Annotated in this window: 53 protein-coding genes (2 of these 53 cut by a window edge); 26 read left to right on the top strand and 27 right to left on the bottom strand. The window is 70.9% G+C overall.

What is annotated here, in order from left to right; genetic code table 11:
• The 3 genes from GA0115234_RS07815 to GA0115234_RS07805 form a co-directional block, all read right to left on the bottom strand.
• Positions 1 to 435: the 5' portion of a helix-turn-helix domain-containing protein gene (locus GA0115234_RS07815; RefSeq protein ID WP_093540171.1), read on the bottom strand. The gene continues 351 nt to the left of window position 1, outside the view; only the first 435 of its 786 coding nucleotides appear in the window; the start codon lies at positions 433 to 435; the stop codon falls past the left edge of the window.
• Between the two features lie 399 nt (positions 436 to 834).
• Complete coding sequence (locus tag GA0115234_RS07810; protein WP_093540105.1) at positions 835 to 1,473, bottom strand: LysE family translocator; 639 nt, start codon at positions 1,471 to 1,473, stop codon at positions 835 to 837.
• Positions 1,474 to 1,602: 129 nt separating this feature from the next.
• A complete protein-coding gene (locus tag GA0115234_RS07805; protein WP_093540104.1) occupies positions 1,603 to 2,334 on the bottom strand; it encodes a DUF4232 domain-containing protein in 732 nt (243 codons plus the stop codon).
• 313 nt (positions 2,335 to 2,647) lie between these two features.
• Between GA0115234_RS07805 and GA0115234_RS07800 the strand changes: the two genes are divergently transcribed.
• Entirely contained in the window at positions 2,648 to 4,039 is a 1,392-nt protein-coding gene (locus GA0115234_RS07800) for a helix-turn-helix domain-containing protein (protein WP_093540103.1), read from the top strand.
• Between the two features lie 83 nt (positions 4,040 to 4,122).
• Here GA0115234_RS07800 and argS read toward each other — a convergent pair whose 3' ends face one another.
• Positions 4,123 to 5,895, bottom strand: a complete 1,773-nt coding sequence (gene argS, locus GA0115234_RS07795; RefSeq protein WP_093540102.1) for an arginine--tRNA ligase — start codon at positions 5,893 to 5,895, stop codon at positions 4,123 to 4,125.
• A gap of 181 nt (positions 5,896 to 6,076) precedes the next feature.
• Here argS and lysS point away from each other — a divergent pair, with 181 nt between their 5' ends.
• Positions 6,077 to 7,843 carry a lysine--tRNA ligase gene (gene lysS, locus GA0115234_RS07790; RefSeq protein WP_093540101.1) on the top strand — a complete coding sequence of 589 codons (1,767 nt, stop codon included), beginning with the start codon at positions 6,077 to 6,079 and terminating at the stop codon, positions 7,841 to 7,843.
• Positions 7,844 to 7,938: 95 nt separating this feature from the next.
• Here the strand turns inward: lysS and GA0115234_RS07785 are convergent, their stop codons facing one another.
• The 3 genes from GA0115234_RS07785 to GA0115234_RS07775 all read right to left on the bottom strand — a co-directional run bounded on the left by GA0115234_RS07785 (position 7,939) and on the right by GA0115234_RS07775 (position 11,680).
• Complete coding sequence (locus GA0115234_RS07785) at positions 7,939 to 9,393, bottom strand: DUF2637 domain-containing protein (protein WP_093540170.1); 1,455 nt, start codon at positions 9,391 to 9,393, stop codon at positions 7,939 to 7,941.
• A 275-nt stretch (positions 9,394 to 9,668) separates the two neighbouring features.
• Complete coding sequence (locus tag GA0115234_RS07780; RefSeq protein WP_093540100.1) at positions 9,669 to 10,565, bottom strand: DUF3558 family protein; 897 nt, start codon at positions 10,563 to 10,565, stop codon at positions 9,669 to 9,671.
• Positions 10,566 to 10,765: 200 nt separating this feature from the next.
• A complete protein-coding gene (locus GA0115234_RS07775; protein ID WP_093540099.1) occupies positions 10,766 to 11,680 on the bottom strand; it encodes a hypothetical protein in 915 nt (304 codons plus the stop codon).
• 170 nt (positions 11,681 to 11,850) lie between these two features.
• On the opposite strand from GA0115234_RS07775, the gene GA0115234_RS07770 reads away from it, so the two are divergent.
• Positions 11,851 to 13,044: an RtcB family protein gene (locus tag GA0115234_RS07770; RefSeq protein WP_093540098.1), complete on the top strand. Its 1,194-nt coding sequence runs from the start codon at positions 11,851 to 11,853 to the stop codon at positions 13,042 to 13,044.
• A gap of 130 nt (positions 13,045 to 13,174) precedes the next feature.
• On the opposite strand, the gene GA0115234_RS07765 is transcribed toward GA0115234_RS07770, so the two are convergent.
• Together GA0115234_RS07765 and GA0115234_RS07760 are read right to left on the bottom strand one after the other, a co-directional pair.
• Positions 13,175 to 13,933 (bottom strand): SDR family NAD(P)-dependent oxidoreductase, encoded by a 759-nt coding sequence (locus GA0115234_RS07765; RefSeq protein WP_093540097.1) that lies wholly within the window; start codon positions 13,931 to 13,933, stop codon positions 13,175 to 13,177.
• A 54-nt stretch (positions 13,934 to 13,987) separates the two neighbouring features.
• Positions 13,988 to 14,323 (bottom strand): YnfA family protein, encoded by a 336-nt coding sequence (locus GA0115234_RS07760; protein ID WP_093540096.1) that lies wholly within the window; start codon positions 14,321 to 14,323, stop codon positions 13,988 to 13,990.
• Positions 14,324 to 14,426: 103 nt separating this feature from the next.
• Here GA0115234_RS07760 and GA0115234_RS07755 point away from each other — a divergent pair, with 103 nt between their 5' ends.
• A complete protein-coding gene (locus tag GA0115234_RS07755) occupies positions 14,427 to 15,059 on the top strand; it encodes a hypothetical protein (RefSeq protein ID WP_237541125.1) in 633 nt (210 codons plus the stop codon).
• Positions 15,060 to 15,085: 26 nt separating this feature from the next.
• On the opposite strand, the gene GA0115234_RS07750 is transcribed toward GA0115234_RS07755, so the two are convergent.
• Positions 15,086 to 16,543, bottom strand: coding sequence for an FAD-dependent monooxygenase (locus GA0115234_RS07750; protein ID WP_093540095.1), 1,458 nt, complete (start codon positions 16,541 to 16,543; stop codon positions 15,086 to 15,088).
• Positions 16,544 to 16,773: 230 nt separating this feature from the next.
• Here GA0115234_RS07750 and GA0115234_RS07745 point away from each other — a divergent pair, with 230 nt between their 5' ends.
• Positions 16,774 to 17,346 carry a TetR/AcrR family transcriptional regulator gene (locus GA0115234_RS07745; RefSeq protein ID WP_093540094.1) on the top strand — a complete coding sequence of 191 codons (573 nt, stop codon included), beginning with the start codon at positions 16,774 to 16,776 and terminating at the stop codon, positions 17,344 to 17,346.
• A gap of 72 nt (positions 17,347 to 17,418) precedes the next feature.
• On the top strand, positions 17,419 to 17,925 hold the full coding sequence (locus GA0115234_RS07740; protein WP_093540093.1) for a MarR family winged helix-turn-helix transcriptional regulator: 507 nt from the start codon (positions 17,419 to 17,421) through the stop codon (positions 17,923 to 17,925).
• A gap of 15 nt (positions 17,926 to 17,940) precedes the next feature.
• Here GA0115234_RS07740 and GA0115234_RS07735 read toward each other — a convergent pair whose 3' ends face one another.
• The 8 genes from GA0115234_RS07735 to GA0115234_RS07700 form a co-directional block, all read right to left on the bottom strand.
• Complete coding sequence (locus GA0115234_RS07735; protein WP_093540092.1) at positions 17,941 to 18,756, bottom strand: Mut7-C RNAse domain-containing protein; 816 nt, start codon at positions 18,754 to 18,756, stop codon at positions 17,941 to 17,943.
• A 120-nt stretch (positions 18,757 to 18,876) separates the two neighbouring features.
• A complete protein-coding gene (locus GA0115234_RS07730; protein WP_093540091.1) occupies positions 18,877 to 19,725 on the bottom strand; it encodes an NAD(P)H-binding protein in 849 nt (282 codons plus the stop codon).
• 189 nt (positions 19,726 to 19,914) lie between these two features.
• Positions 19,915 to 20,481 (bottom strand): GNAT family N-acetyltransferase, encoded by a 567-nt coding sequence (locus tag GA0115234_RS07725; RefSeq protein ID WP_093540090.1) that lies wholly within the window; start codon positions 20,479 to 20,481, stop codon positions 19,915 to 19,917.
• 80 nt (positions 20,482 to 20,561) lie between these two features.
• Complete coding sequence (locus GA0115234_RS07720; RefSeq protein WP_176729098.1) at positions 20,562 to 21,422, bottom strand: helix-turn-helix domain-containing protein; 861 nt, start codon at positions 21,420 to 21,422, stop codon at positions 20,562 to 20,564.
• Between the two features lie 68 nt (positions 21,423 to 21,490).
• The gene (locus GA0115234_RS07715) at positions 21,491 to 22,648 is read right to left on the bottom strand and encodes a hypothetical protein (protein WP_093540089.1); all 1,158 of its coding nucleotides are present in this window, start codon (positions 22,646 to 22,648) and stop codon (positions 21,491 to 21,493) included.
• Positions 22,649 to 22,812: 164 nt separating this feature from the next.
• Positions 22,813 to 23,697, bottom strand: a complete 885-nt coding sequence (locus GA0115234_RS07710) for a universal stress protein (RefSeq protein WP_093540088.1) — start codon at positions 23,695 to 23,697, stop codon at positions 22,813 to 22,815.
• A 72-nt stretch (positions 23,698 to 23,769) separates the two neighbouring features.
• Complete coding sequence (locus tag GA0115234_RS07705; RefSeq protein ID WP_093540087.1) at positions 23,770 to 24,795, bottom strand: Acg family FMN-binding oxidoreductase; 1,026 nt, start codon at positions 24,793 to 24,795, stop codon at positions 23,770 to 23,772.
• A 163-nt stretch (positions 24,796 to 24,958) separates the two neighbouring features.
• Entirely contained in the window at positions 24,959 to 25,612 is a 654-nt protein-coding gene (locus GA0115234_RS07700) for a TetR/AcrR family transcriptional regulator (protein WP_093540086.1), read from the bottom strand.
• Positions 25,613 to 25,734: 122 nt separating this feature from the next.
• Here GA0115234_RS07700 and GA0115234_RS07695 point away from each other — a divergent pair, with 122 nt between their 5' ends.
• Positions 25,735 to 26,292, top strand: coding sequence for an NAD(P)H-dependent oxidoreductase (locus GA0115234_RS07695; RefSeq protein WP_093540085.1), 558 nt, complete (start codon positions 25,735 to 25,737; stop codon positions 26,290 to 26,292).
• Between the two features lie 226 nt (positions 26,293 to 26,518).
• Here GA0115234_RS07695 and GA0115234_RS07690 read toward each other — a convergent pair whose 3' ends face one another.
• Positions 26,519 to 27,109, bottom strand: coding sequence for a hypothetical protein (locus GA0115234_RS07690; protein ID WP_093540084.1), 591 nt, complete (start codon positions 27,107 to 27,109; stop codon positions 26,519 to 26,521).
• Positions 27,110 to 27,238: 129 nt separating this feature from the next.
• Here GA0115234_RS07690 and hemL point away from each other — a divergent pair, with 129 nt between their 5' ends.
• The 8 genes from hemL (at position 27,239) to GA0115234_RS07645 (ending at position 35,819) form a co-directional block, all read left to right on the top strand.
• Positions 27,239 to 28,555: a glutamate-1-semialdehyde 2,1-aminomutase gene (gene hemL / locus GA0115234_RS07680; protein ID WP_202553440.1), complete on the top strand. Its 1,317-nt coding sequence runs from the start codon at positions 27,239 to 27,241 to the stop codon at positions 28,553 to 28,555.
• A complete protein-coding gene (locus GA0115234_RS07675) occupies positions 28,552 to 29,289 on the top strand; it encodes a histidine phosphatase family protein (RefSeq protein ID WP_370804003.1) in 738 nt (245 codons plus the stop codon). Before hemL ends, GA0115234_RS07675 begins: the two co-directional genes overlap by 4 nt.
• Before the next feature lie 354 nt (positions 29,290 to 29,643).
• Entirely contained in the window at positions 29,644 to 30,894 is a 1,251-nt protein-coding gene (locus tag GA0115234_RS07670) for a hypothetical protein (RefSeq protein WP_093540082.1), read from the top strand.
• 67 nt (positions 30,895 to 30,961) lie between these two features.
• The gene (locus GA0115234_RS07665) at positions 30,962 to 31,573 is read left to right on the top strand and encodes a TlpA family protein disulfide reductase (RefSeq protein ID WP_093540081.1); all 612 of its coding nucleotides are present in this window, start codon (positions 30,962 to 30,964) and stop codon (positions 31,571 to 31,573) included.
• Positions 31,574 to 31,577: 4 nt separating this feature from the next.
• Positions 31,578 to 32,342, top strand: coding sequence for a cytochrome c biogenesis CcdA family protein (locus GA0115234_RS07660; RefSeq protein ID WP_093540080.1), 765 nt, complete (start codon positions 31,578 to 31,580; stop codon positions 32,340 to 32,342).
• A gap of 5 nt (positions 32,343 to 32,347) precedes the next feature.
• Positions 32,348 to 34,156 (top strand): cytochrome c biogenesis protein ResB, encoded by a 1,809-nt coding sequence (locus GA0115234_RS07655; RefSeq protein ID WP_093540079.1) that lies wholly within the window; start codon positions 32,348 to 32,350, stop codon positions 34,154 to 34,156.
• On the top strand, positions 34,153 to 35,241 hold the full coding sequence (ccsB, locus tag GA0115234_RS07650; RefSeq protein ID WP_093540078.1) for a c-type cytochrome biogenesis protein CcsB: 1,089 nt from the start codon (positions 34,153 to 34,155) through the stop codon (positions 35,239 to 35,241). Before GA0115234_RS07655 ends, ccsB begins: the two co-directional genes overlap by 4 nt.
• A gap of 50 nt (positions 35,242 to 35,291) precedes the next feature.
• Positions 35,292 to 35,819 carry an SRPBCC domain-containing protein gene (locus tag GA0115234_RS07645; protein ID WP_093540077.1) on the top strand — a complete coding sequence of 176 codons (528 nt, stop codon included), beginning with the start codon at positions 35,292 to 35,294 and terminating at the stop codon, positions 35,817 to 35,819.
• Between the two features lie 9 nt (positions 35,820 to 35,828).
• On the opposite strand, the gene GA0115234_RS07640 is transcribed toward GA0115234_RS07645, so the two are convergent.
• The 4 genes from GA0115234_RS07640 to GA0115234_RS07625 all read right to left on the bottom strand — a co-directional run bounded on the left by GA0115234_RS07640 (position 35,829) and on the right by GA0115234_RS07625 (position 40,485).
• Entirely contained in the window at positions 35,829 to 37,394 is a 1,566-nt protein-coding gene (locus tag GA0115234_RS07640; protein WP_093540076.1) for a hypothetical protein, read from the bottom strand.
• Positions 37,387 to 39,483: a hypothetical protein gene (locus GA0115234_RS07635; RefSeq protein WP_093540075.1), complete on the bottom strand. Its 2,097-nt coding sequence runs from the start codon at positions 39,481 to 39,483 to the stop codon at positions 37,387 to 37,389. Before GA0115234_RS07635 ends, GA0115234_RS07640 begins: the two co-directional genes overlap by 8 nt.
• Positions 39,484 to 39,608: 125 nt before the next feature.
• Positions 39,609 to 40,067, bottom strand: a complete 459-nt coding sequence (locus GA0115234_RS07630; protein WP_237541124.1) for a nucleoside deaminase — start codon at positions 40,065 to 40,067, stop codon at positions 39,609 to 39,611.
• A 22-nt stretch (positions 40,068 to 40,089) separates the two neighbouring features.
• The gene (locus GA0115234_RS07625; protein WP_093540074.1) at positions 40,090 to 40,485 is read right to left on the bottom strand and encodes a PLD nuclease N-terminal domain-containing protein; all 396 of its coding nucleotides are present in this window, start codon (positions 40,483 to 40,485) and stop codon (positions 40,090 to 40,092) included.
• Between the two features lie 235 nt (positions 40,486 to 40,720).
• On the opposite strand from GA0115234_RS07625, the gene GA0115234_RS07620 reads away from it, so the two are divergent.
• From GA0115234_RS07620 to GA0115234_RS07610, 3 genes are all read left to right on the top strand, one after another.
• Positions 40,721 to 42,178, top strand: coding sequence for a menaquinone biosynthesis decarboxylase (locus GA0115234_RS07620; RefSeq protein ID WP_093540165.1), 1,458 nt, complete (start codon positions 40,721 to 40,723; stop codon positions 42,176 to 42,178).
• The gene (mqnP, locus tag GA0115234_RS07615) at positions 42,175 to 43,092 is read left to right on the top strand and encodes a menaquinone biosynthesis prenyltransferase MqnP (protein ID WP_093540073.1); all 918 of its coding nucleotides are present in this window, start codon (positions 42,175 to 42,177) and stop codon (positions 43,090 to 43,092) included. The genes GA0115234_RS07620 and mqnP overlap by 4 nt, the downstream gene beginning before the upstream one ends.
• 460 nt (positions 43,093 to 43,552) lie before the next feature.
• Complete coding sequence (locus tag GA0115234_RS07610; protein WP_093540072.1) at positions 43,553 to 44,218, top strand: DUF4232 domain-containing protein; 666 nt, start codon at positions 43,553 to 43,555, stop codon at positions 44,216 to 44,218.
• A 51-nt stretch (positions 44,219 to 44,269) separates the two neighbouring features.
• Here GA0115234_RS07610 and GA0115234_RS07605 read toward each other — a convergent pair whose 3' ends face one another.
• Positions 44,270 to 44,893 (bottom strand): rhomboid family intramembrane serine protease, encoded by a 624-nt coding sequence (locus tag GA0115234_RS07605; protein ID WP_093540071.1) that lies wholly within the window; start codon positions 44,891 to 44,893, stop codon positions 44,270 to 44,272.
• 203 nt (positions 44,894 to 45,096) lie between these two features.
• On the opposite strand from GA0115234_RS07605, the gene GA0115234_RS07600 reads away from it, so the two are divergent.
• Positions 45,097 to 45,771 (top strand): UbiX family flavin prenyltransferase, encoded by a 675-nt coding sequence (locus tag GA0115234_RS07600; protein WP_093540070.1) that lies wholly within the window; start codon positions 45,097 to 45,099, stop codon positions 45,769 to 45,771.
• An 8-nt stretch (positions 45,772 to 45,779) separates the two neighbouring features.
• Here GA0115234_RS07600 and GA0115234_RS43285 read toward each other — a convergent pair whose 3' ends face one another.
• Positions 45,780 to 45,914, bottom strand: coding sequence for a hypothetical protein (locus GA0115234_RS43285; RefSeq protein ID WP_256088659.1), 135 nt, complete (start codon positions 45,912 to 45,914; stop codon positions 45,780 to 45,782).
• A 132-nt stretch (positions 45,915 to 46,046) separates the two neighbouring features.
• Here GA0115234_RS43285 and GA0115234_RS07595 point away from each other — a divergent pair, with 132 nt between their 5' ends.
• The 6 genes from GA0115234_RS07595 to GA0115234_RS07570 all read left to right on the top strand — a co-directional run bounded on the left by GA0115234_RS07595 (position 46,047) and on the right by GA0115234_RS07570 (position 51,446).
• Positions 46,047 to 46,502 carry an Lrp/AsnC family transcriptional regulator gene (locus GA0115234_RS07595; RefSeq protein WP_093540069.1) on the top strand — a complete coding sequence of 152 codons (456 nt, stop codon included), beginning with the start codon at positions 46,047 to 46,049 and terminating at the stop codon, positions 46,500 to 46,502.
• Between the two features lie 97 nt (positions 46,503 to 46,599).
• Positions 46,600 to 47,763, top strand: a complete 1,164-nt coding sequence (mqnE, locus tag GA0115234_RS07590) for an aminofutalosine synthase MqnE (protein WP_093540068.1) — start codon at positions 46,600 to 46,602, stop codon at positions 47,761 to 47,763.
• 135 nt (positions 47,764 to 47,898) lie between these two features.
• Positions 47,899 to 48,426: a GNAT family N-acetyltransferase gene (locus tag GA0115234_RS07585; protein ID WP_093540067.1), complete on the top strand. Its 528-nt coding sequence runs from the start codon at positions 47,899 to 47,901 to the stop codon at positions 48,424 to 48,426.
• 151 nt (positions 48,427 to 48,577) lie between these two features.
• Positions 48,578 to 48,832, top strand: a complete 255-nt coding sequence (locus GA0115234_RS07580; RefSeq protein WP_093540066.1) for a DUF4229 domain-containing protein — start codon at positions 48,578 to 48,580, stop codon at positions 48,830 to 48,832.
• Positions 48,833 to 49,285: 453 nt separating this feature from the next.
• A complete protein-coding gene (locus GA0115234_RS07575; protein ID WP_093540065.1) occupies positions 49,286 to 50,629 on the top strand; it encodes a dicarboxylate/amino acid:cation symporter in 1,344 nt (447 codons plus the stop codon).
• A 163-nt stretch (positions 50,630 to 50,792) separates the two neighbouring features.
• A complete protein-coding gene (locus tag GA0115234_RS07570) occupies positions 50,793 to 51,446 on the top strand; it encodes a TetR/AcrR family transcriptional regulator (protein WP_093540164.1) in 654 nt (217 codons plus the stop codon).
• Here the strand turns inward: GA0115234_RS07570 and GA0115234_RS07565 are convergent.
• Both GA0115234_RS07565 and GA0115234_RS07560 read right to left on the bottom strand, forming a co-directional pair.
• Positions 51,376 to 52,260 carry a MaoC family dehydratase gene (locus GA0115234_RS07565; protein WP_093540163.1) on the bottom strand — a complete coding sequence of 295 codons (885 nt, stop codon included), beginning with the start codon at positions 52,258 to 52,260 and terminating at the stop codon, positions 51,376 to 51,378. The genes GA0115234_RS07570 and GA0115234_RS07565 overlap by 71 nt on opposite strands.
• Positions 52,261 to 52,262: 2 nt before the next feature.
• Positions 52,263 to 53,600, bottom strand: coding sequence for a 3-oxoacyl-ACP reductase (locus GA0115234_RS07560; RefSeq protein WP_093540064.1), 1,338 nt, complete (start codon positions 53,598 to 53,600; stop codon positions 52,263 to 52,265).
• A 71-nt stretch (positions 53,601 to 53,671) separates the two neighbouring features.
• Between GA0115234_RS07560 and GA0115234_RS07555 the strand changes: the two genes are divergently transcribed.
• Positions 53,672 to 54,358, top strand: partial view of an acetyl-CoA C-acetyltransferase gene (locus tag GA0115234_RS07555; protein WP_176729097.1) — the 5' portion only. Its footprint extends 582 nt past the window's final position; only the first 687 of its 1,269 coding nucleotides appear in the window; the start codon lies at positions 53,672 to 53,674; the stop codon falls past the right edge of the window.

Raw genomic sequence — 54,358 nt, 5'->3', positions numbered from 1 at the left:
CGGGGGCGACGGCCGGTGCAGGATTTCCCGGCGTTGCAGACGGGATTCCGTCTGCAACGCGACCTCTTCCTCACTGAAGGCCGGAATCCGGTTGCGGAACACCGCCTGCGCGTACCGCTCCGTCTGGAGGAGCCCCGGCATGACCTGGTTGTCGTACCAGGAGAGCGCGAGCGCCTCCAGTTCGAGCTCCAGATACTCGCCCGCCCAGGCCGGGATCAGGTCGACCTCCGGCATCTCCTCGATGGCCGCCGACAACGCGCCCTTGGTGTCGAGTAGTTGGTCGAGTTTCAGGGCCAAGGAAGGCAGCAGAGCGCGTCTGCCCTGCTCGATGGAGGCGATCGTCTCCACTTGATGGCCTGCCAGGTCGGCGAGCTGCTGCTGGGTCAGGCGGGCGGCCATGCGGAAGACCGCGACCAGCCTCCCCACGAGTTTCATGGCCGACGCGTTCTTGCGCTTCTTCTTCATGGGGTGCATACCCGGCGAACTTCCACCCGGGCGCCCGCGTCACGCGTGCCCGACCCGTACAAGAAATCTGTACGGGTCGAGCACGGACGGGGTGCGGGGCGGTGGAGGGGCTGGGTGAGCTGTTCGGGGTCGCCGGGGCTGCCCGCCGCGGTGATCCGGCGCAGGAGGACCGGGACGGCGGGAGGAGATCCGTCGAGGGGGTGCGGGCGGCGTTGCCGCAGGCGCCGGGAGCCGTACTCGCCGCGTACCCGGCAGCCGGATGTGCACGGCGACGAGTCCGCGCGGGCCGCCGCACCTGGCCAGCACGCGTGTCACCAACGTCCCGGGACAACACACCCAGGGCCCTTTCCAGGGGCCCGGCCGGGCGTATCAGTCGCTGAGGGCCAGCCGGATGCCGAAGGCGGCGATGACCGTCCCGGTGATCCGGTCGAGCAGGCGACGGGCCCGGGGCTTGCGCAGCCAGCCGTGCAGTACACGGGCGAAGCCGATGAGGACGGCCGACCAGATCAGGCCGATGAGGATGTGCACCGTGGTGAGCAGGAGGCCCATGGCGAAGTGGCCGGTTCCGGCGGGGATGAACTGGGGCAGGACGGCGACGTAGAAGGCGCCCATCTTCGGGTTGAGGAGGTTGGTGAGTGTGCCCTGCCGCCAGCCGCCGCGTACCGAGTCCGTACCGGCGAGCAGCGCGGGGTCGCCGGTCTCCGGGGCGGGGACTCCCCGGAAGGTGTCCCGGAGCATACGGGCGCCCAGCCAGACCAGATAGGCGGCTCCGGCCCAGCGGAGCGCCGTGTAGGCCAGGTGGGATGCGGTGAGGAGTGCGGTCACGCCGAGGGAGGTGAGCGCGCCCCACAGGAGGGTGCCGGTCTGGATTCCGAGGACGACGCCCCAGGCCCTTCTGCGTCGGCCGAGGGCCGAGGTGCGCAGGATCAGGGCGGTGTCGAGACCGGGAGTGAGGGTGAGAAGTCCTACGACCAGGGCGAAGGACCACAGAGCGGTGCTTATGACCATGGAAGGCCAGCCTACGCCGACCGGTCGCGGGCCGGAATATGGCCTTGCCCACTCGGCCGCCCCGACCCGCAACGGCACCTGGTGGCCAGGCATCACGCGCGGGGCGGGACGACCGGCCGGTGCCGTAGGTCAGTAGGTGAGGGCGTCGGCCATCTCGCTCTGCCAGTAGGTGACGAAGCCGTTGTCGCCCCAGGTGGTGCCCGCGGGGAGCGTCAGTTCGGTGGAGGGGCCCGTGGAACCCTGGTTGCTCTTGCCCGTGAAGTACACCCCGAGGTGCTTGCTCTTGTGCAGCTCCTGTCCGTCGGGCTCACCGGACAGCCCGATGGAGGCGTACGCGGACTGGCCCGGCGCAAGGGTGACCACGGCCTGCGGGATGCTGTCGCGGAGGACCGGGAAGGCGGCCTGGGCGTCGTCGAACCGGAGCGCCGGCGCGTGGTACGCGTAGCAGGGGACGGAGCCGGTGTTGGTCGCCGTGAGCAGCAGGTGGTTGATGGGGCGGCTCACCTTGCTGACGGTGACCTTGGTGTTCGAGCCGGTGCAGGTGACGGGGGACTTGCTCGTGCTGCCGCTTCCGGTGGCGCCGGCGCTGGTCTTCCCGCCCTGGCTGCCGCCGGTGGAGCCCTTGGACGTGGCGGAGGCGTTCTCGACGGGGGCGTTGTCCGTGCCGCTGCTGGACCCCTTGGTGTCCTGGGCGTCCTTCGCGTCCTTGCCCGAGTCGGGGGTGGTGGTGCTGTTCGCCGCCGGGGCCGCCGCGCCCGCCTTGCCGTTGTCCGCGCTGTCGTTGCCGCCGCAGGCGGTGAGCGAGAGGGCGGCCAGGAGGGCGGTGGCGGCGAGGGCGGTGGTGCGGATGTGGTTGCGCATGGTGGTGGTACTCCCCGTGTGAGGTGGTGGTGTCTGCCGGTCAGGTGTGAAGGATCAGGACCATGACGATCGCGGTGGAAACGATCACCACGCCGATGGCCACGGCATCGACGCGGTCGATGCGGAAGTGGAGTCGCACTGCGTTGTCCCGGTGGTCGCTGCGGTGTGTCCATAGATTGCGGGGCGGCGGATTCCGTCCGCAACGCCGAACGGCCCATTGGGGATGCTGGAATGCCTGCGCGTACTGTGACCTGGGCAGATTCCACGTCCCTGGAACGGTGTTCTGGGACGGACCAGGAGGGGGAACGCCGAAGTGGCGACGCCGGAGGCCGGGGAATTCGCGGCTCTGCTGAAGGAACTGAAGGACCGTTCGGGGCGCAGCTACGGAGTTCTCGCCGGAAGACTGCACGTCAGCACGTCGACGCTGCACCGCTACTGCAACGGTGACGCGGTGCCCAATGAGTTCGCCCCGGTGGAACGGCTGGCGCGGTTGTGCGGGGCGAACCCGGACGAGCTGGTGGAGCTGCACCGGCGGTGGATCGTGGCGGACGCGGCCCGGCGGCGCCCGGTCGCTGCGGCGGAGCCGGAGCCGGGGGCGGTACGGGGCGCGGTCTCGGACGGAGCCCCTGATGCGGTTCCGGATACGGAACGTGGCTCCAGCGCGACCACGCCCGAAGCCACGCCCGAAGCCACGCCCGAACCCGGTTCCGAGCCCGAGATCGTGACCGGTGCGGCGAGTCGGTCCCGGCGGTTCCTGCCCTCCGCGCGGGCGCGCGTGCTGCTCGCGGCCGCCGCCGTCGTCGCACTGACCGTGCCCACCTCGATCATCGTCAGTAATCTGTCGAACAAGGACGACGTCGACCTCAGCAACGTCCCCGCCGTGGACGGCCGGGGCCCGGAGGAGGCCGAGTCCGTCCGGCCCCGGATCGACGCGAGCCCCACCGCGTCGCCCGACAAGGGGAAGAAGTCGGGCACGCCGGTCCTGTCCGGTACGGCGGGTGCCTCGTCCCCGGCGTCCGGCCGTGGAACCGCCGCGTCCGGCGGCCACGGCACGGGAGCCGGGCCGGGCGGCGGGCAGCAGAGCGGGGGCGTACCGCTGACCGCCACCATCAGCTCGTACAACTGGGAAGAGCCCTGCGGCAAGCACTACGTGCTGGACCAGAAGCCGAACGACGTGCCTCCGCCGCCCCCGCCGCAGGACACCCGCGGCTGGGCCAGGGCGCTCGGCGGGGTGGACGGCGGCGACATGCTGCTCGAAGTCACCGTGCAGGGGAAGTCGGGGCAGGCCGTCGTGCTGAACGGAATGCATGTGCGGACGCTGTCCCGGAAGGCGCCGCTGGCCTGGTCGGCGTACTCGATGGGGGAGGGCTGCGGAAGCGGCATCACCCCGCAGTCCTTCGACATCGACCTCGACGACGGCCGGCCGACCCTCACCCCGGTGGCGGGTCAGCGGCAGGACGAGCGGGTGCCGCCGAAGAACTTCCCGTTCCGGGTGTCCTCCACCGATGTGGAGGTGTTCGACCTCAACGCCCACGTCGAGGGCCACGACGTCAGCTGGTACCTGGAGCTGGAGTGGAGCAGCGGCGGCCGGGAGGGGACGCTGCGCATCGACGACGGCGGGAAGCCGTTCCGTACCAGCAGCATCAAGGCCCGGCCGGAGTACATGTACCGGTACGACACGGCCCAGTGGGTGACCAAGGAGTAGGAACCAGGGGTCACCGCACCGGGCCGGTGCGTACGGGCGCGCGCTCCGGGCAGGGGCGCCAGGGCGTCAGAGGCGCTCGGGGATCACAGACGCTCGGGGGTCCGGATGCCGAGCAGCTCCATGCCCTGGTGCAGGGTGCGGGCGGTGAGGTCCGAGAGGAAGAGGCGGTTCTCGGCCACATCTCCGGGGACCTCGGGCTTGAGCACCGGGCACTGGTCGTAGAACGTCGTGAAGAGCGACGACAGCTGGTAGAGGTACGAGGCCAGCTTGTGCGGCTCGAACGCGGCGGCGACCTCGGCCACGACCTCGGCGAACTGGTCCAGGTGCAGGGCCAGCGCGCGCTCGGCCGGGGCCAGCTCCAGCTCCGGGTGGGGCCGGGACTTCAGCTCGCCCGCCTTGCGCTTGATGGAGCGGGACCGGGCGTGCGCGTACTGGATGTACACGCTGGTGTCGCCGGTCAGCGACACCATCTGGTCCAGGTCGAACTTGTAGTCGCGGGCCGCCGACGTCGACAGGTCCGCGTACTTCACCGCGCCGATGCCGACCTGCGTGGCGCGCTCGGTGATCTCGTCCTCGGTGAGGTCCTTGGCCTTCTCGCGCACGACGGCGGAGGCCCGGTCGATCGCCTCGTCCAGGAGGTCGGCCAGCCGGACCGTCTCGCCCTCACGGGTCTTGAACGGCTTGCCGTCCTTGCCGAGCACCGTGCCGAAGGCGAGCTGCACGGCCTTGACGTCCTCGTTCAGCCAGCCGGCCCGGCGGGCCGTCTCGAAGACCATCTTGAAGTGCAGGGCCTGCCGGGCGTCCACGACGTACAGCAGGGTGTTCGCCTTGAGGTTCTGCACCCGGTCGCGGATCGCGGAGAGGTCGGTCGCCGCGTAGCCGTAGCCGCCGTTCGACTTCTTGACGATCAGCGGCGTCGGGTTGCCGTCCGGGCCCTTCACGTCGTCGAAGAAGACGCAGAGCGCACCCTCGGAGCGGACGGCGACGCCCGACTCCTCCAGGATGCGGCAGGTCTCCTCCAGCATGTCGTTGTAGCCGGACTCACCGACGATGTCGGCGTCCCGGATCTCCATGTCGAGCTTGTTGAAGACCGAGTAGAAGTAGATCTTCGACTCGTCGACGAAGCGCTGCCACATGGCGAGCGTCTCCTCGTCGCCCGCCTGGAGCGCCACGACGCGGTCCCGGGAGCGGGCCTTGAACTCCTCGTCGGAGTCGAAGAGCGCGCGGGAGGCCTTGTAGAGCCGGTTCAGCGAGGACATGGCGGCCTCGCCGTCCGCCTCGCCGCCGTCGCCCTCGTGGGTCAGCTCGTCCGGGTGCTCGATCAGGTACTGGATGAGCATGCCGAACTGGGTGCCCCAGTCGCCGATGTGGTGCCTGCGGACCACGGACTCGCCCGTGAACTCCAGGATCTGCACCATCGCGTCACCGATCACCGCGGAACGCAGGTGGCCGACGTGCATCTCCTTGGCCACGTTCGGCTGCGCGTAGTCGATGACCGTGGTGCCCGCGGCGCTGTTGTACGGCACACCGAGCCTGCCCTCGTCGTCCGCGGCGCGGGCGGCGAGGGTCTCGATGATCGCCCGGTCGGCGAGCGTGACGTTCAGGAAGCCGGGGCCGGAGACCTCGATCTCCTTGATCAGGCCGCCCGCCGGGAGCGCGGCGGTGACCTGGGAGGCGAGCTCGCGCGGGTTGCCCTTGAGCTTCTTGGCGAGGGCCAGGATGCCGTTGGCCTGGAAGTCGGCCCGGTCGCTTCGTCGCAGCAGCGGGTCCGCGGTGCCGGCATCCGGCAGAGCTGCCGTCAGGGCGTCCGCCAGCTGCTGCTGGAGCGTGGAAGCGAGGGAATTGACCGAGGCCATGGGCTGGCTGCCGTTTCCGTAGGAGTACAAGGGATCACACCCAGTATTCCACGGGGTGCAAAGCCGTTTTCTTCGCGCGGGCCGTAAGCCGTTTTCGCGCCGCCGACGGACCTGGGAGAATGGGCGGAGCCCCTATGAGTCCCACAAGGGTGTTCCAACGAGTCCTACAAGAGAGAAGGACGTGCAGACCGTGGCTCAGAGTCAGAGCAGCACCGAGGCCGACTGGGTCTCCCGCTTCGCGGACGATGTCATCGCCGAATCGGAGCGTCGTGCGCCTGGCAAACCGGTCGTCGTCGCGTCCGGCCTCTCCCCGTCGGGCCCGATCCACCTGGGCAACCTCCGCGAGGTCATGACCCCGCACCTGGTCGCCGACGAGATCCGCCGCCGGGGGTACACCGTCCGGCACCTGATCTCGTGGGACGACTACGACCGGTACCGCAAGGTCCCGAACGGTGTCCCGGGCGTCGACGAGTCCTGGGCCGAGCACATCGGCAAGCCGCTGACCTCGGTGCCCGCCCCGGCCGGATCCGCGTATCCGAACTGGTCCGAGCACTTCAAGGCCGCCATGACGGCCGCGCTGGACGAGCTGGGCGTCGAGTACGACGGCATCAGCCAGACCGAGCAGTACACGGCGGGCGCCTACCGCGAGCAGATCCTCCACGCGATGAAGCACCGCGCCGACATCGACGCGGTCCTCGACCGGTACCGGACGAAGAAGGACCCGGCCGCGGCGGGCGCCAAGGGCGGCAAGAAGCCGCAGCAGCAGAAGAAGGTCGACGAGGCCGAGCTGGAGGCCGAGGCGGGCTCCGGCGCGGCGAGCGAGGACGACGGCAGCGGCGGTTCGGCCGGCTACTTCCCGTACAAGCCCTACTGCGGCAACTGCGAGAAGGACTTCACGACCGTCACGTCGTACGACGACGACAGCACGGAGCTGAACTACACCTGCACGGTCTGCGGCTTCGCCGAGACGGTGCGGCTGAGCGAGTTCAACCGCGGCAAGCTGGTCTGGAAGGTCGACTGGCCGATGCGCTGGGCGTACGAGGGCGTGATCTTCGAGCCGAGCGGCGTGGACCACTCCTCGCCGGGCTCCTCGTTCGTCGTCGGCGGTCAGATCGTCCGCGAGATCTTCGACGGCGTGCAGCCGATCGGCCCGATGTACGCCTTCGTCGGGATCTCCGGCATGGCGAAGATGTCCTCCAGCAAGGGCGGCGTGCCGACCCCGGCCGACGCGCTGAAGATCATGGAGGCGCCGCTGCTGCGCTGGCTGTACGCGCGCCGCAGGCCCAACCAGTCCTTCAAGATCGCCTTCGACCAGGAGATCCAGCGGCTCTACGACGAGTGGGACTCGCTGGCCCGCAAGGTCGCCGACGGCTCGGTGCTGCCGGCCGACGCCGCCGCGTACGCGCGGGCCATCGGCACGGCCGCCGGTGAGCTGCCGAGCACGCCGCGCCCGCTGCCGTACCGCACGCTCGCGTCGGTCGTCGACATCACGGCCGGGCACGACGAACAGACGGTGCGCATCCTGAGCGAGCTGGACCCGGAGAACCCGCTGACCTCGCTGGACGAGGCCCGGCCCCGTCTCGACCGCGCCGAGAACTGGATCACCAGCCAGGTCCCGGCCGAGGCCCGCACGATCGTGCGCGACGAGCCGGACAAGGAGCTCCTCGGCTCGCTGGACGAGCAGGGACGGGAGTCGCTGCGGCTGCTCCTGGAGGGGCTGGACTCGCACTGGTCGCTGGACGGGCTCACCACGCTCGTCTACGGCGTGCCGAAGATCCTGGCGGGCCTGGAGCCGGATGCCAAGCCGACGCCCGAGCTGAAGGTCGCGCAGCGGTCGTTCTTCGCGCTGCTGTACCGGCTGCTGGTCAGCCGGGACACGGGGCCGCGGCTGCCCACGCTGCTGCTGGCCGTGGGGGCGGAGCGGGTGCGCAGGCTGCTGGGCGCGTAGCGGTCCGGCTGTTTCGTACGTACGGAGGGCCGTCACCCGGTGAATTCGGGTGACGGCCCTCCGTCGTTGCCGTCGAACGGACGTGGGGCACACGCTCAGGCGATGTGGTCCGCTTCGAGTTCGGCGTGGTAGCGGTTCCTGAACTCCGGCATCAGGCGGCGGATCAGGGCCGTGCTGCGCGGGTGCCGGACGTTGTGGCCGTCCGTGACGTGTATGTCCAGGGCGTCGACGCTCGGGTAGTCGTTGTGCTGGTTCACGAACGCGGCGAACACCTCGTACGCGATCTCGGCGAACTCCGCGTCCTCCTGTGCCCACTCGGCCGGGTCCGGCTCGGGCTCCTGCGGCTGTTCCTGGAGCGGCAGCTGTTCCTGGTGCTGCTCGTGGGCCTGCTGTTTCTGGTGCTGCTCGTGGGCCTGCTGGGGCTGCTGGAACTGTTCCTGCTGGTGTTCCTCGGCGCGGGGGCCCGGGACGGCGCCGATCGTGCCCACGTTGCCCAGCGGGCGGGTGCGGCCGCCGGGGCCGGACGGGACCATCACCGGGGCCGGCTCCAGGCCCTCGACGTACGCCGGGTCGTAGTCGCCCTCGTACGCGTCGTCCGGTACCCGGGGCGCGGCGAACCACGGGCTCTCGTGCGAGCCGGGGCCCTCCTGGGGCCACTCCTCGGCGTCGGCCGGGTCGGAGGGGTGGCCGTGCTGCTGGTACTGCTGCTGGTCCTGTCCCTGCGGCCCGTGCTGTTGCTGGTGCTGTGGCTCGTGCTGTTGCTGCTGCGGGTCGTGGGGGGCGTCCTGCTGCTCGGGGGCGTACGGCAACTCGGGCTGGGACTCGCCCGATTCGACCTGGGGCAGGGCGGGGGCCGGGGGCAGCAGGGCGGGTTCGATGCCCGCGGCGGCGAGGCCGGCGGGGGCGGTCTCGGCCAGCGGGACGCCGTACTTCGCCAGGCGCAGCGGCATCAGGGACTCGACGGGGGCCTTGCGGCGCCAGTTGCGGCCGAAGCGGGCCTGGAGGCGGGCCTGGTAGATCAGCCGGTCCTGTTCGAGCTTGATGACCTGCTCGTACGACCGGAGCTCCCAGAGCTTCATCCGGCGCCACAGCTTGAACGTGGGGACGGGGGAGAGCAGCCAGCGGGTGAGCCGGACGCCCTCCATGTGCTTGTCGGCCGTGATGTCGGCGATCCGGCCCACCGCGTGCCGGGCGGCCTCGACGGAGACCACGAAGAGCACCGGGATGACCGCGTGCATGCCGACGCCGAGCGGGTCGGGCCAGGCCGCGGCGCCGTTGAAGGCGATCGTCGCGGCGGTCAGCAGCCAGGCCGTCTGGCGCAGCAGCGGGAACGGGATGCGCAGCCAGGTCAGCAGCAGGTCCAGGGCGAGCAGGACGCAGATGCCCGCGTCGATGCCGATCGGGAAGACCAGCGAGAAGTCCCCGAAGCCCTTCTGGAGGGCGAGCTCGCGCACCGCCGCGTACGAACCCGCGAATCCGATCGCGGCGATGAGTACCGCACCGGCGACCACGAGACCGATGAGTATCCGGTGGGTGCGTGTCAGCTGCATCGCGGCCACCCGCGTTCCCTCCCGTTTCCCGTATCCGGCGCCGTGTTCCGGCGCCCTGTTCCGATGCTGCTCCGACGGCCTGTCCGGAGCCCCGCCCGGCGTTCTGCCCGACGGCCCGTCCGGAGCCCTGTCCGACGGCCTGTCCGGTGTTCTGCCGCGACTTCTGGCGGGCACAGCCTGGCACATGGGAACGCGGCGTGTTGCGCGGGGAGGGGCGAAGCCCGGCGCTCGGGGAGCACCGGGCTTCGTAAGGCCGCTTCCGGGCCGGGGCGTTGCTAGCTCGTCTTCTTGACGGACGCCTTGTGGGCGGAGGTCTTCTTCTCCGTCGACTTGTCGTCCTTCGGCTTGTCGTCCGTCGACTTGCTGTCCTTCGGCTTGTCGTCGCTCGACTTGTCGTCGGTCGGCTTGCTGTCCGAGGCCTTTCCGCTCGGCGGGGTCGCGCCGGACGGCTTGTCAGCCCCCGCCCCGGCGACGGAGGCCACCGCTTCCTTGGCCGCCTTCTCGGCGCCCTTCAGGATGTCGTCGGAGGAGGGGGTCTTCGCGCCCGCGTATCCCGCACCGTTGTAGGTGAGGGTGATGACGACGTTCTCGGTCCGGGTCACCACCGTCGCGTACTTGAAGTCCTCACCGGTCTTGGAGAGGTCGTAGGTGACCTTGGTGGCCTGCTCGCCGATGCCGGCGACGGGCGCTTCCGCGACCTTCTTGGCGCCCTCGGACGCCTTGGCCTTGGCGACCTGCTTGTCGAAGTCCTGCTGCGCGCGCTTGGCGCCGCTGCCCAGGGCCTGGTCCGAGTCGAAACGGGTGAAGCCGATGTCGAGCCAGCGGTACTGGGAACCCTTCACACCGTTGTCGTCGAGGCCGTTCCAGGAGCAGCCGGCGCGGTAGGCGGTGTCGCTGGAGCCGGCGGCCGTGCCGTTCTTGGACTTCGCCGAGGGAACCAGCGAGGCCACCGTCTTCTTGGTGATCGACTTGCACGGGTCGGGCAGCGCGGCGAACTTCGCGGGCTCGACGGTCGGTTCCGCCTTCTTGCTCGCGCTCGCCGAGGGGGACGACTCGGACGAGCCCGATTCCTTCGTGTCGCCGGAGTCCGACGAGCAGCCGGCGACGACGAGCATCACCGGAACGGCGGCGCAGGCGAGTATGCGGGAGAGTCGCGGGGCTGAACGGTGCATGGTTCCTTCACTCGGGTGGCGCGGCGGTCGGGCTGCCAGATGGTCGGGCGGGTGGTCGGCCGGTGTTCCGGAGGGTGTCCCGGAAGCTGCTTCCGGAGGGTTTCCGGAGGGCCACGGTACGACGGACCACAGCCGGACGCCGCCTCGCCCGGGGGCCCGGAGGCTGCGGGCGACGCGGGCCAGGGGCGCCCGGGACGGGGTCATTCGCTGAACTTGTCGACCAGGTTCCGGGCCACTGCCTGGGCCTTCTCCTGCAGTTCCTTGCTGTCGGGGACCACGGTGGAGACGGCCGGCTGCTCGGTGTACTCGACGGTCACGATGACGTTCGATGTGCGAAATACCACGCTCACCGTGCGGTGCTGTGCGGTGGAACCCGCCCGGGTGAGCAGATCGTCCAGGAACGCGCTGTCGCCGAGGTCGTCGAGGACGCGCGGCTGGAGGCTGTCCGCCGAGCTGCCGGTGGTGTCGTCGGTGTTCTCGTCGGCCGTCGCGCCGGTGCTCCCGCCTTCGGAGGCGGAGGTGGAGGCGGGGGTGGTCAGGGCGTGCGAGGCGGGATCGGAGTCGGCTGGGGGGTCCGACTTCGTGCCCTTTGTGCCGTCCTTCGAGCTGTCGCCCTTGCCGTCGCCCTTGCTGCTGTCCGTGCCTTCGTCCTTGCCGCCGTCCGCGCTGTCGGGGCTCCCGGAGGGGGAGGTCAGACCGGCGGACGTCTCCTTCTTCGTGTACACCTCGCGGGCCCGGTCGTCGTCGCTGACCGCGGGGTCGTAGGAGACCACGCGCTCGAAGTCGATGGACAGGGTGTGCGAGGAGGAGGGGTCCTCGGACTTCCAGTTGCAGCCGACCCGGCGGTCGGTGTTGTAGGTGACGGCGGCGGTGCCTTCGTACACCTTCTGCTGCTGCTCCTCGGAGAGTTCGGCGGCGCCCGGGAGCAGGTCCTTCAGCGTGGACGTCGCTACGGCGCCGCAAGGCTCGGGAAGGGTGCGGTACTTGCCGGGGGCCGCGGCGGCGACGGATGTCTCGCCGGGCTTGCTGTCGGCTGCGGAACCACCAGTTCCGGTGTCGGCGCTGCAGCCGACGACGAACGCTGCCAGTAGCGCGGTGCCGGTTACGTGGGCCATTCGTCGCACGGTCCTGGGCTCCCTTCGTGCGAAAAACGGTTGCCGCTCAATGGCGACCGGTGGACACAATGTGTATCGCACGCGCCGCTGTGAATGCCGGTCGGCCGACTCATTTGCCGATCTTGGCACCGGTTTTGCGCTTTCAGACTTTTCGGGGGAATCGAGGAAGTATGTCTTACGTAGAGGTGCCGGGGGCGAAGGTTCCCATCCGCATGTGGGCCGACCCGGCTTCGGTCGAGGACGGCGCGATGCAGCAGCTGCGCAACGTGGCCACGCTGCCCTGGATCAAGGGTCTCGCCGTCATGCCGGACGTCCATTTCGGCAAGGGGGCGACGGTCGGTTCGGTGATCGCGATGCACGGCGCGGTCTGTCCGGCGGCGGTCGGTGTGGACATCGGCTGCGGAATGTCCGCGGTGAAGACCTCGCTGACGGCCAATGACCTGCCGGGTGATCTGTCCCGGCTCCGGTCGAAGATCGAGCAGGCCATCCCGGTGGGCCGGGGTATGCACGACGAGGCCGTGGAGCCGGACCATCTCTACGGCTTCCGGGCGCCGGGCTGGGACGATTTCTGGGGACGGTTCGACGGGGTGGCCAATGCGGTCAAGTTCCGTCAGGAACGTGCCACGAAGCAGATGGGGACGCTCGGATCGGGCAACCACTTCATCGAGTTCTGCCTCGACGAGTCGGGTGCGGTCTGGCTGATGCTGCACTCCGGATCGCGGAACATCGGCAAGGAGCTGGCCGACTTCCACATCGGGCAGGCGCAGAAGCTGCCGCACAACCAGGACCTGATCGACCGCGACCTGGCGGTGTTCATCGCCGACACCCCGCAGATGGCGGCGTACCGGAACGACCTGTTCTGGGCGCAGGAGTACGCGAAGCACAACCGCGCCGTCATGATGGCGCTCTTCCAGAACGTGGTCCGCAAGGAGTTCAAGAAGGCCAAGGTCACCTTCGATCCGGTCATCTCCTGTCACCACAACTACGTGGCGGAGGAACGGTACGAGGGCATGGACCTGCTGGTCACGCGGAAGGGTGCGATCCGGGCGGGTTCCGGGGACTTCGGGATCATCCCCGGTTCGATGGGGACCGGTTCGTACATCGTGAAGGGCCTCGGGAACGAGAAGTCGTTCAACTCGGCCTCGCACGGCGCCGGCCGGAAGATGAGCCGGAACGCCGCGAAGCGGCGCTTCTCGACGCGTGATCTGGAGGACCAGACGCGGGGTGTGGAGTGCCGCAAGGACTCCGGCGTCGTGGACGAGATCCCGGCCGCTTACAAGCCGATCGAGCAGGTCATCGAGCAGCAGCGGGACCTGGTGGAGGTCGTCGCCAAGCTCAAGCAGATCGTGTGTGTGAAGGGCTGAGACGGCCCTTGGCGCACAACGGGACGGAAGGGCTCCGGACGCGGGTGGTGTGTCCGGGGCCCTTCCTGCCGTGCCGCCCTCCTGCTTTTCTGCCTTTTTGGCTTCCTGTCCTCCCGCTTCCTGGCCGCCCTCAGGCGGTGCGGTGGACCTTGGAGTTGGAGGCCTGGGCGCGGGGGCGGACCACCAGGAGGTCGATGTTGACGTGGCTGGGGCGGGTGACGGCCCAGGTGATGGTGTCGGCCACGTCGTCGGCGGTGAGGGGGGCGTCGACACCCGCGTACACCTTGGCCGCCTTCTCGGTGTCGCCGCGGAAGCGGGTCGTGGCGAACTCCTCCGTCTTGACCATGCCGGGGGCGACCTCGATGACGCGGACCGGGGTGCCGACGATCTCCAGGCGGAGGGTCTCGGCCAGGACGTGCTCGCCGTGCTTGGCGGCCACGTAGCCGCCGCCGCCCTCGTACGTGGACAGGCCTGCGGTGGAGGAGAGGATCACGACCGTGCCGTCGCCGCTCTCGGTGAGGGCGGGGAGCAGGGCCTGGGTGACGTTGAGCGTGCCGATGACGTTGGTCTCGTACATCTGGCGCCAGTCGGCGGGGTCGCCGCTGGCGACGGGGTCGGCCCCGAGTGCGCCGCCGGCGTTGTTGACGAGGACGGCGAGGGTACGGAACGCCGAGGCGAACTCGTCCACCGCGGCGCGGTCGGTGACGTCCAGCGCGTAGGCCGTCGCCTGGTGGCCCGCCTCGTTGATCCCGGCGGCGAGCGCCTCGATGCGGTCCTTGCGGCGGGCGGTCAGTACGACGCGGTAGCCGGCTGCGGCCAGCTGCCGGGCGGTCGCGGCGCCGATGCCGCTGCTCGCTCCGGTGATGACGGCGATCGGGGTGGCGGCCATGGAGGACTCCTCGGACAGCTGATCGGTACGGGGCCAGGATAGGCAGGCGCGGGGTCAGTGGTTGCGGGGGGCGTACATGATCACGGCCATGCCTGCCAGGCAGATCAGCGCACCGATCACGTCCCAGCGGTCGGGGCGGTAGCCGTCGGCGACCATGCCCCAGACGATCGAGCCGGCCACGAAGACACCGCCGTACGCGGCGAGGATGCGGCCGAACTCGCCGTCCGGCTGGAGCGTGGCGACGAAGCCGTAGGCACCCAGCGCGATGACGCCCGCCCCGATCCAGATCCAGCCCCGGTGCTCGCGCACCCCCTGCCAGACGAGCCAGGCGCCCCCGATCTCGAAGAGCGCGGCGACGACGAACAGAGCGACGGAGCGGGTGACGGACATGGAGTCAGCGTTTCATGCGGGAGCGAGGGGCTGAATGAGTGGGGGAGCGCGCCGAACCGGTCGGTAAATAGGGATGATTCGGGGTGATCTGTATCTTCGGGGCATGGTAGTGACACGTAGAGCCGCACGGGCCGTCTCCGCGACGGCCTCGGTGGTGGCTTCGGCAGTGGCCTCGGCGGTGGTGCTGTCCGTGACCGCGGTGCTGGGGGCGGGGGCCGTCGCGGTTGCTGCGCCCGCCCTGCCCGCCGCGCCCGCTGCGTCTGTCGAGCCCGCTGCGTCTGTCGAGCCCGCCACGTCCGCCGAGCGCGTTGCGTCCGCCGGGCGCGTTGCGCCCGTTGCGGCGATCGTGCCCGAGGCCGATGTGTCGCACCACGGGCATGTCGTGTTGTGGGATGCGGGGCTCGCGGTCCGGGTGCGGACCGAGAACCACGGTCCGGCGAGCCTGGCGGGGGTGACCGTGCGCGTGCGGACGTCGGTGGCGCTCGCCGAACGGCAGGAACTCCCGCGGAACTGTCTGCAGACCGACCGGTGGACCGTGCTGTGCCGGACGGGGGCGCTGCGCGCCGATGGGGCGCAGGAGCGGCTGCTCGCCTTTGAACTGCGGCTCGCGGGGCGGCCGGACGAGGTCGTCGTGTGGGTCGACACGCTGTGGAACGGCGGCGCGGCCGACCGGAACCCGGAGAACAACGACCACGAAGTGCTGGCTCTGGCCACCGGGGACGAGTACGTGTTCTGAGCCCGGTCGGTACGCACGGCCCGGGTTCACCGGGTGAGTGCGGCGCGCAGGGCCGCAGGGTCGGTGTGGTCGCTCGCCCAGGCGATGTAGCCGTCGGGGCGGACGAGCAGTGTGGTGGTGCGGTCGCTCTGCCAGTGGGCGTGCACCAGCGGGGTGGGTGATGCCGGAGCAGCGGTGCCGGGGGGAGTGACGAGGACGAATGTCCCGTCGCGCAGCAGCTGGTGCAGGCGGCCCTCCCGCAGGCTCAGGTCCGGGGCGCGCTTCGCGGTCAGGGGGTGCGCGCCGCGCGGGGCCCGGTAGGCGATCGAGATGCCGGAGACCATGCCGATGGCCTTGTCGGAGATGGGCCGGAGCGTGGACAGTGCCCTGGCGGCGAGGCCCCTGACCGTCCGCTGGAGCGGGGTGCGGGCCATGGCGAGGCGGGCCAGCGCGCCGCTGGAGCGGAGCACGCTCGTGCCGACCGGGTGCCGTTCGGCCTGGTAGCTGTCGAGGAGCGCTTCCGGGTCGGCCGACTGGTTCCGGACCACCGCGGCGAGCTTCCAGGAGAGGTTGGCGGCGTCCTGGAGCCCGGTGTTCATGCCCTGGCCGCCGGCGGGCGAGTGGACGTGCGCGGCGTCCCCGGCGAGGAAGACCCGGCCGGTGCGGTAGGACGGCACCTGGCGTTCGTCGCTGTGGAAGCGGGAGATCCAGCGGGCGTCGTGCATGCCGTAGTCGCTGCCGAGGGCGCGGCGGGTGATCTCGCGCACCTCGTCGAGCTCGACGGGGTCGCTGTCGGCGGCCTGGTGCGCGTGACTCCAGCCCATCACGCGGTACCAGCCGTCACCGAAGGGCGCGATGAAGGCGAAGGCGTCCCCCACGCCGCTCACCGTCAGGACATCGCCCGGCTCCTCGGTGAGCCGGACGTCGGCGAGGGCCATCGACCGGATCACGGATCTGCCGGGGAAGGGGAGGCCGAGCGCATGGCGCACGGAGCTGCGCATTCCGTCGGTGCCGACGAGGTAGCGGGCGGTGAGGTCGGTCCGGCTGCCGTCCGCCTCGCGCAGTTCGGCGGTGACGGATTCCGGCGCGGCGTTCTGCCGGAGCCCGGTCAGCTCCGTGTCGTACCGGAAGTGGACGCCGGCGGTGCGGGCCCGGTCCTCCAGCACGCGCTCCACCTCGTACTGCGGGGTGATCAGCACGAAGGGGAAGCGGGTGCGCAGCCGGGTGAGGTCGAGCGACAGCTCGCCGAAGAAGCGCAGGGAGGTGAGCGTGGTGCCCGTTCCGATCAGCTCGTCGGCCAGGCCGCGGCTGTCGAGCAGTTCGAGCGTGCGGGCGTGTACGGCGAAGGCGCGCGTCATGTTGCTCGTTCTGTGCGGGCGGCGCTCCACGAGCATGACGGAGACGCCCTGGGCTGCGAGATCCCCCGCGAGCAGCAGGCCGGTGGGGCCCGCGCCCACGACGAGTACGTCGACGGTCTCGGGTGCGGTGCTCGGGGTGGTGGTCATGTCTGCCTCCTGGGCCCGTTCATCTGCTGCCTGCTGCCTGCTGCCTGCTGCCTGTCGTCTGGTGCCTGGTGCTTGTTGTCTGCTGTCGGCTCTCGTGCTGTCGGCTCTCGACGGTTCTCTGCTGTCACCCTTGTGCCATCACGTGCCAACGCATGTTGGTCAACGCTTGTTGGCAACGGTAGACCCGGCGCGGCTGGCATGTCAACGCTCGTTGGCCTACATTTGTTGGCATGACGAAACCCGCCGCCCCGCCCCGCCGTTCGGACGCCACCAAGGCCGCGATTCTCGACGCCGCGCGGGACCGGTTCGCCGCCGACGGGTACGAGCGCGCGACCATCCGGGCCATCGCCCGGGACGCGAACATCGACCCGTCGATGGTCATGCGCTACTACGGCAACAAGGAGGGGCTGTTCGTCGCCGCCTCCGCGATCGACCTGCGGTTGCCCGAGCTGGGGGCGCTGCCGGGCAAGCATGTCGGTGCGGTCCTCGTCGGGCATTTCCTGGACCGCTGGGAGGGGGACGGCGTGCTCACGGCCATGCTCAGGGTCGGCGTCACCAACGAGGCGGGTGCGGAGCGGATGAGGGCGGTCTTCGCCGAGCAGATCGGTGCGGTCACGGCCGGTGTCTGCCCCGTTCCGGGCGAGGCGTCGCGCCGCGCGGCGCTCGTCGCCTCACAGATACTCGGGATGGCGCTCACGCGCTATGTGCTGCGGTTCGGGCCGGCCGTCGAGATGTCGCGCGACGAGGTGATCGCCTGGCTCGCGCCCACCGTCCAGCGCTATCTGACCGCCGAGACGCCGTAGGGGCGGCCGCTTCGGGGCAGGGCGGCCCCTCGGGGACGGATGGGTGGGTTGTCTGCTCCGTACACTCTCTGCATGTCGCAGAAGTCCCAGCCCCGCCGCAGTGCGCTGATGGCCGAGCTGACCGTCGAGTCACGCCGCTACATGGCCGCGTACGCGCTCTTCAACCAGGCCGTCGCGGACCACCTGCGGCTCCACCCGACCGATCTCCAGTGCCTCAACCTGCTCGGTCTGGAGGCGGCGCCGGTCACCACGGGCCGCATCGCGGAGCTGACCGGGCTGACCACGGGCTCGGCGACCCGGCTGGTCGACCGGCTGGAGCGGGGCGGGTACGTGACGCGCGAGCGGGACACCGTCGACCGGCGGCGGGTGCTCGTCACGACCGTGCCGGGGCGGATGGCGGAGATCGGCGCGGTGTGGGAGCGGCTGAACGGGGCGTGGGCGGCGATGTTCGAGGCCTACGACGACGATGAAGTGGCCCTGCTCATCACCCATATGCGGCGGACGGTCGAACTGAGCGCGCGCCAGGCCGAGGTCCTTCGGGAGGGCGGCGATACGACGGCCGCCGCCGGGCGGGGCTGACGCCGCTCCCCGGGGTTACACGCCGTCCACGGACGCCGACGTGGGCGTGCCCGCAGGCGCACCGGTGGACGCATCCGTGGGCGTGCCCGCAGGCGCATCCGCGGACGCGGGCGCGAATTCGTGGAGCGCCTCCGTGACGATCGCCTCCAGGCGGGCGTGGTGGGCGCCCCGCCAGTAGACGCGGTCGCACTCCGTGCACTGCGCGAAGACGTCGTACGAGTTACGGGTGCCGTGCTCCAGGTGGTCGCTGACCGTGTCCTTGTCGGCCGTCTTCAGTGGGCCGTTGCAGGCGGTGCACCTGGTCCAGGGTGCGAGGTGCGGGGCGAACCGGCCCAGAACATCCCGGAGTTGGTCGTCCGGTCGGTCGCTGTAGACATACGCCCCGGCCCAGATCTCCCGCCGGTGCAGCAGCCCGCGGTCCCGTGAGAGCAGGACGCGCCGCTCGTCCGCCGACCGGGCGGCCAGCGCGGGATCGCCGATGTCCTCGCTCTCGTACGCCGCGTCCACGCCCAGCAGCCGCAGCCGCCGGGCCAGCGTGCCGAGGTGGACGTCTAGCAGGAACCGCAGGGGTGCGCCCGGGACGTGCTGGGGGCGCTCCACGGCCCGCACCTCGACCAGCTCACCGGCTCCCGGGATGTGCGAGACGGGCACGGGCCGGCCGTCGACCAGGATCTGTCCGGCCTCGGTGAGCGGGATGCCGAGCGACTCCACTACATGGCCGAGGGTGGAGGAGCCGTCGGTGGTGACGGCCGTGCGTCCCCGGCGGCGTTCGTGCGCGACGAAGAGTCGCAGCTCGGGGGCGACTTCGAGGTGGATCTCCGGTCCGTTCACCCCGCCAGGATGTCATCGGCCGGGGCGGGGCGGCCAGGGGGTTTCGGCCGCCTGTGCGCGCGCCGGGCCCGCTGGGCGCACAGGATCCAGTGCGTCCGCTGGGTGGTGCGCCGGACGGGCTCAGGGGCGGAAGGCGGCGGCGTGTTCCTCGGCCCAGGCGGCGAAGGTACGGGCCGGGTGGCCGGTCAGCTTCTCGATGTCGTCGGTCACCTCGGCCGGGGAGTCGACCGAAGCGGCCGCGTACGCGAGCAGCGAGTCGGCGACCGGCTCGGGCACGAAGGCGGCCACGGACTCCTTCCAGGCCGCCCCGGTCACGGCGTTGACGGTGATGGGGTGTCCGGACGCCGCCGCCAGCAGGCCGACCTGCTCGGCGGCGGTGAGCGATTCGGGGCCGGTCAGGTGGTACGCCGAGCCCCGCAGACGGGGATCGGTGAGAACGGCGAGGGCGGCCTCGGCGATGTCCGTGGAGTCGATGGGGCTGCTGTGGCTGCCGGGGTGGGGGAGGTCGACCGAGCCATGGGCCCGTACCGACTGCGCCCACTGGTAGGCGTTGCTCGCGAAGGCGCCGGGGCGGAGCAGCGTGGTGGTGAGGGGCGAGGCCGTCAGGGCCTGCTCCACCGCGCGATGGGAGGCGGCGATCGCGTTGTCCTGGGCGTCCGGCGCGAGGACCGAGCTGGAGGAGAGCAGCACGATGTGCCCGACCCCGGCGGACTCGGCCGCGGCGAGGAAGGCGTCGATGCCGGACGGCTCGGCGTAGAGGAAGACGGAATCGACGCCGTCGAGGGCGGCGCCGAAGGTGGCCGGATCGCCGAGATCGCAGGCCACGACCGGTACGCCGGCGGGCACTGCGGTGGTGTCGAGGTCTCCGGGGGTGCGTGAGGCCGCGCGGGCGGTGTGGCCGTCGCGGTGCAGCAGGGAGACGAGCGTGGAGCCGATACGGCCGCGGCAGCCGGTGACGAGTGTGTGCATGGTGGAGGTGTCCCCTCTGAGGCCAGGAAATATGGCTGTTGCGCGAATAAACTGCGTGGCGCAGATAAATATCCAGGAGGAGGGGCCGACCGTCAAACGTTTTCGGGCGTCGCGGACGGGCCCTGCACGGGCGGCATCCCGCCGGGGAGTCGGTGCGCGGGGCCGGTGCGCGGGGGCCGGTACGCCGGGTCAGCGTCCCCCGGCCGTGTCCACCCCCACGTCCGACCCCGGCTCCAGGTCGAGCCGCCAGTCGTTCGTCAGCAGCGCATGACCGGGCGGGTACTCGAAGTCGCAGGTGCCGATCAGGGTGAAGCCGGCCTTGCGGCACACCGCGTTCGACGCGCCGTTGTCCACGGACGGGTAGGCGTGCAGGAAGCGGTGTTTGCGCGCGGACCGGGCCTGCTCGGCGACGGCCGTCGTCGCGGCCGTGGCGATGCCCAGGCCCTGGTACTCGGGGAGAACGGCCCAGCCCGTCTCGTACACCTCCTGGCCCTGCCAGGTGCGCTCCCAGAAGCCGATCGTGCCCACGGCTTCGTCCCCGTCCCCGTCCGTCAGGGCGATGCGGAACATCCTGCCCCGGCCCGTGCGGTCCGCGCTCAGCGCCACGTAGCGCCCGTGGCGGGCTATGAGCTGCTCCTCCGACTCGGGTCCGCCCAGGTGGTCCATCAGCTCCGGTGCGTTGGCACGGCGGAGCAGCTCCAGGTCGGTGTCCGACCAGGCCTCGATCCGTACGGGCGATGACGCGGTGCGTTCCATACCGGAACTGTAGGACGCACCACTGACAACGGGCGGCCGGTCGACGGTGCGTGGCCAACGGGCGGTCGGTCGACGGGAGATCAGTGCGGAGCGAAGGCCGTCGGGGGTACGCCGACCGTGGCCGTGAAGTCCCTGACCAGATGGGCCTGGTCGCTGTAGCCCAGCTCCGCCGCGAGCTCCGCCCAGTCCACCCGCTGCTCCGACTCGGCCCGCTCCAGCGCCTCGTGGATGCGGTAGCGGAGGATGACCCACTTGGGGCCGACGCCCACGTACGCGGCGAAGAGCCGCTGGAGCGAGCGCGACGACAGCCCCTCGGCGTTGGCCAGTTCGTCGACGCGGCGCAGCGTGCGGTCCGTGCGCACCAGGTCGACCAGGGCCATCGCGCGTTCGGCCTGCGGGTCCGGTTCCGGGCCGAGCGCCAGCAGGTACGTGTCGAGCGCAGCCACCCGCGCGTCCTCGTCCGCCGGGCCGAGGACGTCCGACGGCGGGGCGGGCGGGGTGAACACCTCGTCGGCGGGCAGTCGCCGCCCCGTCCACTCCGAGACCGGCCGGTCCGGTGCGAACGGCCGGAATCCGCCGGGCCGGAACTGCACCCCGCAGACCCGGCCCCGGCCCTCCAGCTTCTGGGTGAAGAGCTCCAGCCCGATGCCCGAGACCTCCGCGAACCCGGCGTTCCCGGCGCCCTGGGTGTCCTCCAAGGCCTGCCCGTCCTCGGCACGGGCCGGTCCGTCGCCGCTCCCGTACCGCTGGAAGACCAGGTTCACGGAGGGGTGCGGCACCAGGTGGGAGGCGTACGGCTCGGACAGGTCCCAGTCGATCAGCCAGTAGTGCTCCAGGTACGGCCGCAGCTCGGCGGCGGGCTCACGGCGGCGGAAACGTACCTGGGCGAAGAGCGAGGGGGCGTCGACGATACCCCGGGTGTCGCGTCGTGGTCCGGCCATGGCGGCGATCCTAAAGTGCGCGGATCCGCCGCACCGGCAGCGTGTCGCGGGTCCACCGGGCCGCCGGTCTACCGGCTCCACACATGCAGCGCGTCGTCGGCCTCCGACACCGTGTACCAGGTGCCGTCACCGAGGGCCGTGGGCGCGCCGGACACCGGGAACGGGTACGCGACCTGCGTGGTCACCCGCATCGGTGCCCCGGCCGTGCTCACCAGCCAGTGGCGCGGCTCGCCGTACTCCTCGTCCCGCTCCGACGTACCGGCGACGACGGTCTCCTCGTCGAGGAAGCCGCACGCGTAGTCCCAGAGTGTCTCGTCGGCGTCCTGGTCGTCGGGATCGGCCCCGGGGTGGCGGGGGACGGCGTGCTCGGTGTCGAGCTCGGACAGGACGGAACCGTCGTCGATCCGGTGCACGCCGAGCGTCTCCTCGTAATGAGTCACCGTCAGGAAGCGCTCGCCCGAGGGGCTCACATCCGTCAGGATCCGTTCGTCGTCGCAGAACCGCTCGACAGTGAGCCTTTCGCCGTCCCAGCGGCCCCACAGCATCGGCACCCCGTCCTGCCCCTCGCCCACGCACAGCCCCATCCGGGCGGGGTCGGGGTGCGGGACGTGATCCGAGCCGACCGCCGCCGTCTCCGCGTCCGCCCGGCCGAGGACCCGCCCGTCGGCGGCGTCGATGACCAGCCACTCGTCCAGCGCCTCCGGATCGGGTCCGGACGCGGCGACAGGGCCGCGGATGTGGGCCCACACGAGCGACCCGTCCGCGGAGAACACGGCCGAGCCGCTGTCCGCGTACAGATGCCGGCGGTCGGTCGCGTACTCCTCGTACGTGGTGTGGAGGGTGTGGCAGCTGCCCTCCCAGCACCCGTGTCCGACCTCCCAGCGCACCGCCCCGGACGGGTCCACCGCGCGCACCGCGTGCACCCCGGCGAAGACCGCGAGGCCGCGGTCCGGCGCCACCGTGGAGCTGCCGAAGCGGCGGGGCCAGGGCGCGGGGAAGCGGACCGCCGCTGTGTCCGGGGTGCCGGGGTCGACCGCGACCAGCTCGTCGTCGCCACGCTGGACGAGCAGACGCCGACCGGCCGCGGGCTTCCTGGCACCGGCTGCCGGCTCCCCGTCACGGGGCGCGGGCCACCGCAGGAACCGTGGGGCGTCGGCCGTGTCCCGCGTACGGTCCAGCGGTGCGGTGTGCGTGGTGACAAGGTGTGCTGCGGTGGCATCGGCCATGGGGCGGGCCCTCCCCCTCGTGCGTGAGCGCATCGACGCGACTCGACTCGATGCGACTCGACTCGATGCGACGCGACTCGATTGAATCGGACGCTCGACTCGCATTGAATCGAACGTGAGTGCAACGGTACGAGGAGAACCGTACGGCCGCGGCCTCGCGCGCATCAGCTCCGGGGCGTGTCCGGGACGACGGCGACCGGGCAGGGCGCGTAATGCAGCACCGCGTGGTCGACCGGGCCCAGTTGGAGTCCGTGCCATCCGCTGCTCCGCCGGGCGCCGACGACCAGCAGCTCCGCGCCCTCGGCCGCTTCGATCAGGACCTGGTGCGCCGGTCCCTGTGTCACCGACCGGTGGACGACGGTTGCGGAACCGTCCTGTCCGGTCAGCGCGTCCAGGACCGTTCCGAGGTGCTCCTCGGCCTCTCGGCGGTGTGCGGAGGCGGCGGAGCCCGGGAGGGGCGGACGGTTCAGGAGCGCGTGCGCGGGGCTGCGCCAGGCCCGTACGGCGATCAGCTCGCCGTGGCGCGACGCGGCCTGGGCCAACGCGAAGACGGCGGCGGGAGCCGGTTCGGCGGCGTCGCCGATCCCGAGGACGACGCGGCCGGGCTCCGCCGGGGTGCGCGGCGGCCTCGCCGGGATCACCACGACCGGGCAGTGGGACCGCCCGGCGAGCGCCAGCCCGACGGACCCCAGGAGCATTCCGGCGATCCTGCCCCGGCCCCGGGACCCCAGGACGACCACGGCCGCCTCGTGGCTCTCCCGTACGAGCGCGGCGACCGGGTCCTCGGGCTGCACATCGGCGACCACGTCCACCTCGGGCCGCAGGCCCCGTACGCGGTCGCGGGCCGAGTCGACGAGACGCTCGGCGAGGACCTGTTCGACGGGGTGCTCGGGGTCGACGGGCGGCCGCAGCCCCTCGTAGTGCTCCCACAGCGACGCGTGCACGATGCGCAGGGGGAGCCGGGAGCGCGCCGCCTCCGCCGCCGCCCAGTCCAGCGCCCGGAGACTGCTCTCCGATCCGTCCATTCCGACGACCACGGGGAGCCGCATCGCTCCCACCGCCTTCTCTGCTCGGATCCGGCCGGGCCCGCGCGCATGGTTCGGGCGCTCTCCCCGGCGTCTCTACGGTTCGATCGTCAGCACCCGGTCCAGAGGGCGGCGTGGTGTGCGGGGGCCGTTGGGCCCGTATCCCAGCCGGATGATCATCTGGGGGTGTCCAGTGCCGTGGACCGGGTCGCGCAGGACCCAGCGCAGGTCGGGCCATTCGAGGGGCTGGGTCGCGAACGAGGTGGATACCGCGTCCAGCGTGGCGGTGAGCAGGACGCGTTCCAGGGCCTGGCCGGCGCGCAGCCAGTCCGCCGGACGGTCGCCCCCGGTGCTCAGCAGGGCCAGCTGCGGCTGGTGCTCGAACGGGACGCGGGCCCGGCCGGGGACGGGGACGCTGCCGGCGAAATCGCGGTTGGTCGCCCGCTCGGCGGCATCGCGGGGGCCGAAGGCGTAGTCGGGGATGCCGTCGACCGGCGCGTCGGTCTTCGTGTACCGGGCCCAGTGCTCCTGCTCGGCCTCCCGCGCCGGGTCGCCGCGGTCGTACCCCTCGGCGTCCCGGATCAGACCGAGCACGGTCTCCAGATGGGGCCCGGCCAGGAACACGAGGTCGGCGCCCTCGGCGCGTGCCGCGCGGACGAGGCGGGCGCGTACGTCGTCGGGGATCGCCTGCTCGTCGAACGGGTAGCGGCTGGTGTGCCGGTTCGCGATCGCGGGGTGGAGGGCGCGGAGCGCCTCCTCGGCCCGTCCGCCGGAGGCGTCGGGGCCGTCGTCCAGGCGCACGCCGGGGCCGTCGTCCAGGCGTACGGAGGCCAGGAGGACCGGATCCGACGGGTCCGGCAGCAGCGTGGTGGCCGCGTCCAGGCCGTGGTGGGCGGCGGACACACGCAGGTTCAGCAGGGCCGCGCCGCAGCCCACGTGAAGGGCGCGGCCGGTGGGGTCGGCCTCCGGCATCCGGCGCTCGAAGTCGGCCCGGAGGGCGAGGGTGCGGCTGCGGTGCCCGTAGCGGAACAGCCAGGGCTGGGCGTTGTGCATGGACGGTGCGGCGGTGGCGTCGGCGACGAGCTCGGTCACCACGGCGTCGGTGAGCGCCTGGGCGGACATCGGACCCCCGGAGGTCGGGAACTTTCGATGTCTCTCCAGCATGTATCAAGTCCCGCCGCGGCGATACGGGACTTTCGCCCTGAAGGGGATGTTTCCCGCATGCCGGGCGGATAGCACATACGGCCTGGCCTCGTGGTCCGGCATCACTGCCCGGCGCCGGTGGCTACGCGGTCGCCCCGAGCCGGGTGACCAGGTGGTGCCAGGCCTCCTCCAGCCGCTCCAGCGGCATACCGCGTTCGACGGTGAGGTGGTGGACGAGGGCGGTGTCGATGGAGCCGAGCAGGGTGTGTGCGAGCGGCTCCGGATCGCCGGGCACGCCCGCCTGCCGCAGCAGCAGCGCGAGGTGGTTGAGGCGCAGGTGGAACGCCGGGACGGCGTAGTGGCGCAGCGCGTCGGTCCGGCTGGCCAGGATCAGCGGGTGGTGGTCGCGTTCGTGGCGCAGGACGGCGGGCCCGAAGGCGTGCAGCCGCTCCGCCGCCGACGCGTCGGGGCCCAGTGGGGGCGGCCCGGAGAGGAAGGCGGCCTGGAGCTGCTTCTCCCGGTGGTCCAGGAGCGCGAGCAGCAGTCCGGCCCGGTCGCCGAAGCGCCGGAAGACGGTTCCCTTGCCCACCCCCGCCGCGGCGGCCACCGACTCCATGGTCAGCTCCGCCGCTCCGCATCCGGACAGGAGCCGGGAGGCGGCGTCCAGCAGGAGCGTGCGGTTGCGCGCCGCGTCCGCGCGCAGCTGAGGGGGTTCGTCGGTCGGGGCGAGCGGGAGGTTCGTCCGCGTTCCTCCGGGTTCGGGCAGCCTCGGAGCAGGGGTATCGGGGCCGGTCATGGTCTCAGCGTAGCGCCCGGGAAGAACAAGTGGACCGTGGTCCGTTTAGGTGGTACAACTTTAAACGGACCACGGTCCGCTTGATTGACGTATCTGCCTTTCCGCCTCCCGGGAGTACCCCCATGTCCGTACGCATCCTCGCGCTCGTCGGCAGCCTCCGCGCCGGCTCGCACAACCGTCAGCTCGCCGAAGCCGCCGCCAAGCACGCCCCCGCGGGCGCCGAGATCGAGCTCTTCGAGGGCCTGGCCGACGTGCCCTTCTACAACGAGGACATCGACGTCGAGGGAAGCGTCCCGGCCGCCGCCGCCCGGCTGCGTGAGGTGGCCGGGGGCGTCGACGCGTTCCTGCTGTTCTCGCCCGAGTACAACGGCACCATGCCGGCCGTCCTGAAGAACGCCATCGACTGGCTGTCGCGCCCGTACGGCGCCGGCGCCATCTCCGGCAAGCCGGTCGCCGTGGTCGGCACCGCCTTCGGTCAGTACGGCGGCGTCTGGGCGCAGGACGACGTCCGCAAGTCCGCCGGGGTCGCCGGTGGCGTGGTCCTGGAGGACGTCAAGCTGTCGATCCCCGGCTCCGTGACGCGCTTCGCCGACACCCACCCCGCCGACGACGCCGAGGTCGTCACCGCGCTCACCGAGGTCATCGAGAAGGTGAGCTCGGCCGCCGCGGTGGCCGCCTGATCTGCCGCGTACACGGCGGCGGTGGTGCGGGCGAGGATGCCGTGCCACCGCCGCTCAGCGTCTGCCGTGCGGCCCGCCCGACGGCACCCCGGAGCCGCCCTGCGACCCTGCGGCAGGGCGGCTGCCCGTACGTAACGGCTTACGTAACGGCTTACGTAACGGCTACGGACGGCGTACGGAACGGCTTACGCAGCGGCTACGGACTGCGTACGGAACGCGCCCCGGATCAGGGCCAGACCAGGCAGTACGCCTGATGCCCCGCGTCGTGCAGGCGGTGGCTGAAATCCTGCCATTCGTGCAGGAGTTGGTAGACGTTGTACGCGTTGCTCGGACCGCCGCGGTCCGGGACCGTGGACCAGATGAACGCCGCGGCGCCCACCGACTCCTCGCCGACGCCGCGCAGCGGGTCGACGACCGTCATCGGAAGCTTGACCACCGCGTAGTCGGGGTGCAGCACGACCAGTTCGAGCGGCGGGACCTTGTGCAGAGGTATGCCCTGTATTCCGGTGAGGACCATCGCCGCCACCGTCTCCGGCTTGATCTTGGTGAACATGCCGCCCATGCCCAGTTCGTCGCCGCCGAGCTCCTCGGGGCGCATCGAGATGGGCACACGTGCCGCGGTGGCCCCGTCGGGGGCACCGAAGTACTTGTAGGTCACCCCCACCCGGCCACCACTCCTGCTTCCGGCTTCGCCACCCTGCGGACCAGTGGCCCGTATGCCTTGCTCGCGCTCCGCCTCACGCCGGTGCCGACCCCGCCGGGCAGGCTCGGGCCCCAGGTCGTCGGTCCCTTCGCCCACTCCGCCACCGCGATGCATATCTCATCCACCCGACTACTACTTAGGAGACACAGCCCCCGCCGCGCAACCCGATCATCGTGTCAGTGACCTCCCCCACGGGCGTGCGGTGAAACACCTGTCCGCAAGACCGTCCGTGGCTCTGACACCATGGCTTGTGTGAGCTTTCCCTATGACGCCCCAGTTTCGCAGACGCTTTTCGACCGCGCGTCCCTCGTGACGCCCGGCGGCGTGAACTCTCCCGTCCGTGCCTTCCGGGCCGTGGGCGGTACGCCCCGCTTCATGGTGTCCGGCAGCGGTCCGTACCTCACCGACGCCGATGGCCGCGAGTATGTCGACCTCGTGTGCTCGTGGGGGCCGATGATCCTCGGCCACTCCCACCCGGAGGTCATCGCCGCAGTCCAGGAGGCTGTCGCCCGCGGCACCTCGTTCGGTACGCCCGGTGAGGGCGAGGTCGCGCTCGCCGAGGAGATCGTGGCCCGGGTCGAGCCCGTGGAGCAGGTGCGACTGGTGTCGTCCGGCACCGAGGCGACCATGTCCGCGATCCGTCTCGCCCGCGGATTCACCGGCCGGGCCAAGGTGGTGAAGTTCGCCGGCTGCTACCACGGCCACGTCGACGCGCTGCTCGCCGCCGCCGGTTCCGGGGTCGCGACCTTCGGCCTGCCGGACACCCCGGGGGTCACCGGCGCCCAGGCCGGCGACACGATCGTGCTGCCGTACAACGACCTGGACGCGGTCCGCGAGGCGTTCGCCGCGCACCCCGGCGAGATCGCCTGTGTGATCACCGAGGCCTCGCCGGGCAACATGGGCGTCGTGCCGCCGCTGGACGGTTTCAACGCCGGGCTCAAGGAGCTCTGCGCCGCGGGCGGTGCGCTCTACATCTCCGACGAGGTCATGACCGGGTTCCGTACCTCGAAGGCCGGCTGGTTCGGCGTCGACGGGGTGCGGCCCGACCTGATGACCTTCGGCAAGGTCATGGGCGGCGGCTTCCCGGCCGCGGCCTTCGGCGGGCGCGCGGACGTGATGGCGCACCTCGCCCCGGTCGGCCCCGTCTACCAGGCGGGCACCCTCTCCGGGAACCCGGTCGCCACCGCCGCCGGTCTCGCCCAGCTGCGGCTGCTCGACGACGCGGCGTACGCCACGGTGGACGCGGTCTCCGCAGAGATCCGCGGCCTGGTCAGCGAGGCACTCGCCAAGGAGGGCGTGGCGCACACGGTGCAGGCGGCGAGCAACATGTTCTCCGTCTTCTTCACCGACCGGCCGGTGCGGAACTACGAGGACGCGAAGAAGCAGGAAGCTTTCCGCTTCACCGCGTTCTTCCACTCGCTGCTGTCCCAGGGCGTCTACCTGCCGCCGTCCGCCTTCGAGTCGTGGTTCGTCTCGACGGCGCACGACACGCAGGCCGTCGAGCGCATCGCCGCCGCTCTGCCCGCCGCCGCCCGCGCCGCCTCGGAGGCCACCGCATGAGCGAGAACGGAAGCCAGGAGGCCGAGGGCAGCCGCGAGGCCGACGGCGGCGGTCGCAAGGACAAGGACATCACCGTCGTCCACCTGATGCGGCACGGCGAGGTGCACAACCCGGAGGGCGTGCTCTACGGGCGCCGCCCCGGCTACCACCTCTCCGAGCTCGGCCGGCAGATGGCCGACCGGGTCGCCGAGCACCTGGCGGCGCGCGACATCACCCATGTCGTCGCCTCCCCGCTGGAGCGCGCCCAGGAGACGGCCACGCCGATCGCCGGCACGCACGGCCTGGAGCTGGCCACCGACCGGCGGCTCATCGAGGCGGCCAACGTCTTCGAGGGCAAGACCTTCGGCGTCGGCGACGGCGCGCTGCGCAAGCCGGACAACTGGAAGCACCTGACGAACCCGTTCCGGCCGTCGTGGGGCGAGCCGTACATCGAGCAGGTCGTACGGATGATGGGCGCGCTGGACGCCGCGCGCGACGCGGCACGCGGCCACGAGGCGGTGTGCGTCAGCCACCAGCTGCCGATCTGGATCGTGCGGAGCTTCGTCGAGCGGCGGCGGCTCTGGCACGACCCGCGCAAGCGGCAGTGCACCCTCGCCTCGCTGACCAGCTTCACGTACCAGGGCGACAAGATCGTGTCGGTCGGTTACACCGAGCCGGCGCGGGACCTGGTGCCGGCGCATCTGCTGGCCGGGGCGAAGCCGGTGAAGGGGAAGTCGAAGGCGTTCGGCGCGTAGCCCGCACGGGCCGGCGGGGCGGGGTGCGGGGGCCCCGGACCCGGGTGCCGGAGGCTGGTTCGTCCCCGGTTCGCGTGGTGTCCTCGATCGCCGGACGGGCTCGATTCCTCGCCCGTCCGGCGATTTCGCGCCGCCCGATGGTCGGCCCCCACCCGGTGATCGCTGTCCTCGGTGGTGGTGTGAAGCGCCGCTCCCACCCCATGCCATCTGCTAGGTCATACGTTCGGTCATGGCCGGGGTCTGGTAACGCAAAGAATCATGTGCTAAATCGCGGAACCCCCGTGTTGATTCCTCCATCTAAGCCTTCGCCAGTTTGTATGGACTTGAGGCAAAACGACCGCAGATGGGGTAATAATGCGCGACATCAGCCGAAGGGGTCTGCTCGGAGCCGGGCTTGGAGCCGCTGCCGCCATCGGAGTGGCGGGCTGCGGCGCCTTCGGCTCCTCCGATTCGGGCCGGTCGGGGACCACGGGGGAGAAGGGGTCCGACGGAAACACGCGCGGGACCGGGTCCGCGAAGAAGGACGTCCGGAAGATCGGGGACGGTTCCACCGCTGACACCGGCAAGCAGCCGCACCAGCCCGCCAAGCCCGTCCCGCTCGAACCCGGCCAGACGCCGCCGCAGTTCGTGATCTTCTCCTGGGACGGCGCCGGCGAGGTCGGCAACGGGCTCTTCCCGCGCTTTCTGGAACTCGCCAAGGATCATGACGCGGCGATGACCTTCTTCCTGTCCGGGCTCTATCTGCTGCCCGAGTCGAAGAAGTCCATGTACCGGCCGCCCAACAACCCGATCGGCGCTTCCGACATCGGATATCTCACCGATGCCCACATCAAGGCGACGCTGAAGAACGTCCGTCAGGCCTGGCTCGACGGGCACGAGATCGGAACCCACTTCAACGGTCATTTCTGCAGCGGTTCCGGATCGGTCGCGAACTGGTCCTCCGCCCAGTGGCAGAACGAAATCGACCAGGCGGTCTCCTTCGTCACCGAATGGCGCACGAACACCGGCTGGACCGACCTCGATCCACTGCCTTTCGACTACCGCAAGGAACTGGTCGGCGGTCGTGCCCCCTGTCTGCTCGGGCAGGAGAATCTGCTGCCCACGGCGAGCAAGCTCGGCTGGCGCTACGACGCCAGCTCGCCCGGTGGCACCCAGGTCTGGCCCAAGAAGCGGGAGGGCGTCTGGGACCTGCCGCTCCAGGCCATGCCGTTCCCGGGGCACACCTTCGAAGTCCTCTCGATGGACTACAACATCCTCGCCAACCAGTCGCTGAATTCGACCAAGGGCATGCCCTCGCGTTATCCCGAATGGCGCAAGCAGGCCACCCAGTCGTACCTCGCCGGTTTCAACCGCGCGTACTCGTCGAACCGTGCGCCCTTCTACATCGGAAACCACTTCGAGGAGTGGAACGGCGGCATCTACATGGACGCCGTCGAGGAAGTGCTCAAGAAAATCGCGGGCAAGCCGGATGTGCGCCTCGTCTCCTTCCGGCAGTTCGTCGACTGGCTCGACGTCCAGACCCCGGCCGTGCTCGACAAGCTCCGCTCGCTGGAGGTCGGACAGTCGCCCGAAGGCGGCTGGAACGCCTTCTTTAAACAAGCCTGACAACGGGCTTTACGGGCACCGAGGGGGGTGCCAGAGATCGCCGAAACCGCCATGCGAAACTTTTCACATGAGCTATGGCCGCGCACCCCGACGCCGCTTCACCCTGCTCGCCGCCCCCGCTGCGGCCGCCGCACTCGCCCTCACGCTGACCGCGTGCGGCGGGGACGGCAACAAGGCCGGAGGCGGTGGCAACACGAACTTCGTCACGGGCAGTGGCGGGATCTCGACCGTGGACAAGGGCGACCGCAAGGCCGCGCCGAAGCTGAACGGCGAGACCCTCGACGGCAAGCAGCTCGACGTCGCCGACTACAAGGGCAAGGTCGTCGTGCTGAACCTGTGGGGCTCGTGGTGCGGGCCCTGCCGCCTTGAGGCCCAGTACTTCTCCCGGGTGGCGAAGGAGACGAAGGACAAGGACGTCCAGTTCGTCGGGATCAACACCCGGGACTCCAAGAAGGGCCCCGCGATCAGCTTCGAGAAGGACTACGGGGTTCCCTACCCCAGCCTCTACGACCCGGTCGGCAAGCTCATTCTGCGCTTCCCCAAGGGCACGCTGCGTCCGCAGGCCATTCCGTCGACCGTGGTCCTGGACCGGGACGGCAAGATCGCCGCCCGCTCCCTGGCCGCCCTCGACTCCGACAAGCTGCACAAGATGATCGACCCGCTGATCGCGGAGAAGTGATTCCGTGCACACCCTTGCCGCGCTCCAGGGCGAGAACTCGACGATCGTGGACGGGGCGCTGATCGTCGCCCTGCCCCTCGCCGTGCTCGCCGGGCTCGTCTCGTTCTTCTCGCCGTGCGTCCTGCCGCTCGTCCCCGGCTACCTCAGCTACGTCACCGGGGTCAGCGGCACGGACCTGGCGCAGGCCCGGCGGGGGCGGATGGTCGCGGGCGCCTCGCTCTTCGTACTCGGCTTCACCGCCGTGTTCGTCTCCGGCGGCGCCCTCTTCGGCTTCTTCGGCCAGACCCTCCAGGAGCAGAGCGGGATCCTCACCAAGATCCTCGGCGTGCTGATGATCCTGATGGGGATCTTCTTCATGGGCCTGATGCCCTGGATGACCCAGCGCGAATTCCGCATCCACAAGAGGCCGGTGACCGGGCTGGCGGGCGCGCCGCTGCTGGGCGCCCTCTTCGGGATCGGCTGGACCCCCTGTCTCGGCCCGACGCTCAGCTCGGTGAGCATCCTCGCGATGGACCAGGGCACCGCCGGACGCGGGGCGATACTGACCATCGCGTACTGCCTCGGCCTCGGCGTCCCCTTCGTGCTTGCCGCGGTCGCCTTCCGCAAGGCGCTCGGCGCGTTCGGCTGGGTCAAGCGGCACTACGCGTGGGTCATGCGCATCGGCGGCGTCATGATGATCGCGACCGGTCTCCTCCTGCTGACCGGGGTGTGGGGCACGATGATGCAGCAATTGCAGAGCTGGTCCAACGGCTTCACGGTGGGGATCTGAGTTCCATGAGCAACACCAAGTCCAACCCCCCCGCCCCGGAGCGCGAGCGCCGGGACGAGCGGAAGGCGCGGGACGAGCGGGACCGGGAGAACGCCCGCGAGCTGGGCGCGGCCGGTTCCCAGCTCTCCACCGCCCCGAGCGAGGAGAGCGCGGCCGGTCTGCCCGCCATGGGCGTCATCGGCTGGTTCCGCTGGTTCTGGCGGCAGCTCACCTCGATGCGGGTCGCGCTGATCCTGCTCTTCCTGCTGTCGCTCGGCGCCATCCCCGGCTCGCTGATCCCGCAGAACAGCGTGGACGAGATGAAGGTGGAGACCTTCAAGAAGGCCCACACCACCGTCTCGCCGCTCTACGAGAAGCTCCAGTTCTTCGACGTCTACAGCTCGGTGTGGTTCTCCGCGATCTACATCCTGTTGTTCGTCTCGCTCATCGGCTGCATCGTGCCGCGCACCGGCCAGTTCATCGGCCAGCTGCGCAGCCGGCCGCCGGGCGCCCCCAAGCGCCTGACCAGGCTGCCCGCGTACACCACCTGGCGCACCGGGGCAGAGCCCGAGCGGGTCCGCGAGGCGGCGCTCGCGATGATGCGGAAGCGGCGCTACCGCGCACACGCCGTGGGCGACGCCGTCGCCGCGGAGAAGGGCTATCTGCGCGAGGCCGGGAACCTGGTCTTCCACGTCGCCCTGATCGTGATGCTGGTGGCGTTCGCCTACGGGCAGCTCTTCAAGTCCGAGGGCGGCAAGCTGATCGTCGAGGGCGACGGCTTCTCCAACACGATCACCCAGTACGACGACTTCAAGTCCGGTTCGCTCTTCGACGACGACTCGCTCGCCCCGTTCAGCTTCACGCTCGACAAGTTCATCGGTACGTACGAGCGCCGCGGCCCCCAGATCGGTACGCCCAGGACCTACGAGGCCCATGTGACGTACGAGAAGGGCGCGTACGGCAAGCCGCAGAAGACCGTCATCAAGGTCAACGAGCCCCTCGTCGTCGACGGCACCAAGGTCTATCTCAACGCCCACGGCTACGCGCCGGTCGTCTCGGTCAAGGACGGCAGGGGCAAGGAGGTCTACCGGAGCCCGGTGCCGCTGCTGCCCATCGACAACAACGTCACCTCGACCGGTGCGATCAAGGTCTTCGACGGCTACCGCGACAAGAACGGCAAGAAGACCCAGCTGGGCTTCCAGGCGTTCTTCGTGCCGACCTTCGCGGGCAACGGCAAGGGCACGATGTTCTCGCAGTTCCCGGCCGCCGACATGCCCGTACTGGCACTCAACGGCTACTACGGCTACCTCGGGCCCGACTCCGGGCTGGCGCAGAACGTGTACCAGCTGGACAAGTCCAAGATGAAGGAGTTCAAGGACGCCGACGGCAAGCAGCTCAAGCAGCGCCTGCTGGTCGGCGAGACGATGAAGCTGCCCGACGGCGCGGGCTCCATCACCTTCGAGGGCATCCAGGAGTGGGCCAGCTTCCAGATCTCCGAGCAGCCCGCCAGCGGCTGGGCGCTCACCGGAGCCGTCGCCGCGATCGCCGGACTCGCGGGCTCGCTCTTCATCCAGCGGCGCCGGGTCTGGGTGCGGGTGACCCCCGGCGCGGACGGCGTCACGGTCGTCGAAATGGCGGGTCTCGGCCGCAGCGAGTCCGCGAAGCTGCCCGAGGAGCTGGCCGACCTCGCGGTCACGCTCATCGCCTCGGCGCCCACGGCGCCCGAGGCCGATGCCGCGCCCGGCACCGATACCGAGCCCGGTTCATCCCCCGAACCGGATTCCGACTCCGTCGAAGAATCCTCCGAAGAACCTGCCGAAGGGGCTGAGAAGTGAATCTCGCCGCCGCAACCAACGAGAACCTGGCGCACACCAGCAATGTGCTGATCTATTCGTCGATGGCCGTCTACACCCTGGCCTTCTTCGCACACATCGCGGAGTGGGTGTTCGGCAGCCGCAGCAAGGTCGGCCGCACCGCCGCCGCGCTGACGGGGGCCGAGGGCGCGGACGCCGCCGGCTCGGTGAAGGTGCAGGTCGCGCAGCAGGGCGGCGGCACCGCCGTACTGGACCGGCCGAAGATCATCACGCGCGCGGCGGCCGGATCCCGCGACGTACCGGACGGGCCCGGCGCGGCCGGCGGCACGTTCAAGGGCGATCTGTACGGGCGGATGGCGGTCTCCATGACCGTGCTCGCCTTCCTCGTACAGGCCGCCGGGGTGGTCGCCCGCGCACTGTCCGTGCAGCGTGCCCCCTGGGGCAACATGTACGAGTTCTCGATCACCTTCTCCACGGTGGCGGTCGGCGCGTACCTGACCCTGCTGGTGCTGAAGAAGAACGTCCGCTGGATGGGCCTGATCCTGGTCACCGCCGTCCTGCTGGACCTCGGCCTCGCGACCACGGTGCTCTACACCTCCAGTGACCAGCTGGTGCCCGCGCTGCACTCGTACTGGCTGTGGATCCACGTCTCCACCGCCATCATCTGCGGCGCCGTGTTCTTCATCGGCGGCATCGGCACCCTGATCTACCTCTTCCGCGACAGCTACGAGAACAAGCTCGCCAACGGACAGCAGCCGGGAGCGTTCGCCCAGTCCGTGCTCTCCCGGATGCCGTCCGCGTCGAGCCTCGACAAGTTCTCGTACCGGATCAACGCGGCCGTCTTCCCGCTGTGGACGTTCACGATCATCGCGGGCGCCATCTGGGCGGGTGACGCCTGGGGCCGCTACTGGGGCTGGGACCCCAAGGAGGTCTGGTCCTTCATCACCTGGGTCGCGTACGCCTGCTACCTGCACGCCCGCGCCACCGCCGGCTGGAAGGGCCGCAAGGCCGCCTACCTGGCGCTGATCGCCTTCGGCTGCTGGCTCTTCAACTACTACGGCGTCAACATCTTCGTCACCGGCAAGCACTCCTACGCCGGCGTCTGATCCCGTCACACAAGGGTGCGGATTCCGCACCACCGGGCCACGCTGGAACCATGACCGATGCGACCCCCGTCATCGAGCCCGGCACCAGCGAGACCCACGGTGACCTGCACACCCTGAGGTTCACGCTACGGCTGCCCCACCCCGTTCCGCGGGTGTGGGCAGCCGTCGCCAGTTCCGGGGGGCTGCCCGGCTGGCTCGCCGCCGCCGACCCCTTCGAGCCGCGCATGGGCGGGGCGATCACGCTCCACTGGCTCACCACCGACCAGGAGGGCCACGCCACGGTCGCCTCCGGCACCGTCACCGCCTGGGACATCGAGCGGATCGCCGAGTACACCCTCGACGGGCTCCACGGCCGGGTCCGCTTCCATCTGGAGCCCCCGCGCGGCGACCATGTGCTGCTGCGGTTCACCAACGAGTTCCGGGGCGACGACGAGCTGCGCCTCGACTGCCTGGCGGGCTGGCACGACCACTTCCGCTATCTCGTGGACGCGCTCGACGGATACCCCGCCGACTGGTCGAAGTGGACCCCGGTCCGGTGGGCCGGGCTGCGCGAGGAGTACGTGGCCGCCGAGCGGTGAGCAGCGGGGTCAGGGCGCCGAGGAGGGCGGCAGGCAGGTCGCGTCCGGCGGCGTGCGCTCCGGCCAGGCGAGCGCCACGAACCGCTGACCGGCGTCCTCGGGCGCCAGCTCCACCACCGGAACCGCCTTGTTGTACGGGTTGCCGTGGTTGTCCAGGCAGATCCAGCCGCTGGCCCCCGACACCTTCAGTGAGCCCTTCACCCGGGGCCACTGCTCGCCCACGTCCGCGAGCTGCGGCAGCCGCTTGCCGTCCGGGGTCGCCTGCCGGATGGCGTGCACCGCCAGGGCCATCGCGTCGTGCGCGATGATGATCTGGCCGTCGGTCAGGGCCCGGTGGTCCGTGGGGCCGATCGGGCCCGCGGGCTTCTTCGACACCGTGGCCAGCAGCTCCAGGAAGTCCCGGTAGTCCGCCGGGGACCCGCCCGTCGTCGCCCCGCCCTTCCCCGGGGCAGCCGCCCAGGCGTCCGGGTGCGCCAGCGAGGCATAGCGGACGGTCACCTTCCGGCGGAGCGCGCTCCGGTCGAGCTTCTTGTCGCTGCCGAGGTACGAGCCCTCGTCGCCGGTCAGGATCGTGAACGCGCGGTTCTGGCAGCCACGGGCCCCGAGCGCGTTGATGAACTGCCGCAGCTGGACGTGGCGGCCGGCGAAGAACACCGTCTCCGCGTCCGTGTCACAGATCAGATGGGTGATCTGCTGGAAGGTGTTGGCCGTGGTGCCCTCGTCGTTGGGGTCGCTGCGCGAGGTGAACAGCTCCGGCTGGTAGCGGGTGCCCTTGACCAGCGAGGTGAAGGCCGCCCGCAGCGTGTCCGTGTAGTGGTCCCCGGTCCTGGTGTCCTGCACCAGCAGTGCCTTGTCCGCCTTGACCCGCCCGAAGTGGGCCAGGGCGCGCGCCTCGTCCCGGTTGGTCGGCGAGACCCGCGCCAGGCCGGGGAACGGGTCGCCCTTCGCGCCGTTGGCGATGTCGTCGGCGGTGATCGTGGTGCCGACGACCGCGATGTGCGCGGCGGTCAGCTCCTTGACCGCCGACTTGACCTGCGTACTGCTGGTGGCGACCCCCGACACGGCCCGCAGATGGTCCGGGGCCCCGGTCATCCCCTTCAGCCGGTCCACCGTCGGCCGCCACAGCAGGTTGTTCTTCCCGGTGTTGGCGAGCACCAGCCGGATCTTCGGCACCTGGTCGTTGGAGAGGCGGTTGGCCCGGTACTGCGCGGCGAACGCGCCCTGCAGCTCGTGCTGCATCTTCGTCCGCATCGCCGCGTCCGAGGACGTCAGCGGCAGCAGCAACGCGACCGTCGCGTACCGGCCGGGCTCCAGGGTGTCGTTCTCCCGGTCGATGGCCGCGGCGACCCCGGCCAGCTCCGACTGCCCGAAGTCGTAGCCGTCACCGGAGACGCCGACGCACTCGTCACTGCCCTGCGGCCGCTCGACCCCCGGCGCGCAGGAGCGGTCCTCGGGGGCGGTGAGCCGCCCGATGCCGTACCAGCCGGACGTGATCAGCAGGGCGCCCACCACCGCCGAGGTGACGACCTTCTGCCGCGCCGTGTACCAGAGGCGGTAGCGCAGTGGATTACGCATCGGGCCCGCCGTTCCCCCGCCCGCCCGCGCCCGGCTCGCCCGGCGGCATGGACAGCGGCCGCCAGGCCCTGATGTCCCGGGGCCAGTGCGTGGCCGCGTCCCACAGCAGGCTGTTGCCCGTCGGATGTCTGCCGGACAGTTGCCGCAGTTCGTGCGCCATCTTGTCGGTCACCTCTTCGTCCGGCAGGGCCAGCGGATCGGACAGCAGCCATACGCCGTGCAGCAGCCGGCGCAGCAGTACGTGCAGCTCCGCGGCCGACGGTTCGAGCCCTCGCGGCACCGTGTTGTCCGCCCGGCCGAGCGCGACCGCGCGCCGGGGATCGGGGCCGGCGGACCCCCGGGTGCGCGGGTACGGTGCCGAGGCGACGAAGCGCAGCAGCGCGAGCCACGCCGACACGTCCGGTTCGTCGAACCGGAGCCGCAGATGTCCCACGCACGTCTCCGCGTCACCCAGCACCAGCTTCTGGTGCAGCAGATGCGGGACGCTCGGGTGGCGGCCGCCGGGGGCGTACGCCCCGCGCAGCGAGACATGCACGGCCTGCCAGACCGCGTAGGACGGATGGTCGCCGTCCTGGAACCGCAGGCGGTGCAGGAGCAGCGACCGCAGCAGCGGATCGGCGACGAAGTGGCCGCGCCCGACGGGCCAGTCGTCCGCCCGCAGCGCATCACGCATCCGCAGTGCCACATCGCCGTCCGGCGACCCCCGGCCGAGACGGCTCCCCGCCAGCAGCCGCGCCGAGTCCTCGCCGTGCGCGGCGGCCAGCACGGAGAGGAAGTCCAGCCGCTGTTCGGCCCCCGGCAGCAGCCGCGTCAGCAGCTCGTCCGCCACCTGCGCCGGTGCCCGGTCCTCGCGCACCTCCACCATGAGGTCCAGCAGCGATCCCGGCACCAGCGACGCGGGCTCCGCCGCCTCGCCCGCCGCCAGCGCCAGCAGCTCCACCGCCAGCGGACGCCCGCCCGTCAGCCGGTGCACACCACGGGCCAGCCCGGCCGGGATGCGGCCCGCCCGGTCGTGCCGGTCGAACGCGGAGCGCACCTGCTCCGGATCGAGCGGGGTCAGCTCCACGGCCAGGATCCCGGACGTCACCCCCGTCCCCCTGGACCAGCGCGAACCGTGCGCCACCTCCGGCAGCCGCCGCCGTACCGCATGGCTCAGCCCCTCATGGTCCCGGACCCGGGAGGAGGCGAACACCGCGATCCGGTCCCGGGCCCCGGCGGCCCGCTGCCGGAGCAGCGGCTCCACCAGCTGCCGGCCCAGCGGGGTGTGCGCGTTGTCGATCAGCAGCACCGGGCGGCCCCGGCGGGCGCCCCAGGCCAGCCCCCCGTACGCCGCGACCAGGTCCGCGGCCAGCGCGAGCACCAGATGGTCCTCGGCCCGGCGGCGCAGATCAGCGCCGCGCTCGAAGTCGACCGCCAGCTGACGCAGCCCGATCCGGCCGTTGCCGCCCGCGTGCGGATAGCTTCCGTACCAGTCCGCCGAACGGCGCTGGAAGCGGCTGAACGATTCCTCCAGGACCGTCTCGATGGTGGCTTCCGCGATCATCCCGGCCATCGGGGCCATCGAGTCGAAGGCGTTGGCGGCCAGCTTCGTCAGCACTTTGGTGACCCAGCCGGTCGCCGCGTCCCCGCGGCCGTCGACGGTCGCCAGGATCGGGCCGAGCGACTGCAGGTCCCGCCGCGCCCGTGTCTCGTCCTCGCGGGTCCAGGAGATGGAGGCGACCGCCACGAGCCCGAGGCTCAGCCGGGGGAACGACACCGGACGCGCGGCGTGCACCCTCGCCGTCAGCTGGGTGGCGAACTCCGGCAGCGCCCCGGTCACCGGGGTCCAGCCGGGCCCCGCGTCCTCGGGCGCCACGACGGTCTCGCAGTCGATCAGGGCGACCGGGGTGATCTCCCGGTACAGATGGCGCAGCTGCTTGAGGACGGCCGTCTTGCCCATGCCGCGACCGCCGGTCAGCACGGCGACCGGGGGATCGTCGCGGTGCTCGTAGGCGACCCGGGCGGAGCCGTACGGAGTGAGGCCGGTCAGGCGCGCGGCAAGTCCGTCGTCGTCGAAGATCGCCTCGCGTCCGTACAGCTCTCTCTCCACAGCACCCCCAGCGTCGACGCTCCATCCGATCTGTCACACCGTCAACACGAGGATATAGCCCGGGTGTTGGGGAGTGGAGAGGATTTTCGAACGTCTTGAGGGGGTGTGCGGCGGGGGACGGGGGATCAGCCGGCGCCGATGTCCTCGTTCCAGAGATCGGGGTGGTCCCGGACGAAATCCCGCATGAGCGCGACGCATTCGGCGTCGTCGAGCAGCACGATCTCCACGCCGTGCCAGGCCAGCCAGTCGTGCCCGCCGCGGAACGTCCGCGCCTCGCCGATCACCACCCGGGAGATCCCGAACTGCCGCACGAGGCCGCTGCAGTACCAGCAGGGGGAGAGCGTCGTCGCCATCGTCGTACCCCGGTACGAGCGCTGCCGCCCGGCCGCGCGGAAGGCCGCGGTCTCCGCGTGCAGGGAGGGATCGCCGTCCTGGACGCGCCGGTTGCGCCCCCGGCCGAGGAGGGCGCCGTCCGGCCCGTACAGGGCGGCGCCGATGGGCACCCCGCCCTCGGTGAGTCCGGTACGGGCCTCCGCGAGGGCGATGGCGAGCATGTCCGCGTCGTCCATGGCCACGCCGTTCATACGGTCCTCCCGGTCCGGGGGGCTACTCGCCCGAGGGGCTCGGGCTCTCCCCGTTCTCGCGGCGCTTCAGCTCCTCCTCGCGGCGGCGCAGATCGGCCTCCCAGTCCTTGAGGAGCGACTCGTCCTTCTTGTTCTCTTCCTTCAGCGCGTTCAGGAACTCCGGATTGTCGTCCGGTGCCACCCACCGCGAACGGTGGTTGCGGTGCCATTCGGACGGTGTACGGCCTCCGGCGGGCGCGTGGCGCGTCTTGCCGGCGGCCAGCCAGACGATCGGGCCGACGATCCAGAACAGCAGGATGATGAAGACCCAGGCGATCTTCGGCAGGTGCTTGGCCTCGTCCTCGGGGGTGTTCAGGCAGTCGATGAACGCGTAGATCGTCAGCGCCAGAGGCAGGAGATAGATCAGAGCCCGGAACATGGTGGAAAAGTCCCCCTGCGGAGAGTTGGCGGGGCTTGTCCCGCCCCGGTTGGGGCCCAGCGTAGCCGGTGTCCGTGACATATCACGGCGAGCGGGGTGAACCGGCGGCGAGCGGGCCGGACCACCGGATTCCCGGTGCGCGGGGCGGCATCGTACGGCCGGGATGGGGAGCCCCGGCGGCCGCCGGGGTGGGGCACCCCGGGTGATCGCCAACGGTGATGACAAACTGGACGGCATGGCTTACGACGATCTTCGTTCCCTCCTCCGGGCCCTGGAGCGCGAGGGCGAGCTCAAGCGCATCAAGGCCGAGGTCGACCCCTATCTGGAGGTCGGCGAGATCGTCGACCGGGTGAACAAGGCGGGCGGCCCCGCGCTGCTCTTCGAGAACGTCAAGGGGTCCTCGATGCCCCTGGCCATGAATGTCTTCGGGACCGACAAGCGGCTGCTCAAGGCGCTCGGGCTGAAGTCCTACGCCGACATCAGCGACAGGATCGGCGGGCTGCTCAAGCCGGAGCTGCCGCACGGCTTCGTCGGGGTGCGGGAGGCCTTCGGCAAGCTCGGCTCGATGGTGCACGTGCCGCCGAAGAAGGTGAAGCAGGAGAGCGCCCCGGTGCAGGAGGTGGTCCTCACCGGCGACGACGTGGACCTGGATCTGCTGCCCGCGCTCTTCACCTGGCCCGAGGACGGCGGCTCCTTCTTCAACCTGGGGCTCACGCACACCAAGCACCCGGAGACCGGCGTACGGAACCTGGGGCTGTACCGGCTCCAGCGTCACGACCGCCGCACCATCGGGATGCACTGGCAGATCCACAAGGACAGCCGCAACCACTACCAGGTCGCCGCCAAGCGCGGCGAGCGGCTGCCGGTCGCCATCGCGTTCGGCGCCCCGCCCGCCGTGACGTACGCCTCCACCGCGCCACTGCCGGGGGACATCGACGAGTACCTCTTCGCCGGGTTCATCCAGGGCAAGCGGATCGAGATGGTCGACTGCAAGACCGTGCCGCTCCAGGTCCCGGCGCAGGCCGAGGTCGTCATCGAGGGCTGGCTGGAGCCCGGGGAGATGCTTCCCGAGGGGCCGTTCGGCGACCACACCGGCTTCTACACGCCGCAGGAACCGTTCCCCGCGCTGACCATCGACTGCGTGACCATGCGGAAGCGTCCGCTGCTCCAGTCGATCGTGGTGGGCCGGCCGCCGACCGAGGACGGGCCGCTGGGGCGGGCCACCGAGCGGTTCTTCCTGCCGCTGCTCAAGATCATCGTGCCGGACATCGTGGACTACCACCTGCCGGAGGCGGGCGGCTTCCACAACTGCGCGATCGTCTCGATCGACAAGAAGTACCCGAAGCACGCCCAGAAGGTGATGAGCGCCATCTGGGGTGCGCACATGATGTCGCTGACCAAGCTGATCGTGGTCGTGGACTCCGACTGCGATGTCCACGATCTGCACGAGGTGGCGTGGCGCGCCCTCGGCAATACGGACTACGCGCGGGACCTGACGGTCTCCGAGGGGCCCGTCGACCATCTCGACCATGCCTCCTACCAGCAGTTCTGGGGTGGCAAGGCGGGCATCGACGCGACGAAGAAGTGGCCCGAGGAGGGCTATACCCGGGACGGGGGCTGGCCGGACATGGTCGAGTCCGACCCGGAGACGGCGGCGAAGGTCGACCGCCGGTGGAAGGAATACGGACTGTGAGCGCCGCCGAAGCAGCACTGGGCTCCGGGCCCGTACAACCGAGCAGCAAGGTCAAGGCGTTCCTGCGGCTCGTGATGATCGAGCACTCGGTCTTCGCGCTGCCCTTCGCGTACATCGCCGCCCTGACCGCGATGTTCCAGGCGGACGGGTCCATCCAGTGGGTCACCCTGCTGCTGGTCACGGTCGCGATGGTGGGGCTGCGGACCTTCGCGATGGCCTGCAACCGGATCATCGACCGGGAGATCGACGCCCGTAACCCGCGCACCGCGAGCCGGGAGCTGGTCACCGGTGCGGTCTCGGTGAGGTCGGCGTGGACGGGGGCGCTCGTCGCCGTCGTGGTCTTCCTTGGCGCGGCCGCGCTGCTGAACCCGCTCTGCCTGGCGCTCGCGCCGGTCGCCGTCGTACCGATGGTGGTCTATCCGTACGGGAAGCGGTTCACCCACTACCCGCACGCCATCCTCGGTCTCGCGCAGGCGATAGGGCCGGTCGGCGCCTGGCTGGCGGTGACCGGCAGCTGGTCGTGGGACGCGGTGATCCTCGGCCTCGCGGTCGGGATCTGGATCGGCGGCTTCGACCTGATCTTCGGCTGCCAGGACGTCCAGGCGGACCGGGCGCACGGGGTGCTGTCGGTGCCGGCCCGATTCGGCATCCCGGCCGCGCTGTGGGGCGCGCGGGTCTGCCACGCGGTGACGACCGGGCTGCTGGTGTGGTTCGGGCTGGCCACGGAGGCCGGGCTGTTCTACTGGATCGGCATGGTGATCGTCGCCGTCGCGTTCGTGTACGAGCACCGGGTGGTGCGGCCGCACGATCTGTCCCGGCTGAACCGGGCGTTCTTCTCGGTCAACGGGTTCATCGGCATCGCGCTCTTCGCGTGCGCGCTGCTGGATCTGCTGGTGCGGGGCCTGACCGTCTGAGCCCGCACGGGGGCGTGGCAGACGGATCCGGGTCCTCGTTCGTTCTCGATGGGGGCTGCTCCGGGCCCTCGTTCTCGACGGGCGGCTGCCCCGGGCGTGGCGGGTTGACGAGGCAGGCCGGCTGTCGTGGTCAAGGACCGCCGCGTCACGGCTCCGTCGCAGTGGGCCGCGGGCTTCTACGGGCGCGGAACGGTGGTGGGAACCGCTGTTCCGGCACGGCGCGGTGCGCCCTGTCCGGCCCCCGTTTCCCTTGGCGGACGGCGGCAGGGGCGGGTGCGGGCGCGGGCGGGGCACGCCCGGTGGGGTGCGCGGTGTGGTGACTGTACGTGTAACAGGGGTGTATTAGCGGGGGGTTGGGCGGAACGGCTCGGCGGGCCGGGCGGCTCTTGGTGATCAGAAACGCTCGCTCGTACCGAGTCGGAACGAGCGGCCGCCCCCCACCGACACTGAGGAAGAAACGATGCGCGTACAGAAGCTCACCTTCGCCGCCCTGGCCGTTGTCGCCGGTCTCTCGCTCACGGCCTGCCAGAACGGTGAGGACGACCTGGGACAGGTCGCCCCGTCGTCCGCGTCCTCGGCGTCGTCCGCGAGCGGTGGTTCGGGCTCGGGCGGTTCGGCGGCCCAGGACGGTGGGAAGGACTCCGCCGGGCAGGGGACCGGTGGGCAGGGCACATCCGCCGGGAACGGCTCCGAGGCGAACAGCAAGGTCGGCAAGTGCCGCACCGACGACCTGGACATCACCGCGACGGACAGCACCATCGGCGGCGACACCGAGGGGACCGTCGCGGTGGAGTTCAAGAACGGCGGCCCGGACTGCGTGCTCTCCGGGTACGCGGGCATCGACCTGAAGACCAACGCGGGGTCGCTGTCCGCGGAGCGCACCGGGGAGAAGGCCACCCCGATGACCCTCAAGAACGGGAAGTCGGTGTACTTCGGCATCACCTACCCGCTCAACACCTCGGGCGGCTCCGGCGTCCGCGTCACGGGCCTCGTGGTGACCCCGCCGGACGAGACGAAGTCGTTCTCCCTCGAATGGCCGGGCGCCGCCACGCTGCCCGCCACGGACGGCTCCGGCTCCCAGGTGAAGGTCGGCCCGATGGGGAGCGCCGGTCAGGGCGAGGGCTGACCCGGACATCGGGCGAGGGCCGACCCGGGCACCACGGGATCCGTCCGCGCCCTACGGTATGAGCGGCCGGGCGGATGCCGGCGTGCCCCGGCGGCGGAAGACGAACGCCGCCGCCACGCCCGCCGCCAGCCCGAACAGATGCCCCTGCCAGCTGACCGAGGTGTTGGCGGGGGAGATCCCCACCAGGATCGACGAGCCCCATATCGCGCCGATCACCAGACCGGCGCCGATGTCGAGCAGTCTGCGGTCGACGAAACCCCGGACCAGCAGATAGCCGAAGAGGCCGAAGACCAGTCCGGACGCGCCCGCCGTGTTGGAACCGCTCGGCGAGACCAGCCAGACGCCGAGCCCGTCGACCACGATGATCATCGCGGCCACGGCGGCGAATCTGCGGACGCCGCTCAGCGCGGCCAGGAAGCCGAAGACCAGCAGCGGCAGGCTGTTGGCGGCGACATGGCCGAAGCCGAAGTGGATGAAGGACGCGGGCACCACGTCCAGCAGCTCGGCGGCCCGGCGGGGCTCTATTCCGAACGTGTCCAGCGCATGGCCGGTCGAGGCGTCGACGATTTCGAGCAGCCAGAGGAACGCCACCCAGACCAGCATCACCTTGGCCGCGGTCCTCGCGCGGCCGCCCGCGTCCCACGCCGGTGCGGATTGATGTGAAGATACGGCCATCGTGCCCCCCTGCGGTCCCCTGCCGTTCCCTGTCGGCCCTTGCCGTCTTCTGTCGGGGCCCATCGCCGTTCCCTGCCGGGCCCCTTGTCGTCCCTGCCGTTCCCGGCTGTTCCTGTTCCCACCCCTGGAACGCCCGAGGCACCTCATTCGGTTCCGGTCCCGAACCGCCGGATAGGCTCAGGAGTGTGGATTCCGGGACTTCAGTGAGTCAGCAACGGCGGCAGCCTTGGATCGTCGGGGTTTCAGGCGCTTCGGGCACCCCATTCGCGGCCGCCGTGCTGCGCGGTCTGCTGGCCGCGGGGGAGAGCGTCGATCTGGTGGTGAGCCGGGCCTCGCGGCTGACGCTGCTGGACGAGACCGGGATCGCCTTCCGCGACGCGCACTGGCAGGAGGACCTGCGCAGCTGGCTGGCGCGCGGGGCGGACGGGAAGCCGCACACCTTCGACGTGGACGTGGCGGGCGTACGGCACTGGGCGGCCGGTGATCTCGCGGCGGGCCCGTCCTCGGGTTCGTACCCGGCGAAGGGGATGCTGATCGTCCCGGCCTCGACGGCCTGTGTGGCGGGGGTGGCGCTCGGGCTCTCGAAGGATCTGCTCCAGCGGGCCGCGAGCGTGACGCTCAAGGAGCGGCGGAAGCTGGTCGTCGCCGTGCGGGAGACCCCGCTCAACGGGCAGACGCTGAAACATCTGGTGAGCCTGGACGAGGCGGGAGCCGTGGTGCTGCCCGCCTCTCCGGCGTTCTACGCGGGGGCGACGCACATCCAGGATCTGGTGGACTTCGTCGCCGGGCGGGTGCTGGACGCGGCGGGCGTGCCGCACGACCTGTACCGCCGGTGGGAGGGAGAGCTCGGTGGCGGCTCCCGCGACTCCCGTGGTTGAGACCGTGGTCAGCGCTTCTTCATGGTGCGCGGCTTGCGGGTCCGGTCGACCCGGTGCGCTGCGGCGGGCTGGTGGGCACGCGAGCGGTTGGCCAGGTCCTGCAGCTCGCGCATCCGGGCGTAGGCCATCTCGATCGAGTACACGGTGTTCTCACTCCTGAAGATTCGAAAGCATTTTTTGGATGTTCGGAAAGATTTGCAGGCGATGAAGCCTGCATGCCTTAGATTCTACACGTAGACTCGCGATACTGCTGAACAATGGAAGGTTTCAGTCATATGGACGCGGTGGACAGGCAGCTCATCCAGGCCCTCAGGGAGAACGGCAGGGCCTCGTACGCCGAGCTGGGACGGCTCGTCGGGCTCTCCGGGCCCAGCGTCACCGACCGCATCAACCGGCTGGAAACCGCCGGTGTCATCACCGGCTACCGCGCCACCGTCGACGCCGCGTCCCTGGGGCTCGGGGTCACGGCCCTGATCGGCATCTCGCTCTCCGACGCGGCCGACCACGAGGACGTGGCGCGCCGGCTGAAGGACCTCGCGGAGATCGAGGACGCCTGGTTCATCGCGGGCGACGACTCGTACATGCTCAAGGTGCGCGTCGGTGACGTGGACGGCCTGGAGAAGACCATCCGCCGGCTCAGTGGCACACGGGGCGTCTCGCGCACCCGTACCACGATCGTGCTCTCCACCAAGTGGGAGAACCGGGTCGGGGAACTTCCCGAGGAGTCGTAGGCGTAACGTGGTGGAGCCCCCGGGGGACCGGGGGTTCGCCCCGGTATCACCTGTCACCGGGAAACGCACAGCACGTCGACAACTGGGAGGCAGCCGCATGGACGTCGGGCTCAAGCGCGAGCTGGAGGAGAAGGTCCGCGCAGGGGAGCGGCTGACCCGTGAGGACGGCATCGCCCTCTACGAGTCGGACGACCTGGCCTGGCTCGGTGGCCTCGCCCACGAGGTGCGCACGCGCAAGAACGGCGACGTCGTGCACTTCAACGTCAACCGGCACCTCAACATGACCAATGTGTGCACCGCGTCGTGCGCCTACTGCTCGTTCCAGCGCAAGCCGGGCGAGAAGGACGCGTACACCATGCGCATCGAGGAGGCCGTCCGCCTCGCGAAGGCGATGGAGGGCGAGAACCTCACCGAGCTGCACATCGTCAACGGGCTGCACCCCACGCTGCCGTGGCGCTACTACCCGCGCTCCCTGAGCGCGCTCAAGGAAGCGCTGCCGCAGGTCTCCCTGAAGGCGTTCACCGCCACCGAGATCCACCACTTCGAGACCATCTCCGGACTCTCGGCCTCCGAGATCCTGGACGAGCTGATCGAGGCCGGTCTGGAGTCGCTGACCGGCGGCGGCGCGGAGATCTTCGACTGGGAGGTCCGCCAGCACATCGTGGACCACGCCACCCACTGGGAGGACTGGTCGCGGATCCACCGCCTGGCGCACGAGAAGGGGCTCAAGACCCCGGCGACCATGCTGTACGGGCACATCGAGGAGCCCCGGCACCGCGTCGACCACGTACTGCGGCTGCGTGAGCTCCAGGACGAGACCGGCGGCTTCCAGGTCTTCATCCCGCTGCGCTACCAGCACGACTTCGTGGACATGAAGGACGGCAAGGTCCGCAACAAGCTCCAGGCGCGGACGACGATGGCGACCGGCGCCGAGGCGCTGAAGACCTTCGCGGTCTCGCGGCTGCTCTTCGACAACGTCCCGCACGTCAAGGTCTTCTGGGTGATGCACGGTGTGCAGACCGCCCAGCTCGCGCTCCAGCACGGTGCGGACGACATGGACGGCTCGGTCGTCGAGTACAAGATCACGCACGACGCGGACAACTACGGCACGCCGAACAAGCTCGGCCGCGAGGACCTGCTGGACCTGATCCGCGACGCGGGCTTCCGGCCCGTCGAGCGCAACACGCGCTACGAGATCATCCGCGAGTACCCGGGCCCGGACGCCGGCCGGCGCGAGTCGCCGCAGCCGATGCGCGTCTGACCCGCTGCCCCACTGCCCCGCTTAGCCGCGCGTCCTCAGTGGTTCGGTTCCATGGGAGCCCCGGCCTTCGGCCGGGGCTTTCTCGCGTGCTGGACAGGTTTGGGGCCCGAGGGTGGTAATGGTTAATCTGCATCTATGGCACTTACATTTGAGCTGGATCCCTCGTTCGACCGCACGCTGCGGGACGGCATCGCCGAGCTGTGGACCGAGGTCTCCAACGCGGGCGGCGCGGTCGGCTTCGTACCGCCCGTCACGGCCGACGACATCCGGCCCGAGCTGGTCAGGCACCTGGTCGCCATGGCCGAGGGGCGCACCCGCCTGCTGATCGGTCGCGACGAGGACGGCGCCGTCGCGGCCACGGCCTTCCTCGCCCTCAACGGCCACCGGCTGATGGCCCACTGGCTCTGGCTGTACACGGTGATGGTCCACCCCCGCCACCAGGGCAAGGGGTACGGGCGGGACCTGATGGACGCGGCGGCGCGGGCCGCCCGGGGGATCGAGGGGATCGAGGCCGTCCGGCTCACCTGCCGGGGCGGCACCGGCGTCGACCGGTTCTACGCCTCGTGCGGATACAAGGAGGTCGGGCGGGTGCCCGACGCGATCCGGGTGGCCGACGGGGACGACCGCGACGACATCGTCATGCTGCTGCCGCTCGGCCGCTGAGCAGCGCGCACCCCCGTTGGCGGAGCCCTCCGAACTGATCGATTCCGGGGCATGCTTCACTGGTCGGGCAGGAACGTAGGACCGTCATACGCCGAGAGAGAGGCCAACTGTGTCCGCTGCCAAGCCGAGCGCGACGATTCGGTACACCGCGATGCGCCTCAGTATCTTCGTCGGCTGCTTCGCCGTCGCGGCCGTGGCCGTCCATTTCGGCCTGCTGCCCTCCGGGACGAACGGCTCCAATCTCGTCTGGGTGATTCTGCTCGCCCTGGTCCTGTCCGCGCCGCTCAGCTATGTGCTGCTGCGCAAGCAGCGCGACGAGATGTCCGTCCAGATCGTGTCCACGGTCGACCGCGCCAAGGGGCGCCTGGAGGCCAACCGGACCCGCGAGGACCACGTCACCCCGTGACGACGGCGGCGACGACGGCGTGAGAGCCGCGTAAGGACTGCGTAAGCTTCCTCACACCCGCACCCTTTTCATTCAGAACCCCAGCACCGGAGCGTCCACTCCTGTACTGGGGTTTTGTCGTTCCGGCGGGAGTCGGGCGGGGTCCGGGGCGGTCCGGAACGCGGGTGCGGGCCTTCCGTGGGCCCGGCCAGGTCAAAGAAGACCTTTGAGGTTCTCAAAGTTCAAGTGTTAACGTGTTCGACATGAAGACAGCAGTGCGCCATCGATTCGCCGCGAGCGTCCCGCTCGTGGAGCGCCTGCACGTCGATCTCTGCCGCTGTATGTCCGCGGTCTGTTGCCGCAACGTCTGAACGGCATCATGCAGCGGCGCCGCCCCTGACGCGGGCGCCGCACCCCCCGTCCCCCGCACAGTCGTCCCCGTGCGCCCCGATGCGCCACATCTGGAGTGTGTCCGTGTCCGCGAACCCCGCGTCCACCGCTGCCGGCAGCCCGTCCGGCTCCGGTTTCCGTATACCCAAGGTCCCGTTCTGGGCCCAGATAGTCGCCGGTCTCGTCCTCGGTGTCGTCCTCGGCTGGCTCACGCGTACCTACGACATCGGCTGGCTCTACACCACGCTCGACAAGGTCGGCCACATCTTCGTCCAGCTGCTGAAGCTGGCCGTCGCGCCCCTCGTCTTCTTCGCGATCCTGGTGTCGATCACCAACCTGCGCAAGGTCAACAACGCCGCCCGGCTGGCCACCCGCACCCTGCTCTGGTTCATGATCACCTCGCTGATCGCGGTCGCCATCGGCCTCGCGATCGGCCTGATCACCAACCCGGGCTCCGGCACCGGCCTCACGCCGAAGGACGGCAAGCTGCCGGAGCACGCGGGCTCCTGGCTCGACTTCCTGACCGGCATCATCCCGGACAACGTGATCACGCCGTTCACCGAGCTGAACGTCCTCCAGATCGTCTTCATGGCCGCCGTCGCCGGTATCGCCGCTCTCCAGCTCGGCGAGAAGGCCCAGCCGATCCTCACCCTCAGCGAGTCCGTCCTGGAGCTTCTCCAGAAGGCCCTGTGGTGGGTCATCCGCCTCGCCCCCCTCGGCACCGTCGGCCTCATCGGCTACGCGATCGCCGACTACGGCTGGGACCTGATCGGCAAGTACGCGACGTTCACCGCCGACGTCTACATCGGCTGCGCCCTGGTGCTGTTCGGGGTGTACCCGCTGCTGCTCGCCACCGTCGCCAAGCTCAGCCCGGTGCAGTTCTTCAAGGGCGCCTGGCCGGCCATCCAGCTGGCCTTCGTCTCCCGCTCCTCGGTCGGCACCATGCCGGTCACCCAGAAGGTCACCGAGCGCCTCGGCGTCCCGAAGGAGTACGCCTCCTTCTCGGTCCCGTTCGGCGCCACCACCAAGATGGACGGCTGCGCCGCGATCTACCCGGCGCTGGCGGCGATCTTCATCGCGCAGATCTTCGATGTGCAGCTCGGCGTCGGTGACTACGTCCTGATCGCGTTCGTCTCGGTGATCGGCTCGGCGGCCACCGCCGGTCTCACCGGCGCGACGGTCATGCTGACCCTCACGCTCTCGACGCTGGGCCTCCCGCTGGAGGGCGTCGGCCTGCTCATGGCCATCGACCCGATCCTGGACATGATGAGGACGGCCACGAACGTGGCCGGGCAGGCGCTGGTCCCGGTGATCGTCGCGGCCCGCGAGAAGATCCTCGACCACGACGCGTACAACTCGGCCACCTCCTCCCCGGTCGACGACGAGGTGCGCGACGCCGAGCCCGAGCGGGTGCCGGTCGCCGCGTAACCGCTCACGCACGACACACGCCGGCGCCCCCGGTCCGCCTTCACGGCAGGACCGGGGGCGCCGTCGCGTACGGCGGGGCGGAACCCCGCGCCGTACCCTTACCGGGGGAGTGGCACACCGGGGGCGGGAGGAAGTCGACGTGGGTGCGGTGAAGAGCAGACGGATGCCGCGGGCCGTGCGCGAGCAGCAGATGATGGACGCCGCCGTACAGACCTTCGGGCAGCGCGGGTACCGGGCCGCGTCGATGGATGAGATCGCCGAGCTGGCGGGGGTGTCCAAGCCGCTCGTCTATCTCTATCTGAACTCCAAGGAGGAGCTCTTCACCGCCTGTATCCGGCGCGAGGCGAAAGCGCTGGTCGACGCGGTGCGGGCGGGGGCGGAGCCGGGGCTTCCGGCCGATCGGCAACTGTGGTCCGGGCTGCGGGCGTTCTTCACGCACACCGCGGAGCATCCGGACGGCTGGGCGGTACTGCACCGCCAGGCGCGTACGCACGGGGAGCCGTTCGCCGACGAGGTGACGGCGATGCGGGACGAGATCGTCGCTTTCGTGACGGAGCTGATCGGGGCCGCGGCCCGCGAGGCGCACCACGATCCGGCGCTGCCCGACCGCGATGTGGCGGGGCTCGCGCAGGCGCTCGTGGGGGCCGCGGAGTCGCTCGCCGGGTGGGCGAACGAGACCCCGGGCGTCTCGGCGAAGGAGGCCGCGGCCACCCTGATGAACTTCTCCTGGGCGGGTCTGGAGAACCTCATGAACGGCCGTCCCTGGCAGTCGCCGGATCCGTCCGCGGGCCGGGTGCGCGGCGGGTCCGCCCGGTGAGGTGGACGCGGCCGGTGCCGCGCAGCTGGAAGCCGGTGGCGTCCGCCGCGTAGATGACCGTGGCAGGCAGCAGGACGGGGGCCCTGAAGTCGGCCCGTACCCAGCTGATCTCGTCGGGGCGCGGTGCCTCGGCCAGGCAGCGGGCGACGGTCCACATGCCGTGGGCGATGGGCCGGGGGAAGCCGAAGAGCCGGGCGGTGAGCGGATACAGGTGGATGGGGTTCCGGTCGCCCGAGGCGGCGCCGTAGCGCCGCCCCAGGTCCCCGGGGAGCCGCCACTCGGCGACGGCGGGGAGCTCCGGTAGTGGGGTGGTGTCCCCCGGGGCGGGGCCGGTGCGCGTCGCGTGCCGGGAGAGATAGCCGCTGCGGGACTCCCAGACCGGCTCGCCCGCCAGCCGCGCCTCGGTGACCACCGTGACCTCGGTGCCGCGCCGGTGCGGTGTCAACTCCTGTGCGTAGACCGTGAGTTCGAGCGGGTCGGCGGGGTGCAGGGCCCGGTGCCGGGTGATCTCGATCCAGGTGTGGACGAGGCCGACGACCGGCAGCGGGAACTTCCGGGCGGTCATCAGCCGCATGGCGAGCGGGAAGCCCAGCACGTGCGGGTAGGTGAGCGGCAGTGCGTCCGGGTCGGTGGGCGGCAGCGGGCCCGGCTGGGGGAAGCCGCAGATCCGGCGGTACGCGGCGAGCGGGGCAGGCGCGGTCGGCGCGGCCGGGAGCGCGGCCCGGCCGGCGGGCAGGGTGGCGCCGGGGCGGCCGGCCCGCTTGAACGGGGAGGTGACGGCGCCGCGTACGAGGGCCGCGTTCAGGTTCGGCACGGTCACGCCCCCAGCAGGCTCTGGCCGCAGACGCGTACGACCTGGCCGTTGACGGCCGTCGAGGCGGGCTGGGCGAACCAGGCGGTCGTCTCGGCGACGTCGACCGGGAGGCCGCCCTGCCCGAGGGAGTTCATCCGGCGGCCCGCCTCCCGGATGAGGAGGGGGACGGCCGCGGTCATCTTCGTCTCGATGAAGCCGGGGGCCACCGCGTTGACCGTGACGCCGTGGTCGGCGGCGGCGCGCGGGGCCAGCGCGCGGACCAGCCCGATGATGCCCGCCTTGCTCGCCGCGTAGTTCGTCTGGCCGTTGTTGCCCGCGATGCCGGCGATGGACGCGGTGGCGACGATCCGGCCGCCGCGATGGACGGTGCCCGCCGCCAGCAGCGCGTCCGTGGTGCGCAGCACGCTGTCGAGGTTCACATCGAGGACCGAGGCCCAGCGGTCCGCCGGCATGTTGGCGAGACGGCGGTCGCGGGTGATGCCCGCGTTGTGGACGAGGACGTCGAGGCCGTCGGGGACCGCGGCGGCGATCCGCTGCGCCGCGTCGTCGGCGGTGATGTCCAGGGGCAGCGCGGTGGCGCCGAGCGCGTCGGCGGTCCGGGCCAGCTCGTCCCCGGTCTGCGGGACGTCCAGGCAGATCACCCGGGCGCCGTCCCGGGCCAGCACCGAGGCGACGGAGGCGCCGATGCCGCGCGCGGCTCCGGTGACCAGTGCGGTGCGCCCGGCGAGCGGGGCCGCCCAGTCGGCTACGGGGGCGGGCGCGGCGGCGGTCAGCTCGATCACCTGGCCGCTGATGTACGCGGAGCGGGGTGAGAGCAGGAAGCGCAGGGTGGATTCGGCCCCCGCGACGCCTTCCGGGTCGATGCGGAGCAGCTGTACGGTGGCGCCCCTGCCGATCTCCTTGCCCAGGGAGCGCACGAACCCTTCCAACGCCTGCTGGGCGGCGGCCTGGTGGTGGTCGTCGGCCGAGGGCCGCACCCCGAGCACCACGACGCGCCCGCCCGGGGCGAGGGAGCGGACCACGGGGTGCAGTGCCGCGTGGACACCGGCGAGCCCGCCGGGGGTGACGACGGCCGTCGCGTCCAGCACGATCCCGGCGGGGCGTTCGGCGCGTTCGATGCGTTCGACGCGCTCGGTGACGTCGAGGCCGGTGGCCGCGAGGAGTGCGGAGAGCTCCTCGGTGACGGTGGAGTCCCCGGCGGTGAGGTGGAGCAGCGGGCCGTCCAGCGTCGGGGTCCCCGGCGACCAGCGGCGCAGCGGGGCGGGTTGCGGGAGGCCGAGCCGCCGGGTCAGAAAACGGCCGGGTGCTGTGCCGGTGAAGTGCAGATAGCGGTCGGCCATTGTCCAGACTCCCTGCTCGGTCGTAGATTTACTCCAGAGTAAGGTTACTCAAGAGTCAGGAGCTGGTCGAGATGATCCCCCTCGCACTCCCGCAGCCCCGCAGGGTCGCGGTCGTCGGCGGCAGCCGCGTTCCGTTCGCGCGCTCCGACGGCCCGTACGCGCGCGCCTCCAACCAGCAGCTGCTCACGGCCGCCCTGGACGGTCTGGTCGAGCGGTTCGGGCTCCAGGGGGAGCGGGTCGGCGAGTTCGTGGCCGGGGCCGTGCTCAAGCACAGCCGCGATTTCAACCTGGCCCGCGAGACCGTGCTCGGCTCGGCGCTCGACCCGCGCACTCCGGCGTACGACGTCCAGCAGGCCTGCGGCACCGGGCTCCAGGCCGTCGTCGCCGCCGCGAACAAGATCATGCTCGGGGCGATCGACTCGGCGGTCGCGGGCGGTACCGACACCACGAGCGACGCGCCCCTCGGCGTCAACGACGAGCTGCGCAGGCTGCTGCTCGACGCCCGGCGGGCGAAGTCGACGGGCGCCAGGATCAAGGCGCTCGCCGGCGTACGCCCCCGGCACCTCGTCCCGGACATCCCGCGCAACGCGGAGCCCCGCACCGGTCTCTCGATGGGCGAGCACGCGGCGGTCACCGCCCGCCGGTGGGGCATCACCCGCGAGGACCAGGACCTGCTCGCGGCCACCAGCCACCAGCGCCTCGCGGCGGCGTACGAGCGCGGCTTCCTGGACGACCTCGTCGTCCCGTTCCGGGGCCTG

It is taken from the genome of Streptomyces sp. DvalAA-43, assembly GCF_900091725.1.
Lineage (GTDB): Bacteria > Actinomycetota > Actinomycetes > Streptomycetales > Streptomycetaceae > Streptomyces > Streptomyces pulveraceus.
This window is presented reverse-complemented; position numbering and strand designations above follow the sequence as displayed.

What these genes read in the sequence shown, in the direction of transcription:
- GA0115234_RS07810 (WP_093540105.1), bottom strand. Translation starts at nt 1,473, where the DNA reads ATGGTCATAAGCACCGCTCTGTGGTCCTTCGCCCTGGTCGTAGGACTT.
- GA0115234_RS07805 (WP_093540104.1), bottom strand. Translation starts at nt 2,334, where the DNA reads ATGCGCAACCACATCCGCACCACCGCCCTCGCCGCCACCGCCCTCCTG.
- argS (WP_093540102.1), bottom strand. Translation starts at nt 5,895, where the DNA reads ATGGCCTCGGTCAATTCCCTCGCTTCCACGCTCCAGCAGCAGCTGGCG.
- GA0115234_RS07785 (WP_093540170.1), bottom strand. Translation starts at nt 9,393, where the DNA reads ATGCAGCTGACACGCACCCACCGGATACTCATCGGTCTCGTGGTCGCC.
- GA0115234_RS07780 (WP_093540100.1), bottom strand. Translation starts at nt 10,565, where the DNA reads ATGCACCGTTCAGCCCCGCGACTCTCCCGCATACTCGCCTGCGCCGCC.
- GA0115234_RS07775 (WP_093540099.1), bottom strand. Translation starts at nt 11,680, where the DNA reads ATGGCCCACGTAACCGGCACCGCGCTACTGGCAGCGTTCGTCGTCGGC.
- GA0115234_RS07770 (WP_093540098.1), top strand. Translation starts at nt 11,851, where the DNA reads ATGTCTTACGTAGAGGTGCCGGGGGCGAAGGTTCCCATCCGCATGTGG.
- GA0115234_RS07765 (WP_093540097.1), bottom strand. Translation starts at nt 13,933, where the DNA reads ATGGCCGCCACCCCGATCGCCGTCATCACCGGAGCGAGCAGCGGCATC.
- GA0115234_RS07760 (WP_093540096.1), bottom strand. Translation starts at nt 14,323, where the DNA reads ATGTCCGTCACCCGCTCCGTCGCTCTGTTCGTCGTCGCCGCGCTCTTC.
- GA0115234_RS07755 (WP_237541125.1), top strand. Translation starts at nt 14,427, where the DNA reads ATGGTAGTGACACGTAGAGCCGCACGGGCCGTCTCCGCGACGGCCTCG.
- GA0115234_RS07750 (WP_093540095.1), bottom strand. Translation starts at nt 16,543, where the DNA reads ATGACCACCACCCCGAGCACCGCACCCGAGACCGTCGACGTACTCGTC.
- GA0115234_RS07745 (WP_093540094.1), top strand. Translation starts at nt 16,774, where the DNA reads ATGACGAAACCCGCCGCCCCGCCCCGCCGTTCGGACGCCACCAAGGCC.
- GA0115234_RS07740 (WP_093540093.1), top strand. Translation starts at nt 17,419, where the DNA reads ATGTCGCAGAAGTCCCAGCCCCGCCGCAGTGCGCTGATGGCCGAGCTG.
- GA0115234_RS07730 (WP_093540091.1), bottom strand. Translation starts at nt 19,725, where the DNA reads ATGCACACACTCGTCACCGGCTGCCGCGGCCGTATCGGCTCCACGCTC.
- GA0115234_RS07725 (WP_093540090.1), bottom strand. Translation starts at nt 20,481, where the DNA reads ATGGAACGCACCGCGTCATCGCCCGTACGGATCGAGGCCTGGTCGGAC.
- GA0115234_RS07720 (WP_176729098.1), bottom strand. Translation starts at nt 21,422, where the DNA reads ATGGCCGGACCACGACGCGACACCCGGGGTATCGTCGACGCCCCCTCG.
- GA0115234_RS07715 (WP_093540089.1), bottom strand. Translation starts at nt 22,648, where the DNA reads ATGGCCGATGCCACCGCAGCACACCTTGTCACCACGCACACCGCACCG.
- GA0115234_RS07710 (WP_093540088.1), bottom strand. Translation starts at nt 23,697, where the DNA reads ATGCGGCTCCCCGTGGTCGTCGGAATGGACGGATCGGAGAGCAGTCTC.
- GA0115234_RS07705 (WP_093540087.1), bottom strand. Translation starts at nt 24,795, where the DNA reads ATGTCCGCCCAGGCGCTCACCGACGCCGTGGTGACCGAGCTCGTCGCC.
- GA0115234_RS07700 (WP_093540086.1), bottom strand. Translation starts at nt 25,612, where the DNA reads ATGACCGGCCCCGATACCCCTGCTCCGAGGCTGCCCGAACCCGGAGGA.
- GA0115234_RS07695 (WP_093540085.1), top strand. Translation starts at nt 25,735, where the DNA reads ATGTCCGTACGCATCCTCGCGCTCGTCGGCAGCCTCCGCGCCGGCTCG.
- GA0115234_RS07690 (WP_093540084.1), bottom strand. Translation starts at nt 27,109, where the DNA reads ATGCATCGCGGTGGCGGAGTGGGCGAAGGGACCGACGACCTGGGGCCC.
- hemL (WP_202553440.1), top strand. Translation starts at nt 27,239, where the DNA reads ATGGCTTGTGTGAGCTTTCCCTATGACGCCCCAGTTTCGCAGACGCTT.
- GA0115234_RS07675 (WP_370804003.1), top strand. Translation starts at nt 28,552, where the DNA reads ATGAGCGAGAACGGAAGCCAGGAGGCCGAGGGCAGCCGCGAGGCCGAC.
- GA0115234_RS07670 (WP_093540082.1), top strand. Translation starts at nt 29,644, where the DNA reads ATGCGCGACATCAGCCGAAGGGGTCTGCTCGGAGCCGGGCTTGGAGCC.
- GA0115234_RS07665 (WP_093540081.1), top strand. Translation starts at nt 30,962, where the DNA reads ATGAGCTATGGCCGCGCACCCCGACGCCGCTTCACCCTGCTCGCCGCC.
- GA0115234_RS07655 (WP_093540079.1), top strand. Translation starts at nt 32,348, where the DNA reads ATGAGCAACACCAAGTCCAACCCCCCCGCCCCGGAGCGCGAGCGCCGG.
- GA0115234_RS07645 (WP_093540077.1), top strand. Translation starts at nt 35,292, where the DNA reads ATGACCGATGCGACCCCCGTCATCGAGCCCGGCACCAGCGAGACCCAC.
- GA0115234_RS07640 (WP_093540076.1), bottom strand. Translation starts at nt 37,394, where the DNA reads ATGCGTAATCCACTGCGCTACCGCCTCTGGTACACGGCGCGGCAGAAG.
- GA0115234_RS07630 (WP_237541124.1), bottom strand. Translation starts at nt 40,067, where the DNA reads ATGAACGGCGTGGCCATGGACGACGCGGACATGCTCGCCATCGCCCTC.
- GA0115234_RS07625 (WP_093540074.1), bottom strand. Translation starts at nt 40,485, where the DNA reads ATGTTCCGGGCTCTGATCTATCTCCTGCCTCTGGCGCTGACGATCTAC.
- GA0115234_RS07620 (WP_093540165.1), top strand. Translation starts at nt 40,721, where the DNA reads ATGGCTTACGACGATCTTCGTTCCCTCCTCCGGGCCCTGGAGCGCGAG.
- GA0115234_RS07610 (WP_093540072.1), top strand. Translation starts at nt 43,553, where the DNA reads ATGCGCGTACAGAAGCTCACCTTCGCCGCCCTGGCCGTTGTCGCCGGT.
- GA0115234_RS07605 (WP_093540071.1), bottom strand. Translation starts at nt 44,893, where the DNA reads ATGGCCGTATCTTCACATCAATCCGCACCGGCGTGGGACGCGGGCGGC.
- GA0115234_RS07595 (WP_093540069.1), top strand. Translation starts at nt 46,047, where the DNA reads ATGGACGCGGTGGACAGGCAGCTCATCCAGGCCCTCAGGGAGAACGGC.
- mqnE (WP_093540068.1), top strand. Translation starts at nt 46,600, where the DNA reads ATGGACGTCGGGCTCAAGCGCGAGCTGGAGGAGAAGGTCCGCGCAGGG.
- GA0115234_RS07585 (WP_093540067.1), top strand. Translation starts at nt 47,899, where the DNA reads ATGGCACTTACATTTGAGCTGGATCCCTCGTTCGACCGCACGCTGCGG.
- GA0115234_RS07580 (WP_093540066.1), top strand. Translation starts at nt 48,578, where the DNA reads ATGCGCCTCAGTATCTTCGTCGGCTGCTTCGCCGTCGCGGCCGTGGCC.
- GA0115234_RS07570 (WP_093540164.1), top strand. Translation starts at nt 50,793, where the DNA reads ATGCCGCGGGCCGTGCGCGAGCAGCAGATGATGGACGCCGCCGTACAG.
- GA0115234_RS07560 (WP_093540064.1), bottom strand. Translation starts at nt 53,600, where the DNA reads ATGGCCGACCGCTATCTGCACTTCACCGGCACAGCACCCGGCCGTTTT.